This is a genomic window from Pseudobutyrivibrio sp. (assembly GCF_017471675.1).
In the GTDB taxonomy this organism is placed as follows: domain Bacteria; phylum Bacillota; class Clostridia; order Lachnospirales; family Lachnospiraceae; genus Pseudobutyrivibrio.
The window spans coordinates 1-57,671 of the sequence record NZ_JAFUSK010000005.1 but is presented as its reverse complement, the minus strand read 5'-3'; the positions used below and the strand labels follow the sequence as shown (position 1 = coordinate 57,671).

Below are 57,671 nucleotides of genomic sequence, written 5' to 3'. Positions count from 1 at the left end.
GGCTGTCACAGGGCTTGCAAGATATATCTTAACCTTACTTGTTCCCATTCTTCCTAAGAAGTTTCTATTGTTAGTAGCAACAACCACTTCATCATCTGAAAGGATTCCACCACCTCTACCACAGCAAAGTCCGCATCCAGGTGTTGTGATTATACATCCAGCATCTGACAAAATTTCAATAGTACCATCATGTAGTGCCTCTCTGTATATCTTACGGCTGGCAGGTGTAACAATCATCTTTACAAATTCTACCACATGCTTTCCCTTAAGTATGGCTGCAGCAGCTCTTAAATCCTCTAATCTTCCATTAGTGCAAGAGCCCAAGAACACCTGATTAACCTTTGTACCGGCAAGCTCTGATACTGGCTTAATATTATCAACAAGTGATGGGCAGGCACAAACTGGTACAAAATCCTCTGCTCTATATCTAAGAATTCTAGAATACTTCGCGTCATCATCTGCCCTAAGGGCCTTAATTTTATCATCATAAGGAATCTTACAATAATCACAAGTCTTCTCATCTGGTACAAAAATACCGCATTTAGCACCAGCCTCAACAGCCATATTAGACATAGTCATTCTACTTGCAACACTCAAAGCATCCACTGTACTACCTGTAAATTCCAGTGACTGATATGTTGCTCCGGATGCTGTCAAATCACCAATAATCCTAAGAATAATATCCTTAGATGTAACATTACCTGGCAAAGTTCCATCAATTTCAATCTTTATTGACTCTGGTACCTTTATCCAAAGCTCACCTGTTCCAAGAATTCCAGCCATTTCTGTATAACCAATGCCTGTGGAAAAGGCTCCCACACAGCCATAAGTAACAGTGTGGCTATCTGTACCAAATGCAATATCACCTGGCTTAACATAGCCTGCCTCAGTCATAAGCTGATGACAAATACCATCTGTTCTGTGAACATTCTTGATACCATATTTTTCAGCAAACTCATCACCTACTCTAAAATGTCTGCTATCGTCTACCTGCGTAGCTGGAAGAAAATGATCATAGATAAGCACAACACTATCAGGATTTGCTACCTTACTGAATCCCATTTCTTCAAACTTTTGTACTGCAAATGGCACCATAATATCATCGATCATGCACCAATCTACAGAAACGGTAACGATGTCGCCTGGCTTTACATCATGTCCTACTTTATTTCCAATTATCTTTTCTACTAATGTATGTCCCATACTATCTCCAATTATTCCAAACCATTCTTCTTTCTCATTGCCTTTACAAGTCCGCCTGCTTCAAGTATCTCCAGCAGATTATCAGGCAGTGAGGCTATAGTATATGATTTTCCATTTACCTTTATTTCCTTACCTGTTTCTACCTCTGCAATATCTCCTTCATTGACCTCATCATACAAATCAGGCTGCTCAATAAGAAGAAGTCCGTTATTAATGGCATTTCTAAAAAATATTCTTGCATAGCTTTTAGCCACTATACATGATATTCCAAGAGCCTTTACCACCTCAGGGGCCTGCTCTCTTGATGAACCGCAGCCAAAATTGTTGCCTGCAACTATCATGTCTCCTGGCTGAATCTGGCCTGCCAGCTCTGGACGCAGTGGACTGAATGCATAAGGCTTCATTTCTTCCACAGTCTCGTAGGCCAAATATTCTGTAGGCAGAATAATATCTGTATCTATATCATCTCCGAGTTTCCAAATCTTTGCTTTAAACAATTCAATCTCCTTATCCGCATCCAAATATACTTTTTCAAAGCTCCCGGAAGCCATCTCCCATCTCAGAACCTTTGACTAATGTCAAAGAACCTGAGCGGGGCCCTCTTCCTCGCGCCTGCATAGTTTTTCTATGGATGCTCTAACAATAAACCTTAAATCTTATCTGCACTTATGATATATCCACGTACGGCGGATGCGGTGACGGTGGCGGCGCTGGCAAGGTAGACGAAGGAATCCTTGTGGCCGGCACGTCCTTTGAAGTTGCGAGTGCCGGTGGAAATAAGAGTCTCCCCTTCTCCGATGACGCCTTGGCAGGCTCCCCAGCATACAGAACAGTTAGGGTTCATTACCATAGCTCCTGCTTCCATAAATATATCAAGCAAGCCTTCCTTAAGAGCCTGCTTATATACGGCTCTACTTGCAGGAACAACTAAGAATCTAACCTTGTCAGCCACATGCTTGCCCTTAATGATAGCAGCCCCTACTCGCAAATCCTCTATACGTCCATTGTTGCAGCTGCCAAGAAAAGCTTCATCTATCTTAGTACCCTCGCATTCACTTACAGGTACTACGCTATCCACAAAATGAGGCTTAGCAACAATTGGTTCAATCTCTGCCATATCAATATCAATAACCTGTGAAAACACAGCATCATCATCTGATTTGAAGATAGCCTTTGGTTGTCTACCGTGCTCCTTCAGATAATCAAGTGCTACATCATCCACTTCCATAAGGGCGGTCTTGGCTCCGGCCTCTACACACAGGTTACAGATAGATATTCTGTCAGCCATAGAAAGATGTGCCATGCCATCCCCTACAAATTCCATAGCCTTGTAGTTAGCACCATTTGCAGAGATGCGTCCAATAATAGTAAGAATCAAATCCCTGGCATATACACCTTCTCTTAGCTTTCCATGCAGATTAATCCTGATAGTCTCTGGCACAAGCAACCATGATGTGCCTGTTACCATTGCATAAAGATAATCAGTACAGCCTACACCTGTTCCAAAGGCACCAAGTGCACCGTAAGCGCATGTGTGTGAATCAGCTCCAAATATCAGCTCGCCCGGTCGCACATGATTTTCCATCATAACCTGATGGCACACGCCCTCACCTTCATAAAATGTAATGCCATGTTCCTTAGCAAAATCTCTCATTTTTTTATGACTTGCCGCAGTCTTTGGACTATCTGATGGGATATTGTGATCAATTATCCACACAAGCTTATCCACATCTGCAATATGAGGATGCTTTAAATTATTATACATATCTATTGTCAAATGAGTTGTTCCGTCATTTGACATTAATCTATCTAAGGTAACTGTTTCAATATCTCCAGCTTTACAGCTTTTTACACCTGCCGCTGCTGCGATAATCTTTTCAGCCATTGTCATTCCCATAATTATATCTCCTTTTTAGTCCGCATAGTTACGTAAACAAACATTATATTTCAACGGTCAACTAACATGTTTCCCTTTTGAAATATAATTTTTGTTTACTACTATGCTCTTCTAATACTGAACTCCGCATAGTTACGCAAACAAGCATTATATTTCCCCGTTCAACTAATGTTTCACTAAGGAAATATAATAGCTTGTTTACTACTATGCTCATCTAATAATTTACTACGCTTCTTACATTAACAATAATTAATTCTCTTCCAGTCACTAGATGTTCCTTTCAGAGAATAAATCATAGGTTTTTGTTTTTCATCAGAAAAACAAGAACCGGACATAGACCAATATTTTCTATAAGAAAATATTGCTTGGCGAAGCCAAGTTCTTGTGGGCTTTTTCCTTAAGTAGCCCACAAGAAGTCATTGTTAATTAGAAGCTCTTCTAAGTATTCTTACTTGTTCAACGATGCGATTAGACCGCCCTGATCCAGGATTTCCTGCATTTTAGCAGGGAGCTTGGTGCAGGAATAGTTCTTTCCCCCTGTGGTGATAATTCCATTTTCAAGGTCCAGCTCCATATCATCGCCCTCATTAACAGCATCATATAATTCTTTGCTAACGATTACAGGCATACCAATGTTAATAGAATTTCTATAAAAAATTCTGGCAAAGGATTTGGCAATAACAGCTTTAACCCCAAGAGCCTTTAGCACGCTAGGAGCCTGTTCCCTTGAAGAACCGCATCCAAAATTCTCATCAGCCACAACAAAATCCCCAGGGGCTACACTTCCTGCAAACTCACTGTTTAGGGATTCAAATGTATGCATTTTCATTTCATCTATAGTTGGAAATAGTAGATACTGTGATGCGATAATCTGATCTGTATCTACATCTTTATTGAATTTAAATACTTTACCCATAACAAGACTCCTTAATATATTTTCCCTATATTCTACCTTAATTCTTTAGCAATTTAAAGGGGTAAATCATCTGTTTTCCATTTAGGACTTTAAATAATATTAATATTGCATTATCATATTAAATACAATTTTAATTATTTTAGGAGATATATCATGAATTTAGTTTTAGTTGGAAGAATTTTTTCAATATTAGCATGTATCCTTATGGTAATTATAGGATATCTCAAGCATAAGAAAACAATACTTTGGGCACAGAACCTTCAGTTTGTTTTATTTTCCATTTCATACGCCTGCTTAGGTGGAATGGCTGCTGTTGTAGGCAATATGGTAAGCTTACTTCGAAACCTTATCTGTTTAAAATGGAATCTTACATTGCCACTTCAGATTTTCTTTATTGCTTTCCAAGGCGTATTTACATTCATCACCACTGATAACAGATGGATTGATTGGCTTCCATTCGTAGCCGCAACATGTATTACACTGTCACTTCGTTCTAAGAAGGATATCATTATTAAGCTTGGCTGTATCGGTAGTATCCTTTGCTTTGGCACTTATGATTTCTTCCTTAAGAACTGGATTGTTTTTGCATTTGATTGCTTCTCAATGGTTACTAGTCTTATTGGTGTTTACCGAATCACATTTGATAAAAAAGAAGCAGAAGAGACCTTTTAAAGGCTCTTCTGCTTTTTTTAGAATCTAAGCATTAACTCGCGCTCTATTTCTTCACCATTTCTGTAATATATTCTTGGCACTCTCTTGCTAACAGCACATGTAAGCTCATAAGGTATAGTTCCTGCGCTTGCCGCTAAATCATCTACCGAATTGTTCTCACCAAAGATTTCTACTTCACTTCCTACATCAACAGTCGGCATATCTGTAATATCTATCATACACATATCCATACAAATCTTACCGCGAAGCTTAGCAGGACCTTCCTTTGTAATAAGTGAACAATTGTTAGAAAGACTTCTAAGGAAACCGTCAGCATATCCATAAGGAAGCACTCCCACTCTGGTGGTTTTATCTGTTACGTAAGTTCTGCCATAGCTAATGGCAGTGCCTTCTGGATAAATCTTAATAGTACTAACAGTAGTTTTAAGAGTCATGGCAGGACGAAGATTCATCTCACGGGCGAATTCACCGTAGCCATATAATAGTAAGCCTGGGCGCACCATATCAAGATAGGTCTCTGGAAAACGCGCTGTAGCACCAGTATTAGCACAATGTCTAATTTTAAATTTATGGCCTAATCTTTCCTCAACAGATTTAATTACGCTTGTAAATAATTCAAACTGATGCTTAGTATACTCATCATTGTTCTCACCAAATTCATCGGCTACAGCAAAGTGAGTGAAGATTCCCTCAGCATCAAGTCCAGGCAAACCACATGCTTCTGCAATGCCATTAACTCCAGTATCAAAATATGTATTGTCGCATAGATAGCCAAGTCTAGACATACCTGTATCTACCTTAATGTGAACCTTAAGTATTCCACCACACTTAACAGCCTCTGCACTGTATTCATCTGCCTTAGCCTTACAGGTAATAGCCTGAGTAATATTATATTCAATAAGACGACCAACCTGCTCTTTTGGCGTATGTCCAAGGATAAGAATAGGCATTGTGATTCCATTTGAGCGAAGCTCTAATGCCTCATCAGCACTGCTGACGGCCAGATAGTCAGCACCTAATTCCTGTAATAGACGACCTACCTGAATGCTACCATGTCCATAGGCATCAGCCTTAACTACGCCAAGAAACTTAACATCGCTTCCGATTTTTTGTCTGATTACTTTATAATTGTGGGCTATTGCATCAAGATTAATCTCAGCCCATGTTCGTCTAAGTGTTGATTCCATTTTAGTATTGCTCCTAGTATTTATTTAAACAATACTATTATATCCTTTTATGAAAAAAACTAAAGTACCTTTGATAAGAAGTCTTTTAATCTTTGACTCTGAGGATTCTCAAAAATATCCGATGGAGTACCTTGTTCCTTTATTCCCTGCTCATCAAAGAATAAAACTCTATCTGCCACTTCTCTTGCAAATCCCATCTCATGAGTTACAACCACCATTGTCATTCCATCATCAGCAAGCTCCTTCATTAAAGAAAGAACCTCCTTTACCATCTCTGGATCAAGTGCACTGGTTGGTTCATCAAATAAAATCACCTCTGGATTCATTGCAAGAGTACGAGCAATTGCAATACGCTGCTTCTGTCCACCTGATAGGCTATCAGGGTATGAATCAGCCTTATCAGCAAGCCCCACTCTGGTTAATATCTCCATGGCCTTCACATCAGCCTCAGCCTGTGTCATTAAACCAAGCTTTACTGGTGCAAGTGTAAGATTCTTTTTGATTGTAAGATGTGGGAATAAATTAAAATGCTGAAATACCATTCCAACTCTTCTTCGAACATCATCAATATCCACACCCTTTTTTGTAATATCTTCCCCATCTAGATAGATTGTTCCTGCTGTCAATTCTTCCAGCTGATTAAGGGTTCTAATAAAGGTAGATTTGCCGCAACCACTAGGTCCAATGATAGCAATAACCTCTCCTTTTTCAATCTGCATATTTACATTCTTCAAAATCACATTTTCACCAAATGATTTTGAAAGATTTTCAACTTTTATTAATACCTCTGCCATATTTACTCCTCTACTGCTCATTCTTTCTAAGCTTCATTTCTAATTTGGAAACACCAAAATTCAGTAATTGCACTATGCCAAGATAAATAAATGCAACTGCAATCAGTGGCATAAATGCCTCATAGGTGATGCTTCTGATAATATCGCCACCACGTGTCAAATCCATAAGTCCAATATATCCACAGATTGAAGTCTCTTTAATAAGAGAAATAAACTCATTAGCAAGTGAAGGTAATACTGTCTTAATAGCCTGTGGCAAAATAATAATTGTCATTGTCTGTTTGTAGTTAAGTCCAAGGCTTCGACCTGCCTCCATCTGACCAGCATCTACCGACATAATTCCACCACGCATAATTTCTGCAACATAAGCACCTGAATTTATGGCAAATGCGATAATTGCAACTAAAAGCTTTGGAACATTAACAGCCTTAAATACTACATAGTAGATGATTAAGAGCTGAATCATAATAGGTGTACCACGGATGATTGTAAGATAAAGCTTGCAGATTGCATTTAAAAGCTTGAAGCCGCCAGTCTTGTCGTAAGTAACACGTACGATTGCAACTAAAAAGCCGATAATCATACCAGCAAGTACGGCGCAAAATGCGATGATAAGTGTATTTAACAAGCCTTTTAAAAGGAATGTGTATCTGCTATCATCCACAAAGTTTCTCTTAAGATTTGCAACAAAGCCAAGGCTATCTCCTGAAAGAGAATCATCTTTTACAATGATTGCCTGCTTGGTAGTTACATAAGAATCCGAGAAATTAATAGACTTAAGTCTTTCCTCTGTCATTGTCATACCAGCAATACCAACATCAGCCTTATGAGAAGAAACCGCATTAATAATACTATCAAACTCAATATCCTCAATCTCTACCTTGCGGCCAAGCTTGTCACCGATTGCTGTGATAAGTTCCATATCGATACCAACGATTTCACCATTTTCGTAATACTCGTATGGTGGGAAGGCAGCATTTGTTGCAACAACAAGAGTACCATTATCGTAGGTAGTGCCTTCTGGTGTTACATAAGGGCAAGTCCCCTTTGTATCATCACCAATATAATTAGCAGTAATTTGCTCTACTATTCCCTCTTCCTTAAGCTCTGACAAAGCGGCGTTCACTTCGTCTAAAAGCTCATTGTTATCCTTTGCAATACAGATAGCATATTCTTCCTCTGTAAATGGCTCATCCAAAATAGTAAGAGTAGGCTCATTTGCCGTACTTGCAATGGCAGGCTGCTCGTCTACAATTACACAATCAACCTTGCCCTGCTTAAGAGCCTGAATAGCATCTGCAATTTTGTTATATCTATCAACAGTTGTACCTGCCTCATCACCTTCATAATCTGATGCATACAAATCTCCAACTGTACCAAGCTGTACACCGATTTTGGCGCCTTCCAAATCATCAGCAGATTTAATTTGTTTTGTTTCAGTTGCTTTGTTTCCGCAGCCTACAAGCATTACAGCGGACACAAGAACAAGCAATGATAATAATTTCTTTTTCATGTATATTTATCCTCTATCAATGTATTTTTATACATTATATCACAATTTAATTATAAAAAAAGTATCTAATTAAACACATAATCAGATACCTTCTTTATAATTATTTGTTAGATTTTGCCAAACGCCTTATCCGTCTGACTCTTGTAGATTTCTTAGGCCCACGCTTTCTAGGATTATGCGCCTTTCTGTATTCAGCAATCTCAGCAAGTAATTTTTCATAATCTCTTTCAAATAATAATTCACTTACCTGGGCATTCAAATCATCTACATCAATTCTTGTTTCAGGAATTACTAGCTCACGGCCATCTAATTTGGCTGTTCTTTTTATTCTTGTGATTTCAGCCTTAGTAAGAGGAAGCTTAGTCCACTCCATTATAGTTTTTCTAATAAATACTTTGCTTTTGCCAGGGTACTTTGGCATTTTGTATCGCTCTTGCAAAAGCGCAAGCTCAGGCCGCCACAAAAGCTCCAACTTTCTATTAAGCTTCATTTTCTTGTTAAGTGTAGGCCTTCTCAAGAAATAAAAATCAGCCTTTTCTTCCACCTCATCCACTGTAATGATTCCCCAGTGCTCTGGGATATGGTCGCCTACATGATTAGCGTGAGAGGTGCCAACCACCACTATATTATAATCAAAATATTTATCGTAGTCCTTTATCTGACTTTCCAATCGTACATAAGTATCTGCATCAGATTTTATTTCAATCCCAACAAGGGTCCCAGTGATTACCATAATCACATCAGCTCTCGAGCTTCCCATCATCTTCTCTTCTATGATTCTGGTTTTGCCATATTCACATTCTAAAAAATCAAACAGAGGCTCCCTTATATCTTTATCCTTTAACATAGCTGCTCCAATAGATTTATTTCATGGAATCTATCTTAGCAAGTATCGCTTCATAAGATTCACCGCCATTTTCCAATCCAGGTGTAACACTATTAGTATCAATGTATTTTAAAAGCTTTTCATCATATTCATCCTGACTAGAAAGCTCTTCTCCATTTATCTCCCAATAAGAAATAATAGGATTGCCATTTTCATCAAAGCTATCCTCTGCCCAAATATCCATAGGTCTGCTGGTTCCATAGGCTATTTGAACCCAAAATCCATCTTTAATAGCCACTACATAATCATTTAATACAGAATCAGCAACAATATTCTCATGTGCAATCACATTGTTTGTACCCTTTATGTACTGAATATCCTGCAACTGGCTTGAAAATAAATTAACTGTAGAGCCTGTAAATGTAGCAATTGCAACCTGGTCATCGTATGTTTTATAAACAAGCTCGGGAATTTCATCCCCATCAACATAAATTAAAGCATAGCTATGTTCATATCCATCGTTGTTGCAATCTTCAATCAAAGCCTTGTAGCCTTCCTGCCAGCTTTCGAACTCTGTGACCTCAGCATCCCCCTGTTTCTTGTAAGACGCACCAATTCTATCACCTATCTCAAACGCTTCGTTATATTCATCTGAGTGACTTGCATTTTCAACAACCTCTATTGTAGCATCATCATTATTTTCTACTGCTTCATCATCCTGTACATTTTCTGTAGTATCTACCTTCTCATCAAGTATCTTAGGACCATTATCTTTTGCCTGCTCCAAGCCACAAGCTGTAAACAGTGCTGTAGCTCCTATTAAAATCATAGATAAAACCTTCTTTTTCATATTCCCTCCTGATTACTTTAATATACAAGCTACATTATAACTGATTTCAAAAAAAATCGCAGTCTAAATTAATAGACTGCGATTTAAAATCAAGAACTTAAAATATTCATTTACAAAATACTTTTACTTTACGTTGAATGCATCCTTACCTGGATAGCATGCTGCGCCACCAAGCTGCTCTTCAATACGAAGAAGCTGGTTGTATTTAGCAACACGCTCTGTTCTTGAAGGTGCACCTGTCTTAATCTGGCAAGTGTTAAGTGCTACAGCAAGATCTGCGATTGTTGTATCCTCTGTCTCACCACTTCTGTGTGAAGAAATAGCTGTGTAACCAGCCTTGTGAGCCATCTTGATAGCCTCAAGTGTCTCAGATACAGAACCAATCTGGTTAAGCTTAATAAGGATTGAGTTACCACAACCATTAGCAATACCCTTTGAAAGACGCTCTGTGTTTGTAACGAAAAGGTCATCACCTACAAGCTGAACCTTATCACCAATCTTAGCTGTCATCTTCTGCCAGCCTTCCCAATCCTCTTCATCAAGACCATCCTCAATAGAGATGATTGGATACTTCTCTACAAGAGCTGCCCAGTGATCAATAAGCTCATCTGTTGTAAAGTCCTTACCAGACTTTGGCTGATGATAGAAGCCCTTGCCCTTTTCAGACTTCCACTCGCTAGATGCAGCATCCATAGCAATCATGAAATCCTTACCTGGCTCAAAGCCTGCTGCCTTAATAGTCTTAAGGATTGTCTCAATAGCATCCTCATCGTTCTTAAGAGAATTAGGAGCAAAACCACCCTCATCACCAACTGCTGTTACATCTCCCATATCCTTAAGAATTGCCTTAAGAGCATGAAAAACCTCAGCACACCAGCGTAAGCACTCGCTAAATGAAGGAGCACCAACAGGCATAATCATAAACTCCTGTGTATCTACAGCACTATCTGCATGAGCACCACCATTTAAGATGTTCATCATTGGAACTGGAAGCTTAGTGCCCTGTACACCACCAAGGAATCTATAAAGAGGAATCTCAAGCGATGTAGCAGCTGCTCTACAGCAAGCGATTGATGTAGCAAGGATTGCATTTGCACCAAAGTTAGACTTATCCTTTGTGCCATCAGCCTTAATCATAGCTGCATCAATTGCATAGATGTCAGATGCATTCATACCACAGATAACCTCTGCAATAGGTCCGTTGATGTTATCAACAGCCTTCTTAACACCCTTACCTAAATATCTATTTTTATCTCCATCGCGAAGCTCTAATGCTTCGAATTCACCTGTTGATGCACCAGATGGAGCCATACCTCTTCCAACAGTACCATCAACAAGAGTAACCTCACATTCTACAGTAGGATTTCCTCTTGAATCAAGAATCTCTCTACCTACAACCTTTTCAATCTCTAAGTAATCCATAAATTACTTCCTCCTTCTTAAATTCGGGAACTCCCAATTGGTAGCAACAATATAAGGGAGTTCCACAATGATTTACACATAGGTTAGCATTTCCTAACCATAAGTAGATTAACAGAACTATGTAAAATCGTCAAGAATTTTAAATAGGGAATTAGAAAAATTTTATATAAAAAAGAGGGCCGTTATATTTGGCCCTCTAATAGATATACATTATTTATCTTTTAAGATTAAACTTTTCAACTAATCCCTTAAGTGAATTAGCATGCTCGTTCATCTCGTAGCTTAATGCAAGTGACTCCTCTGATGTAGCTGCATTGTTCTGTCCAACAGAAGAAATCTCACCGATGTCATTTGACATTTCCTTAACTGATTCAGCCTGTGTATTAGATGCCTCAGCAATAGATTTAACCTTGCCAGCAATTCCCTGAACCTGGTCAACCATGTCATTAAGCTTTGTGGCTGTATCATTTGCTATAGAAATACCAATTTCTACGTTTCTTAGGGAAGCGTTAATAAGCTCTGCTGTATCCTGAGCTGCCTCCACTGTCTGTCCTGCCAGCTTTGAAACCTCTCCTGCAACAACTGCGAAGCCCTTTCCTGCCTCACCAGCTCTTGCCGCCTCAATAGAAGCATTCAGTGACAACAGGTTAGTTTCATCTGCGATTTCATTGATTGTATCAATAATCTTTGAAATCTCCTGAGAAGATGATGAAATGGCATCCATAGCATTTACAACATCCTGCATCCTCTTATTGCCTTCTACAATATTTTCTGCAACCACCTCAACCTCTTTTGAAATAGTTGTGGCATCTGTAGAGCTGTTAGAAATCTGATCTGTAATTCTATTTACTGTAACTGACAAATCGTCAACGATATTTGCCTGAGATGTAACTGTATCTGCAAGGTTTTGTCCTGCGCCAGCAATCTGGTTAGCACCATTTGATACCATATCAGATACTTCCATAATCTCCGTCATAGAATCAGATATCTGCTGTGAAAATGATTCGATTGCATTCTGGATATCTCTAAAATCACCATTAAAATCTCTATCAAAGGCAATATCGAAATTGCCCTGTGCCATGGTAGACATCTTGTTTCCAATCTCATCGATGTAATAAATCAGCGATTCAACTGCTGTTCTAAGCTGATTTGCAACTCTTCCAATTTCGTTATCAGCATCATAATCAATATCTACATGAACATTGCCCTTAGCGATCTCTTCTGTAGCCTTTGCAAGAACATCCAAATCCTCTTCTATTTCTTGAATGAGGGCTTTGCTCTTTTTCTTATTAATTGTTGTGATTACAATAAGTCCTACTATTAAAACAACAACTGCAGCGCCTATAATAACAAGAATTATTCTATATTTACCAGCTGCAGCTTTTTCTGCAAGTGTACCAGTTTCATCCAAAGAATCTGCTAAGGTCTCTGATACATCATTAAGTGTAGAATTATAATATTCTAAAGCGCTCTCAGAATCTCCATTTTCTACTAAAGCCAACATCTCAAAGGAAGCATCCTCAAAGGCTTTCCAATTAGTTGTAAGCTGAGCACCTAACGTATCGTTGTTAAGGTTCTTGGAAATAGTAGAAAAATATCCCTCAATCTTAGGGAATCTTTCCTCCAAATCCTCCTTCTGCGCAGCTGTAACCTCAGAATCATTAGATGCAACAGCAAGAAGCAAACGCTTATTAATTGTCTGCACATCCTTTCTGATTTCCATCTGGTAGGTTTCGGTTACAAATTGCACATTGTAAAAGCTATAAATATTAACAAAAATCACGGCCAGGAATATTGCCATTATCAAAGTTATTCCTTGAAACAGCTTGATAGTAAATGACGAAAAACCATTTAGTGCCTGTGCTATTGTCCCCTTCTTCTTATTCATACCTTTTCCTCCAATACATTATGTATATTAATACACATAAACCCTAATACAGTAATTATAAAAGAAAAGGCTTATCTATAGGCTTTTTTCACATTTTTTTTATAATTTTTCTTTTACAGAGGATGCGCTTACTGAGAATGTGAAATAAGTATTTTGATATGGTTCATTAGCAAGAGTAAAATGCCACCACTCTTCTGCCAATGGATTAAACCCATGACGAAGCATAACATCTCTTAAAAGCATGCGGTTTGCATACTGTTCTTTAGTGATGCCAGTGTAGTCAGGATGGCTAAGCTCTCCGAAGTAATCGAAGGTACCGCCCATATCAACGTCCTTTCCTGTTCGCATATCAAACAAAGTAAGGTCTACTGTACTTCCACGGCTATGACCAGAATGCTCAGCAATATATCCCTGTGGAAATAATACATTCTTCTGAAGCTCTGGATAGAAATACTGCTTCATTCTTGTATCCTTAGAATCCTGTGCCCAGTTTACAAAATTAGTAACTGCCATCTGAGGTCTATAGGCATCATAAATCTTCAATCTATAGCCCTTTGCTACAAGTTCATCACTGGCTGCCTTTAAAGCTGTAGCAGCTTCTTTTGTAAGTAGCGCCACTGGCTCCTCATACCCCTCTACTCTATCCCCTATAAAATTATATGTTGAATAATAGCGAATTTCTAAAATTGCATCAGGTACAGCATCACTTAACAATACGAAATCTGATGCATCTGCAGAATAAACAATAGATTCTTCAGCATTTGATTCCATAGGAAATGAGAATAAAATAATGATTGCACTAAGAGATAATGCAGATAATGTTCTAAACACTTTTAAGCCTTTTTGATACATGTTTTTCTCCTCCATTGCTAATAGCTTTCGCTTAACTCCTCTTAACATGTATCAAGATAACATTTGGATTGTCACAATAGTATCACAATGACAGATGTTGCCATTGGTTCTGTCTGGTTTCTGTCACAAGCTTCCCCACAAACCCACATTTTCCGTTACATCAGTGACAGGATTTCACCGATTCTGGCTTGTTTCTGTCACAAACTTTCTCACAAACCCACATTTTTCGTTACACCTGTGACAGGATTTCACTGATTCCAGCTGATTTCTGTCACAAACTTTCTCACAAACCCACATTTTTCGTTACACCTGTGACAGGATTTCATTGATTCTGGCTTGTTTCTGTCACAAACTTTCTCACAAATCCACATTTTTCGTTACCCTTGTGACAGAATTTCATTGAATCCGGCTAATCTCTGTCACAAACTTTCTCACAAACCCACATTTTCCGTTACCCTTGTGACAGAATTTCATTGATTCTAAAATAATCTTTTTTTAATATGGAATCCCCTGCTCTCGCAATGTTATATATTTAACGCATGTATCATTTACAATATCAATATATAACTTTTACTTGACTATTATTCATTACTATGATATTTTTTAATTCGCTCGGCGTGTCGTTTTTTATTTCATACAAAAAAATTAAATGAATTACAATTTAAAAAATCTATATCAAGAATTAGATAAAATCGAAAAGGAGATTTTATCTCTCCCCAAAGGTAATCTATTAGTATATCCAAATGGAAAATGGCATAGATGGTTTTATTTAAATAACACCACTAGACAATATATTTCCAAAAAAGATTATTCTTTTGCAGCAAAGCTTGCTAGGAAAAAATATCTTGAACTTAAGAAAGCATTAATCCTTGCCCAGATTGATGTTATCAACAATGATTCCACTAAAACTTTTGAAGCTGCACGTTGTGAACTTCAAGAATTATTGCAAGACAAAGGATATGACTATCTGTTAAAACCCTACTTTAACAAGATTCCCACTGATGATTTAATTAATTGGCAATCATCATATAATTCCAATCCGAAGAGCCCTGAGCAATTGACCTTTCAATGTCCTTCAGGTAATTTAGTGCGCTCAAAATCAGAAGTTTTTATTGATATGGCACTATCAAGCAATGCTATTCCTTACAGATATGAATGCGAACTCATTTTGAATGGAATCAAGTTCTACCCTGATTTCACATTAAAGCATCCTGTCACAGGCGAAATTATTTATTGGGAACATTTAGGAATGATGGACAATAATGATTATGCCAAAAAAGCATTTTCAAAACTTCAGACGTACCAGGCCAACCACATTATCCCTGGTGAGAACCTTATACTTACCTTCGAATCAAGAAATAATCCTTTCTCATTTTCTGATGCCGAGCTTGCTCTTAGCATGATAGGAATCAAAAATAGCTAGCCGTTATAAAAGGTGTTGTTTTTTTTGTAAAGGGTGTTATTATAACGCTGTAATTAATGAACCTTTTTTTCGGAGGAATGAAATATCATGAAAAATAGTTTTGTAAAAATGATGACACTTGTAGGTATGGTTGGTATGATGTCTTCTACTGGACTTGTAGCACACGCTGCAGAGGCACCAGCTACTGCTCAGACACAGACAGTTAAGCAGAATCTTAATGCTACAGTTATCGCAAAGGTATTTGATGCCAAGTATTACGCTGAGGCTTATCCAGATGTAGTTGCAGTGGTAGGATCAGATCCAGCTGCATTACTTAATCATTATGTAACAAGCGGCATTTATGAGGGCAGGGATGCTTCAGCTACATTTAATATGTCAGTATACGCTCTTGCAAATCCAGATCTTATCACAGCTTTCGGTTCAAACTACCAGGCATTCATTAATCATTATGTAACAAGTGGTATTAAGGAAAACAGAATTGCTTCAGCAGATGCACTTTTAAAGCAGGGTCCTAAGGCAATTGCAACACTCGCACAGCAGAATGATCAGATTAAGAGCACATCCAATGTTGCTGGTAATACATTCGCTTATACAGCTCCATCAGTAACACCTGAAGTCACAGGTCTAGTAGCCGAAGCTCAGCAGGCTTATCAGAGAGCTCTTGATTTCATTAATGGTGGACATGATGTTTCAGAACTTGGTCTTGATAAGGCAGGTTGGACAAATGAGAGCTATTTAAAGCACTATGAAGCAGCTACAAGAAATGTTTATTACAATCCAGTAACAGGTACATCACAGGCTTACGGCACAACAGTTATTGACTACAGCCGTCCACTTAATGGCGATGGTGCTAAGTATGGTTATGAGGGCACATTTGTTTCAAGTTCAGGTTTTGGTAGCACAGTATATTGTGCCAACGATGCTCAGACCGCAGCGGCTGAAGAATACGCAAAAAACGACACTTCTTGGTCAGATCAAATGCAAGCTGAAGGTTGGACAATTGTTGATACTATAGTAGAATAATTCTTATTTCAATAAAAGCACCCTTATTTCAAATTTTGAAGTTAGGGTGCTTTTAAAAGATTTAATATTTTAACAAATATCAATTGTGTTTTTTAGACTATTTCGATATGAATTTAATTTTATAGATAGATTATCATTTTTGAATATAAAGTCTTCTAAATAATCTTTTGTTATCTCAAATTGAATATTTCCATCTTTAATCTTGGTTTTGGTTCCCAAAATTTGTTCTCCTGTTTTAGAAGTAATTCTAAATCCATGTATAATACGATTTCTCATATTTACGATTGCTTTAAAATCGTTCGCAATATCCTCATTAATAGATTGCTTAATAATATCATATAAATATCCAGACTCTTTATCAGTTAATTCGTACCAATCGTATTCACAAGTTTCATTATATAAGATATTTTCAATAACAAAGCTATTATTGGATGAAAATGCAGACATAGCGATGCCTAGTAATTTTAAATATTCTTCATCAGGTAAAGAGATATGAACTACTTTATTCATATTGCACACCTACCTTTCGGATGTAATAACTATAATCATATTATCTTCGTCAATCACTTTCTTGTATTTTGGACTGGTATAATCGATACTTAAAGGATTTACTTCATTTCCATCTAAATATACTTTATATTTGCCTGTTTTGACTTTCTTCTGAATATCTTAGGTTTGTTTAATTGATGGATCTGTTAATAAAAAAAATAGAAAAATTATAAAAATGACAATAATACATAGAATTAATTTTATATACTCATTCATTATAAAGATTACCTCTTTCTATAAAGAATAAGACCATAATATTAAAACTAATACTATGGTCTTAAAAATCATTTTAGTATACAAATGTCATACTATCTAAGCTGATATGTGAAGAAATACCGCCAAGCTTTTCAAAATAATTTGAAGCCCATCTTTCTGATGTTGCTTTACCATAGAAATCTACGGTAGAACCTAATAAATCAGCATCAGATCTAGCATAAATTGTAACTGCACATGTGTTGCCAGATATAGTTCCTGCCATGTTTGTGCCACCGTATCCAATTCTTTGACCTCTTCGGTTATAGATACTAATACTTAGACTATCAAGCTTATTATTTGCTGAAAAACCAAATATTACTTTGTTAACACCGCTTGGGATATATCCTGCAACAATGGTATTTTTTATTTCACTAGCTGCCGTTACTGCATGCATACCATGTGAGTGAAGTGTACCATTTGCATCTACATATCTACCCCAACCTTGTGGCCACCACTCTGTATCACTATAGTCGTCATCATAAGCATGAGCACTAGGATTTCCTAGAATATTATCAGTGATTTTTATTGGTGCTGCTACATAAGGTTCTGAACTACCGCCAGTTTGAACTACCTTTGTGTATGTATCATTGTGTTTTCCTGTCACTCTATACGTAATTATACTTCCATCTATTTTTTTCTTTACGTCTTTTGATTCAGCTACGTATGAGTCCTTATGGTTCAACTTATTCTTAGCACATTCATATTTAATCTTAACACCAGTAACTTCATTGTTGCTATTCAATGTCCACTCAGGTATTCCCTGCCACTGATGCTCTGTGATATCACAGTCATCAATTACTTTTTCATATGTAATTGAACTAATTCCACATGAAGCATATCCACGGCCTGAACCATTATATGACCAACATGAAGCAGCTGTGCTAATTGATATCCAGCCATTCTTTAATTGGTCTGCTGTACAATTTGATAAATCAAATTTATAAAATTTACGATTACCAGTTGCTAGTGTGCTCATATGCTCGATTCCTGATGAATAATTTACGCTACCATAAGGTACTGACCTAACAGAATCATCGTACATGTTTGCTAGATTTGACTTTTGAGTCCGTCTGTCCTCTGTCACAGCTCTGTCTGCAAAGCCTATATTTCCGTTTACCTTGTGACAGAATCCTGGCTCAAATCATCATTTTCTGTCACAAGTATCCCCACAAACCCGCATTTTCCATTACCCTTGTGACAGAATTTCACTGAAATCCGGCTAATCTCTGTCACAAACTTTCTCACAAACCCACATTTTCCGTTACCCTTGTGACAGAATCCTGACTCTACCACCATTTTCTGTCACAGCATCTCCTGCAAACCCACATTTTCCGTTGCTCTTGTGACAGAATCCTGACTCTACCACCATTTTCTGTCACAGCATCTCCTGCAAACCCACATTTTCCGTTGCTCTTGTGACAGGATTCCGGCCCAGATCTGCCATTTCTGTCACAACACCTCCCACAAATCCACATTTTCCGTTGCTCTTGTGACAGGACCGCCAATGAGTGGGCAAGATTCTCGCCTGCCGGCTCGGTCGGCTCGCAACCATGTGGTCCACTGGACCACGCTCGCCCCTCGACATCGCGGGAGCCCCGCGGTTTGATTGAGTTGAATCCACATCGAGCTGAATAAAAATAAAAGCTAGACCATTTGGTCTAGCTTTTATTTTTAGTAGCGAGAGGGGGATTCGAACCCTCGACACCGCGGGTATGAACCGCGTGCTCTAGCCAACTGAGCTATCTCGCCATAATGACAATTATTTGATTTAAAATGGGACCTACAGGGCTCGAACCTGTGACCCTCTGCTTGTAAGGCAGATGCTCTCCCAGCTGAGCTAAGATCCCAGAGCTTTTCGCGATTTGTGTACCGCTTCAAGCGACTTGTATAATATAGCATTGGATTTAAATAATGTCAACACAAAAACAAATATTCGCAATACTTTTATTTTGAGCATTAATTTGCTGAAATTTTCTATTCCATCTTAGCCCCAGTCCCTATACGATCAGACATTTTATAGCTATAAAAGTTTTATAATTATTTCACATATAGATGATATTATTACCCATATAGTGATTCTTGTGAGGATAAAAATATGACAGATAACAACAAACAATTAATTGATGATTCTGGAATGCACTCAAACACTCAAGAGATAGCTTCGAAGAGATTTGTATTGATATGTCGTTTCTTTTGTATTGTATTAGCAATTCTAGGGATAGCCGCATTGTACAACGGATTTATGTAGAGGGTAAATTATGTACGATTTCAAGCGAAGAATATACGAAGTATTAGAGGTTTCAAAATTTGGTGATAAGTCCAGCCGTGCCTACGATCAATTAATGACGGTAGCAATTATTGTAGGTTTAATTCCTATGATGTTAAAAAAGGAAACCACCTATACCTACTGGATTGAAATTCTAACCAGCTTCATTTTTCTGACAGACTACATCGCCAGAGTTTACACTGCCGACTATAAAATGGGCTATAAAAGCTATAGAGCTTACATAGCCTATCTTTTCACGCCACTGGCAATATTTGATTTTCTATCTATTTTACCTGTTATCTATCTGTTTACACCTGTCTCTTCAATGATTGGTCTACTTCGCCTTTTTAGAATATTCCGCGCCCTAAAGCTGATTAGATATTCGAAAACAATGATAATAATAGCCAATGTTATTCGCAAGGTTAAGTCTCAGCTTATGGCTGTTCTCATTCTGATTATTGTATATATATTTGTTTCTGCCATGCTGATATTCCAGCTAGAGCCTAACCTATTTAATTATTTTTTCGATGCTCTCTACTGGGCAACCATTTCTATCACAACAATCGGTTATGGCGATATATCACCTGTAACTCCTATTGGACGCCTTATTACCATGTGTTCAGCACTTGTAGGTGTTGCTGTGATTGCCCTGCCATCAGGTATTATTACAGCTGCTTATATGACAGAGATTACAAAAACAAAATCTAAGTATGAGTTGTAATCATACTTAGATTTGCCTGTAATAAAATATGAAATTGTTACATCAATCCAGCCAATACAAATACTAATGGCGAGTTCCAATAAATAGTAATTTCATTTAATGAATAGCAATCCACATGATCTATATAGCATTTCATTGGTGCTGTATCCTTTGGAAGTTCCTGTGCTCTTTCATCCTGTAAGCCTGTGTTTGGACCACCCGAAACAAGGCCTGGCCATGCATCTAATTTAGCTGCAAAGGTTGGGCGAAGGTGAGGATTTTTAAATGCCTTTTCACCATTTCCTGTAACATAGCTTACATCCATGGAATTGCAGCCAAGCAGATAATTAAGTCCTGCTGTTAACGTATTTACGAATTCAGCCTTAGGCTCCAGCTTGTTTGCTACAGTAAGTACCATCAGATACTTAAGTAGTTCCATGTTGCTGCCCCAAATGAAGTTCTCCTTTTTCATGCAAAGGCCAAAGCCATTTTCTGATGAATTCTTTACTAATCTATTAGCTTCCCCAATTAGTGCTTGCTTTACAAATTCATAAATCTCACTTCTGTCATTCTTTAAGATTAATGAAAGTGCGCCAAGTCCGGCAACATCTGCCCAGCCAAAGCAAGTAAATATATTTCCTGTGTATTCCTTAAATGCATCCTGCTTATCATATGCTTCAATAAACGGCTTCTGCTTTAGGGCATCCTGGTAATACTTCTTTTCTCCTGTCGCTTCAAATAAAGCTGCAGCAGCCCAGAATCTATTAGAATTATCTTCGTTTTCAGGATACTCTCCTGTATTTGAGCCTTCGGCATTTTTAAATAATACCGCATCATTATTAGCCTCAAGCCATTTATAAGCCTTCAAAGACCTTTCAAGAAGCAATTTAGCATATTCCTTATCATAAGCTCCATATACGGTATTAGCCAGTGCAAATACTGCGGCAATATCTGCAGTTGCAAGAGATGATACATTAAACAAAAACAATTCCTCTTTGTCATCCTCAGGCATGACAAATGGCGCATGGCTAAATGTAGTGACCTTGTGCCATACACTGCCATCCTCCCTTTGCATTTTCATAAGAAAATCCAATTCCACTTTTACTTCGGCAAGTATATCAGGCAAATCAGACTTTGGAATGTCAAATTCCACCTCAAGAAGCTTTGGAAAGAATCTTACAGCATATAATAAATGTGCCACCGCTACAGCTCCTGCAGTAGAATATCTGCCAAAGTCACCAGCATCATGCCAACCGCCGCATACATCTACAGGAGGCACATCCTCACCGTATACTGTTGCCTTTGAAACATGGCAAGGCTCATGGTAGTACTTTCCAGCGTACTTTTTATCCATTCCATGTCCACAGCGAAGATAATAAAAGCATTTGCAAACATCCTTCATAAGCTTATCATATGCATTATCTCCTACCAAAAATGATGCACTAGAAACATCATTTGCAACAATCTTATATGTGCCTTGATTTGTAACCTGACTAAAATCTGCTACATAAGTGTCCTCACCAGAGATTTCATCTGTGCCAAAGTGACTTACAGCGCCTTTAAGCGCAGTGTTTCCATTTCCATCAATTACCTGAAATTCTTCGGCTTTAAAATTAAGCACAGCCTTCTTCTTTGAGTTAGGCATAAACCCAACCTGATTAACAAAAATATTGTTCATTTTTATTCCCCCAATAATATATTTTACGCCTTAATTGCCCAGCGCATCTTTGTGGATTTACTTCTAGGGTTTATTCTGCATTCTTCAGCAGATGGTCTTATAACATCAGTTGATACTTCAGAATATACCCCAAGCTTTGCCAATTCCTTAAATGATTTTTTTACTAATCTATCCTCTCCTGAATGGAATGTAAGTATTGCTACTCTGCCACCTGGATTTAAGATACCAGGAAGCTTTTCCAAGAATGAATAAAGTACCTCGAATTCACTATTAACGTCTATACGAAGTGCCTGGAAAACTCTGGCACAGGATTTCTTAATAGCCTGTTCCTTCTCATCCTTTGGCACCTTCCAAAGAGCCTCTGATATAGCCTCTCTAAGAGCAGTAGTTGTATCCATAGGATTGCCCTTAGACATAAGAGTAAACACCTTGTGAGCGATTTCTTCAGCGTAAGGTTCATCAGAATTTTCAATCATCATTCCTACAAACTCTTCCTCTGTAATATTGTGAAGACGCTCAGCTGCACTGTCACCATGGTTTGGGTCTAAACGCAAATCCAGCGGGCCGTCAATCTTATAGGAAAATCCACGCTCAGGATTATCTATCTGCATAGAAGATACACCAAGGTCGGCTAAGACAAAATCAAATTTTCCTGCCTCCTCAGCCACTTTATCAATATTAGCAAAATTTATAAGTCTAAACTTAAAATTGTCTTCGCCAAACCCAAAGCCTCTAAGCCTTTCAACAGTTTTAGCCGATTCGATTGGGTCCACATCAAGGCCATATATAAGGCCCTGTCCATTAAGCTGCTCCAACATTTTTCTAGTATGTCCACCGTAGCCAAGTGTGCAGTCTAAGCCCTGCTGTCCTGGCTTAATCTGTAAGAAATCCAGTATTTCCTGTACCATAATAGAAATATGCATACCTGCAGGTGTAGATCCCTTGGCAATAACATGTTCTATAGTATCTGCATACTTTTCAGGATTGTGTTCCTTGTATTTTTCCTCGAATTTCTTGGGATATTTTCCAGAGTAATGAACCCTTCTTTTGTGCTTCTTTTCTTCCATATTCACCTACCCAAAAGTCTTCATAAGATTAGCAACAAGCTTTACGCAATCTGCCGCATCCGCTGAATATCCATCAGCATTTATTTCATCCTTAAATGATTCATTAATGCAAGCTCCGCCAATTATAATCTGAGCTCTACAGCCCTTTTCCTTGGCAAGCTTAACCACATCATCCATACGCATCATTGTAGTAGTCATTAGTGCAGACAAGCCGATGATATCAGCATCCACTTCAACTGCCTTATCTATAATCTCTGCAGCTGGTACATCCTTGCCTAAATCAATAACATTATAGCCATAGTTTTTAAGCATCAATGCCACCAGATTCTTTCCTATATCATGAATATCACCTTCAACTGTGGCAATAACAATGGTCCCCTTTGATTCACTATCCTCTGATGCAAGCAGTGGTTCAATGTGCTTCATACCAATTTCCATGGCATTAGCACCAGCTATAAGCTGAGGTAAGAAATACTTCTTTTTATCGTACAAATCTCCTACAACATTGATACCCTTAATAAGATGCTCCTCTATAATCACCTGAGGGTCCACACCGCTATCAAGCAAGCTTTGAATCTCAGTAACAATCTGTTCCTTCTTTCCCTTTACCACACACTCTGCCACCGGGCTTAATTCTACAGAAGAATCCCCGCCTGATTCCTTAGTGCCAGACTTATTTGTAGCAGTGCCCACAGCCTGCTCCACTACAGGAAGCGATGCATATTTTTCCAAAGCACCTGACTTATTCATAAGTGTATCTGCCGCTGCAGCACAATACATAAGCATCTGCTGACTAGGATTTGCAATAGCCATGGTCAGCCCCTTGCTAACTGCGATAGTAAGATATGTGGTATTTACAAAAGGACGATTTGGCATACCAAATGATATGTTAGATAGGCCACATACAGTAGGAAGTCCCAGTTCATTCTTACAGTATTCTATTGTCTCAAAGCACTGTAAGCCTGCTGTACCTTCTGCCCCAACGGTCTGCACCAGCACATCAACAATGGCATCCTCCTTACGAAGTCCTATACTCTCAGCCGCAGCTAATACAGTATTAATGTGCTGCTTCTTTTCATTAATATCCTTAGGCAAGCCTGCACCTGAAAGTGGAAGTGTTATAAACATAGCACCGTATTTCTTGGCAAGCTTAAGCATATCCTGCATCTTAGGCTCTTCTGCTGAGATAGAATTAATAAGTGCTCTACCAGGATAAATACGAAGAGCAGCCTCCATAACATCCACATGACTGGTATCAAGACAAAGAGGCAAATCCACTGCAGATGTTACCTCGTAGATACTATCAAGCATCATCTGCTTTTCATCTATGCCGTTCATGCCCATATTTACATCTAAGATATTAGCGCCCTTTTCTTCCTGCTCCCTGGCAAAATCTACTACCATAGAAAGTGAACCATTACGCAGAGTCTCTTGGAACTTCTTCTTTCCAGTAGGATTGATTCTCTCGCCGATAACCATAAATGGTCCATCTAAATCAATCCAGGTATTCTTTCTTTCAGAAGTTACTACCCTAAGTGGTTCATTCTTAAAGATATGTTGTGGCATATCCTTAAGCCTTGAAACAAGCTCCTTAATATGCTCTGGAGTTGAGCCACAGCATCCCCCAAAAAGTGAAGCTCCTGCCTCATATAGCTTAACACAGGCATCTGTAAATTCCTTAGGTCCCATTTTGTATACAGTTTTGCCATCCTCAAGCTCTGGCAATCCTGCATTAGGCTTTACAATAATAGGGATATTAGCAACTGCTGACATTTCCTTAACAAGAGGAAGCATAGCCTCTGGGCCTGTACTACAGTTCATTCCTACACAATCTACTCCCATAGATTCAAGCACAATCATGGCTGTATCAGGAGCTGTTCCATATAATGTCTTTCCATCAGGGTTAAATGTAAGGGACACAATAATAGGTAAATCACAGCTTTCTTTAATAGCAAGAACAGCGGCGCGGCACTCCTGAAGGCTCATCATAGTCTCTACTACAAACAAATCCACCCCTTCTTCAAGGATTGCAGCCACCTGCTCCTTGTAGCAATCTACAAGGTCTTCAAACATCAAATCCCCAAGCGGAAACAGCTGCTTACCAGTCATAGATATATCAGCAGCAACTAGTCCATTATCACCTGCTACACTTCTGGTAAGGCGAACTAACTGCCTGTTCATAGCCACCAGATTATCCTCCAAGCCATATTCTGCAAGCTTTATTCTAGAGGCAGTAAATGTAGGTGCAAGAACAATATCGCTTCCAGCAGCATAATAGGCTGACTGTAATTCTTTAATAGCATCAGGATTATCTATAATCCATTTTTCAGGACACACGCCAGCAGGCATTCCCTTCTTTTGAAGCTCTGTACCTGTTGCACCATCAATAAAAACGATTCGTTTCTCAATTAACTGTCTAAATTCTGTTCTAGTCATTTATTCTCCTTTTATGCAAGTTAAATCACTTGCTCATCCAAATGCCATCAAATTACAAGTTTCCAGTTACTCCCTTACTATGGTACCTCCGCCAAGTACTACATCCCCATCATAAAATACCGCTGCCTGACCTGGTGTAATTGCACGCTGCCCCTCATCAAATACAATACGTGCACTTGTTTCATCAAGCCTTATTACATGGCATGGCTGATCTGCCATTCTATAGCGAACCTTTGCGCTACAATCAAATTCTTTTCTATCATCATCTGGATTAATCCAGTTAATGTTCTTAACAAGTACCTCTTTAGAAAACAAATCTTCATTCTTACCAAGAACTACCTTATTGTTCTTAACATCAAGATTTACTACATAAAGAGGATAAGCTGCTGAAATCCCAAGCCCCTTTCTTTGTCCTATGGTATATCCCACGATACCCTTGTGCTGTCCTAGCACATTGCCATCCATATCAACAAAATCACCTGGTTCATATTCCTTGCCAGAAAATCTCTTTAAGGCAGATACATAATCCCCATCAGGAACAAAGCATATATCCTGACTATCAGGCTTATTGGCATTGATAAAATCGTGGCTTTCTGCAATACGCCTTACTTCGTCCTTAGAAAGCTCGCCCAAAGGAAACTCTGTATGGGCAAGCTCCTCCTGTGTCATATTATATAAAACATAGCTTTGATCCTTATTGCCATCTAATCCCTTTAACAGCTGATATTTATTATCGTATTTACGAATTCTAACATAATGTCCAGTGACGATTTTCTCGCAGCCAAGTATCTGGGCTCTGCGATAAAGCTCGTTAAACTTCATGTGCTTATTACATTCAATACATGGATTTGGTGTCATGCCATGTTCGTAGCAATCTATAAAATTATCAATAACTGTCTCTCTAAATTTCTCCTGAAAGTTAAAGGTATGATGTGGCATATCAAGACGCCTTGCAACAGATTTGGCATCCTCAACATCATCCAAGGAACAGCAGGTGTGGGAATTGCACATTCCTATGTCCTCATTGGCATAAAGCTTCATTGTACAGCCTATGCATTCATATCCCTTTTCCTTCATTAATAAAGCGGCTACACTACTATCTACACCGCCACTCATTGCTATTAGTGCTTTCATCTATCCTCCAAAATTACTCATCTTTGATATTTCCAGCCTTAACATTGGCATCTATTATGGAATCAACTACCTTAAATAGCTCCTTAGAACCAAGGGCTGTTTTATCCTGTCTGCCATGTACCTGTGTAGCAGATACCCCATGCTCTCTCCAGTCGCTGCCTCCATTACTGTTGTTAAGCATAAGAGGCTGTAGATTATCCATGGAATGGGCAAACTTTGACTCAGCAGTTTCATAGGCTTCAAATTCTTCAAAAAGTGCCATAAGCTCACTTGCCTGATCATTAGGTAACATTCCAAACAAATGCTCCTTAGCCTGTTTTTCCCTGAGAGCCTGTGTTTTCTTGCCCTCTTCATCATAAGCATAGGTATCACCTGCTTCTATTTCCACAATATCGTGAATAAGGCACATAAGCATTACCTTTCCTATATCAACAGGCTCATTAGAATACTCCCTAAGAAGATATGCCATAATTGCCATATGCCAGGCGTGTTCAGCATCATTTTCGTTTCTACCGTGATTTGACAAATGGGTTTGTCTAAATATATTTTTTTCCTTGTCGATTTCCAAAGCAAAGTTTAACTGCTTTTTCAGCCTTTCAGTCATCACATTCTCCTTTAGGTATTATCACCCATTAAAAATATAGGTTTATTATACTTATGCTCATACCAAAAATAAACAAGGAAATTAAATAAATTAGTTTTGCTGCACATTTCTTTTTAGATGTTTTTTCACAAAGAAGGCACAATTTTTTCTTACAATATATTAAGTAATTTTATGTTTAGTGAGGACAATATGAATAAAGATTTATACACATTGTTAAAACAAACTGTAAACTGCTATCCTTTACCAGGTACCATCTTTTCCGTGGAGAAAAATCCTGATGGTAGTTGTGGCGATATTTTGTTCTATGCCATAAATGATACATTTAAGCATAGCTTCTATGATTTATTTATGAAAACCCAAAATCGTAATGATATTTCATTTGAGAATTTAGATGGACTGGTTGAAGGGCAATCTTATACTCTTCAGATTCCTAAGGAACCAAAATTTGAGGAGATATGCTTTCAGGCCGCTTGGCACAAAATTCCAATTCATACCTATGTAGATACCTCAAAAATGTATGGATACTGGACTGAAGATTTTTTGCTACCTATAGAATGTGAGCATGAGCCTAACATAGCTTACTGTCTGTTCATGTACAGACTTAACAGGGAAATGGATACTGGTAACTTTAGCTCTGTTTCCCCTGATGTTTCAAGCTTCGTTATCAAAGCCTGCCTTGAACTTAGAAATGAAAACGAATTCCATTCAAGCATGGATATTGTTATAAATGATTTGAGAGAATACACTAATTCTATTAATGCCTGTATTCTTACAATCGATTCAGAGCAAAGGTCTATTGAGGTAATAAGCGAATCTGTTAAGGATAACAAGCACTCAATAAAGGAATACTTTAATACATTCCCTTACGAAATAATTGCAAGCTGGGAATCCCTGGTGGCTGAAACCAATAATATCATCATTAAAGATGAGCATGACATGGACTACTACGAAACCTTAGCCCCTGAATGGGTAAAGACCATGAAAGATGAGAATGTAACTAATCTGTGCCTTTCTCCATTCATTCATCATGGAGTTATAATCGGATATCTTTATATCACCGATTTTGATGGTGAAAACATGGAACGCATAAAGGAGATTGTAGAACTACTATCCTTCTTCCTTACAGCAGAGGTTGCAAACCATACATTTATGGAAAAGCTGGAATACCTTAGCAATGTAGATATGCTTACTGGTGTATTTAATCGAAACAGCATGAATGTTAACGTAGATGAGCTGGCGTTAAAGCTTAAGCTGGAGCCAAAGCCATTTTCCGTTGCATTCTTTGATTTAAATGGACTAAAAAGCATTAACGATAATGGCGGACACAATTCCGGAGATGATTTGCTAAAAGATGCAGCAAAAGTTCTTACGGAAATTTTTCCTGATGACAAAATCTATAGAGCTGGCGGTGATGAATTTGTAGTTATCTCATTGGATGATACTGAAGACGAATTCTTGGATAAGCTTTCTACTGTAAGAAAGAAAGCCTGTGACCCAGACTGGCTCAACTTTGCTATCGGGCATTTTCATGATGATACATCTGGAGATTTAAGGCTTGCCATGCGCTATGCTGATGAAAACATGTATGAGGATAAAAATGCATTCTACGAGGCGCACCCGGAAAAACGTAGATAATGCATTAGCATAAGGCTTACTAAAAGGTGGTATATATATGCATAAAAACCGAATCACAAATGAAAACTTTTATGATGAATATTGTTTCTTTGATGATTATCTAGCAGATTATCTAAATGTAGATGAAAATGGAGTAACAGAATATATAAAACGAATGAAAGAGGCAATCTACGAGGTAAAGGATGTTCTTCCAGAGTGGATGCCTTCAATTGCGCGCTTAGAAAAAATCAAGGCTCGTTTTGAGTCTTTAGATAATGCCCAGGTAAGCTTTGATGATTTTCAAGGTAAGGATGAAGATGTTGTTTGGATGCGTATTTTAATGGAAAAAATCGAAGCCGGTGCTGACCCATTAGCAAAATATAGCAAGCTCAAATTCACTTTTAAGAAAAGGAAAAAGAGCTTGCTACAACGTTTCTTTAGCTTATTTAATTAGATTTTAAATGAATCCTTTATATTTCTTAGTTCATCAGAATTCTCTTCTGTTTCACTGACAACCTTTACAACTCCATCTGATAAGTTGGCCACGTCTGTGGCTTTTTCTGCCACGGTTGTAACAGCCTCAGCTGCCTCACCTACTGTTCTTGAAATCTGTTCTACCGATTCAGAAATAGCTGTGGTTGATTCCTGCAAATCTGTAATCTTTTCAGAAATCTGTGACATTGCATCAGAGAAGTTTTCTGCATCAAGCTTATAATTATCTGCCATTGCAAGGAAGCTATCGTAGTCCTTAGCAACATCTGTTTCTATATAGTTTAAGGTTCTTGTTAAGCATTCATTCATAAGATTAACTGCGTTTTGAACCTCTGCAACAATGCCCATAATATCCGCAACTGTCTCACTAGATTGGGTTGCAAGTCCACCAATTTCTGTAGCAACTACCGCAAAGCCTCTACCGGCCTCTCCTGCTCTGGCTGCCTCAATAGAAGCATTGAGTGCAAGAAGATTTGTCTGACTTGCAATATCCTGAATTGTTGTAGCAAGAGTGTTAACCTTCTCAACAGCCTTTGATTTTTCAAGTGCCTCCTGTCCTTCTGCGTTAATCTCTTCGTACATTCTTTCAGTCTTTTCTTTAGCTGCAATCGTTTCTTTATAAACATCATTGGCTTTCTTTTTAGTCTCTACAGCGCTATCAGCTCCAGCCTTAGCCTCCTCAGCTATACTATCAGCATTTTCCTTAATATGTACTGTTCTTTCACTGATTACATCAGTAGTTGCACTTGTTTCTTGCATACTAGCTGCAAGCTCCTGAGATGTTGCAGAGTTATCTGCATTTGCAGAATCGATTTCCTGGGTTATATCCTTAAGCCTAAGGGCATGGCTTTCAAGATCAACAGAAGTGCTGGCGATTCGCTCAACAATATCACGTAAGCTTTTCTCCATGGAATCTACTGCACGAGCCATCATGCCAGTCTCATCTCTTTTATGCTCAATCTTCTCAAGCTCGTCATTTGCTGTAAAATCAAGCTTACCAACATTTACAATAACATTTGTAATAATCTTAATTGGATTTGTGATGCCCTTTCCTGCAATAACACCAATTGCCAAAATTGCAGCTCCTACTATACAAGAAAAGATAATGCCAAGATTTCTGATTTGGTTAATCTCAGCCATAATATCCTTTTCATCAGCAACACATACTGAAACCCATCCCTGGGATTCAATAACCTGATAAGCTGCATATTTCTTTACACCATTTTCGTCTACATAATGAAAAATTTCTGCTGATGTATAGCTGCCAGAAGGAATCTGTTTTAAAAGAGCATTTACCTTATCATTCGTAGCCTGCGTTCCCACTTTATCCGGCTTTTTATGATATAGGAAAATACCATCACCGTCTGTTACATAGATATAGCTTGATGATATTCCATTTAAACCTCTTCCTTCAAAAATCGGCTTTAACACTTCATAATCTACATTTTCTGCTCCTCTAGCTAAGATTTCCTGCTCAACTATCTCGGAGCACAGGGTAGCCAAATCCTGCATATTGTTTTCATTTACCTTTTGAATAGTAGCCTTCGCTTTAGGAATGATAAAAACAATGTTTAGTACAAAAAATGCAATTACACTGATTACAACAAGTGCCAGGATTTTTACGTAAATTGAATGTAGATTAATTGATTTACTTTTTGGTTCTTCCATCTTCAGTTCCTCCGATATTAAAGATTTTGTAATCCGCTGCTAAAAGACTCTCGCTTTTCTTGTCTCAAAGAAATTTGCGATTTGTTCTAACAGTTTTTTCTTACCTGTATTTTTAAGTATGTAGCCTTCTGGCTTTAAGGCTAATACCTTTGTAACACTTTCCTTATCATCCTTACCTGTAAGAAATATCACAGGGATTGTTGATGTTGCCGATTCACTTCTTATCATCTCTAGCACCTGAGGACCTGTGGTAATAGGCATCTCATAGTCTAAAAGAATTAAATCAGGAGTGTTTTTGGCTATATATGTAATAGCCTGCATGCCAGAGCTTACTATTGTTACCCTATAGCTATCACTTAACCAATCCTTAACCATCTTAAGAAATGTGGCATCATCGTCCACCAGCAGGATGCTTTTCTTTTTTCCCAGCATTTCAGTATTCTGCGCCACCTCCTGCATAACAGAAAGCATAGTTTTTATATCAAGAGGTCTTGAAAAATAATTTGTAATCAATCCTTCTGGAACTGATTTTTTTAATTCATCCAATTCCATCTTGTCCCCGATTACATTAATAATCTTTTCTTTTTCAATGCAGATATCCTTAAGATAAACCATATCCTCAGACCTGGTTTCCACATAATCTCCAAGGTATATCAAGAATATTTCCGCTTCATCCTCATGTTCTTTCAATTCCTTAATTAAAGGAGCGCATTTTATTACATCGAAGCCACCTTCATTCAGATTTTTTACAATGGCATCCACCATAAAAGTAGAGCCTTCGCTGATAAGAAGTATTTTTGTTCCCATAGATTATCCTTCCATTAGCCTGTTAATCTCATCCCAATTCGCATTTACGATAGCTTGTTTCAGTGCCTCATATTTATCCCTTTCTGATTCAGGAATTGTGTATTCCGATAGAGTATTCATTATTCCAGAAACTGTATCATAGTCAAAAAGCTGTGCCATCTCTTTTATAGCCAGGTAAGCCTCATTTAACTTATCCATGGTGATTTCTGGCTTACCAGCTTTATTTTCACCATCCCTATCAACATTTCTAAGATTAAATCTAAGACTATACGCAAGAGCGCTGTAATAGCTTACAAATTCATCTGTGTAGCTTTCTATTATGCTCCAGTCACCTGCATTTCCTGCCTTTTCCAAGTATTCTGCAAGGTCGCCTAATTCCTTAGCTCCTATAATTCTAGAAGAGCTTTTTAGGGCATGAATCTTTGTGGTGTAATCACCTATACGTTTTTCATTAAATGAATCCAGTAAATATTTTCTATTTTCGATAAAAGAATCCATATATGCCCTTAAAGCATTTAGATATGATTCTGCATCGCCACAATTCTTAATACCCAAGTCAACATGTACGAATTGCAGCTCCCATATCCAATCAGGAAGCTTCTTTTCCACTTCTTTAATTTTCTGTATAGACCTTACCTTAGATACAGGAAGCAGTGTAGACATCATGGATTCCAACTGTTCAGAATTAATAGGCTTAGACAAATAATTATCAAAACCTGCATTTAGATAATATTCTCTAGAGCCTGATACCGCATTTGCGGTAAGAGCTATAACAGGTGTATTTATATTAATTCCAGTTGTATCCGCCTTAAGCCTTTGTAAGCATTCGATACCATCCATTTCAGGCATTCTGTGATCCAGATAGATAATGTCATACTTGTTTTTAGACATAAGCTTTAATCCTTCTTGCCCTGAAAGCGCTGTATCAATCTGAATCTGGGTCTGCTTCAAAAGATTCCTTATAACAGTAAGATTCATTTCAGTATCATCCACAACAAGGATCCTTGCCTCTGGAGCTATAAAGGATTCATGATATTCTTTTCTCCTATTTAAGGCTCGCTTTATAGCAGTATTGAAATCTCCTAATGGCGTAAAATCTACAATCCTTTGCACAATATTGAATGAGAACTTAGAACCAACCCCATACTCACTTTCCACCGTAAGCTTACTTCCCATAAGCTCAAGAAGATTTTGTGTAATAGACATTCCAAGACCGGTTCCCTCTATAGTTCTGTTTCTTTCTTCATCCACTCGCTCAAAGGAATTATACAGTCTTGCCATATCCTCTTCTTTTATGCCGATTCCTGTATCCTCTATAGAAACCTTAAGTATTATATTTTTATTGCTACAGCATTTAATATCTCCATTCAAGCTACAGCAAATATAATCATCAAATTCTTCTGCATTGTTCTTGGTGTAATACTCATAACCAACCGCAAGAACAATTCCACCTTTTTCAGTATACTTAACAGCGTTTGTAAGTATGTTTGTAATTACCTGCTTTATTCTGATTTCATCACCATATAAAAGATGTGGTATGGTAGGGTCTACATTTACTCTAAGCTTAAGACCCTTGTCCTCAGCACGCTTTTGTATCATGGTAATCAAATCATTAAGAACTGATGCCAGTTCATACTCCACTGGAATGATTTCCATTTTGCCAGCATTGATTTTTGAAAAATCAAGAATATCATTTACTAAGCCAAGTAAACTATGGCTGGCACTATCAATATTATTTGCATACTCTATAATTGTCTCATCCTTGCATTCCCTAAGAATCATCTCGTTCATTCCAAGAATTGCATTGATAGGTGTCCTTATTTCATGGGACATATTTGAAAGGAAGGCCGACTTTGCCTCATTTGCCGCCTCCGCCTCATCATAGGCCTTTTCCAACTCATTTGTAGATGTATCTATAAAAGTCAGAAGTCGCTCTTCTAAAGGCTTTATCTTTTTCTTATCTTCTTTTGTATTAACAACAAGCGTACCTTTACATTCCCTTGGTTCACCTTCTCTTAAAGCAAGAGCAACCAGAGCACTGTTTAATATTCCACCACAATCATAGCCTTTAAGGATTTCATATCCTCCGAAGCCATACATTGTATCTGGATGGTAATCTAAGAAATACTCTATTTCCTTGTATTCTTCTTCCTTAAGGAAATGAAATCTATTGTAACAAATGGTCATAATAACAGCCTCTGGCTGAAACTGTGCTATCTCATCAGCTGCAATTTTGGATGCTCTAAAAACCTCTGTAGGATTAGCGTAAGAAAGACGAAGTATCTCATCCCTTCTAATATCACCAGAAAAATAAAGCTTTCCTTCTTCACCACTGTACAGAGGTACCCTAGCAATATCCACACTATTTCTAGTTATAACAAAGGGAAATTCACATACGTTATCTAAGAAATACTCATCAGTATCCACATCCAGATATTTTTTATAAACGCTGGTTGCAGAAATTCCACCAATCTCTGTAAGGCAGGCATTTCCCATCTCGTCCGATTCCACACGACCTGTAACTGGATGTCCTACTCCAAGTGGCTTCCAACCAAGGGCATACCTAGCCTGTTCCTGTAGCTTTTCACCTGAAATAGTAATAAGCACACAACCACTACTAACTAAATCATTACCAACAGAAAAGCTCTGGGCACCATGCTCTACACCTATTCCTTGAAAGAGATTTTCAAGATGCCCTGGACCTACAACACTATTTCTTCCTGGTGTAATATCATCTGGACTATAGAAATTTCCCTCACCTGCAGGATAATCCCTTGCAGCCGCAAGTCCACCAAAAAAAACGATATTATTATATTTTAAGGTCAATGCCTCCAATACTTTTGTGAAATCTCTATCTACACCAACAGGATATGTAAGCACTACTTTCAAATCACTGGTAGCTTCTATCACTTTTGAAAAATCATTTATAATTCCATCCTCGTCATAATCCTTACAAGGATAATCATATACATTTACATCACTTGATTCGAAAAACAAAAAAGAAACATTAACTCCAATTCTGTTCCAATCTCTCTGGCTGGAAATTACAGATATTCCAGCAATTTTCGCCCGAGGCATTTTTATCTTTATAGCATCATAGTACTTTTGTCCTTCAGCCTTACTTAAACCATTTGCATACATCAAAACTAAAACTGACTTTGCCTTCTTATATTCCTTAAGCATAGTCATTTCACCTAAAACCTTATACATATCCCCTGTGTTTTCGGCAAAATAAGTTTTTTGAAGCATAGGCTTACCTCTAAATCAAAATACTCCAAAATACTACTTTTATATTATATAAAACACCATCACATATATTGTGACGTTTTTCTTAAAAATATATGAAGATATAGTTACTATTGCAGACGAAAAAGGCACCGCCTCCAATTAAGAAGCGATGCCTTTTATATGCATTGACTATTTAATTATAATACTTCCATCTACTGTACCGTAGTCTTTATCTGTAATCTTGCCACCAAGCTTTGTCTGAACATAGTCCATAACAGCTTCATCCATTACGATACCTGTGTCGAAGTTTTCAGATGCATTACCAAATACAAAATATGTATCACCACCAGCTGCACAGAAGTTGTTAGTAACAACAGCGTACTTATCTGTAAGTGAAAATGGCTTACCATTTACACTGTCGATAGTAACACGATTGATTGCTGCTGGCTTGTAATATGTAGATTCTGGATAAGCATCTCCCTTAGCAAATGGCTTAGTAGTATCTACAGTGAACTTAATACCAGATACCTGTGGGAAGCCACCAATAGCACCAGGTGTAGAGAATGTACTAGCTTCAAGTGCCTCTAACAAATCTGCACCACTTATGTATACTACAGATATTGTATTACCAAATGGAAGCACCGTATTAAGGTCCTTCTTTGTAACACCACCAGCTTTAATAGAAGCACGGATGCCACCACCATTTGTTACAGCTATTACATGGTCTTCCTTAACCTTAAGACCACCTTCCTTAAGTACAGACCACTTAAGTGCATCAGTAATTAAATCACCAAGGTTTGTCTCTTCTGTTCTAACGCCTGGATCCTTCTTACCATTTAATTCAATATCAGACTGAGCGAATACTACATCATATTCTGCATCTACTCTGTCTGTGATATTCTTAGCAATAGCCTCTACTACAGGAGCCTTTACAACGCCATCATCAACCTTGATAAGGTAGTTTGATTCAATCTTCTTAGTAGCATTATCAATTACTACCATACCGATGTTTTCAAACTTTGTACCTGTAGACTGAATAGGCTCACCATTTAAGCCTGCTGTCATTACTGTGTGTGAATGACCATCAAGAATAATATCAATGCCTGTTGTATGTGCATACATATCAACAGATCTATGTCCATCAGCAGCTGATTCTTCATCAACTCCAAGATGTGAAAGGCATACAATTACATCACAACCATCTGCCTTAAGCTTGTTAACCTGCTGCTGCGCACATGTATAAAGCTCTGACTTAGAAAGGAACTTAATTCCCTTAATAAGAGCGGGATTAACCTTTGTCTGAGTCTCTGGTGTTTCCATACCAAAGAAACCTATCTTAACACCTGAGGCTGATGTGTACTCATAAGTAGGATCCAAAATAGGATTTCCATCCTTATCAAGTACATCTGCACAGATTGTCTTAAACCAAGCCCTTGAAAGATTCTTCTTAAGCTGCTCATAGCCATAATCAAGCTCATGATTACCAAGTGTAACCACATCATAGCCTGAATAATTCATCATAGAAATAGCATCTCCACCCTTTGTAGTACTTACATAAGGTGAGCCCTGAGAAAAATCACCAGCGTCAGCCAAAATAACCTCTGCACCTCTTGCCTTAAATTCGTACTTAAGTGCTGCTGCCTGAGCATACCCATCTAGTGCACCATGCACATCATTTGTGTGGAGAATAATAGTCTTTCCACTCAAATCATTTGGCACATTGGCAATCGACTTAACATCAGCTTTGTACTCAGCTGCATAAGCATAATTTGGAGTAAAGCCAATCGACAGTACCATAGCCACCGCCATCAAAAGAGTCAACACTCTCTTGAAAACATTTTTGCGTTCCATAAATCATTCCTCCTTCTAGTTATTTAAACTAGATTTATTATATATTTTTTCAATTGTGATGAAAATGTGAACACAAAATAAAAAATGACGAATTTATGGCGCAAAACTTGGTTATTTTTCCTTATAAATATTAGTAATAAGTGTAGCAAACAAAATATAGCTAAAATCTCTATAATCAAGCTTTCTTCCAACGAATAATATATGCAACACCTAAAGCTAAAACAGCAATTGCAACACCTATTATAATAACAACAATATGATTACTAGATTTGTAAGCGTAGTTACAGCTTACGTTAATATCCACATCCCAAAATGTATCAATAAACACTGTTGGAATTTTTAGCTGCATCATTTTCTTAGCAAATGCCTTTGTACAAACACCGATAAATACAATTCCCGCAACATAGCTAGAGGATAGATTTTCCGGAATTCTAAGATTTTTGTCATCTTCCTCCTCTAAAAAGCACAAGGTCATATTGTAATTAAGACTCTTAAGGCGCTTATCCAGTGCCACAATAAATGTATTCCAGTAGCTGTCCACCAGAGCATTTCCTATGCACACTAGAGCAATATTCTTCTTGTATATGCCGCCCTTTTCATCTAATACAATAAGCTTGTTGTAACCCATTTCGATGGCAGTATCCCTGATTTTCTTTCTAAGCTCCTCAGACACACCAACCTCGTTATTAAGCGCCTTAGATACAGTATTTCTAGAAACTCCTAAGGCATCCGCTATTCTACTTTGAGTTACTGCTTTCTTTGCCATAATGCTATCCTTTCACCCTCTATACCATCCTATCTCCTTTTCGTTGATTTTCAGATGTCTTAAGGGAATTATACAAACCATATTCTACTTTAACAACAAATGAAAAGACCTTTTGAACAGTTTTTGTCACTTTTTACTTTACATTTGCACGGTTACATTTGCATTATAACACAGATTCTTAAATATTAGTTCAATTTGTAAATTCTGTCGCAACAGCACTCCATAAATTCTTCGTCGTGAGTAACTACAATAATCACTTTATCCTTCTGCGCTAACATATTTAGAAAGTCGGCACATAGATGCATATTTTTGTAATCAAGTCCACTGGTGGGTTCGTCAAATAATAGAATATCCTTATCCATCATTAAGCTAACAGCAATTGCCAGTCTTTGTTTTTGTCCACCAGATAAGGTGTTAGGATGTCTTTCTTTGTATTCCAAAAGCCCCATTTCATCTAATATTTTTTCGACCCAAATACTACTGCTCTTTTCTGTTCCCAATATGCATTCGTTTATAACAGAATCAGCAAATAGCTGATAATTAACATCCTGCATTACCATAAAAGCTTTCTTTTGAAGATCTTTTCTCTTCATTCTAAGCCCATCTATATATATGTCGCCTGCAGTAGCAGAAAGAAGCCCACAAATACTTCTAAGCAAAGTGCTCTTTCCTGCACCATTATTGCCTATAATGCAATAGATTTGTCCAGGCATAAAATCCATATTTATACTTTCAAATACTCTTCTTTTCTTATATTCAACAGAAAGATTTCTAATGCATAATCCCTTTTCTAAAATATCAACTATTTGATAGCTTTCAGTTTCATTAAGACTAATGTATGCATTAGACCTAAGATTCATTGCGTTTAGAGTAGCTCTACTCATAGACCTGAATTCGTCACCTGAAATCTCTCTTTCTATTACACCATCTTTTAGATATAGCACTCTATCCACAAGATTTGCTAAATAGAAAAGACGATGTTCTGCAATAATAACTGTAGTCCCATTATTTTTTATTTTTTCAAGGCATTCTTTAAGCCCCTCTATTCCCACTGTATCCAGGTTCGCAGATGGCTCATCCAATAGAAATATCTCAGGATTAGAAGCATACGCACTTGCAAAAGCTATCTTTTGCTTTTCTCCCCCAGACAATTTAAAGATATCCCTATTTCTTAATTCTTGAATGTTTAGCTCCTCTGTTACCTTATCCAAGGTTGCATTTATTTCTTCACTGGATTTCCCAGCATTTTCAAGCCCAAATGCGATTTCACTATCAGTATCTACATTAAAAAACTGAGTCCTGGGATTTTGAAACACACTACCTACAACATTAGATAACTCATAGCTTTTGTAATCGGACACTTTCTTACCATCAATCAGCACATCACCTGTAAGCTTACCTCCATAAAAACCTGGAATAAGTCCATTAATGATTCTTGTAATAGTGGTTTTGCCGCAGCCAGATTCGCCTACCAGAAGAACAAACTCTCCATTCTTGATGCAAAAGCTGATATCTTTAAGTGTTCCTTCTGCTGTATCAGGATAGGAAAAGCCTACATTTTTAAACTCTACATTCATACATATCCTCCAGTGCTTAGCCCCATACCAACTATTAAAGCAACCGCAAAAATCAAAAAAACTATTATATCAATTAATCTTATTCTAATATCCAACCTACTTGTTCTAATTCTTGGATTTTCAATACCTCTTGTAACGGCAGAAGCTGCAAGGTCATCAGCTGCATTAGATGCTGTTACAAGAATAGGCAGATACAAAGCGTCTACGACAACTCCTGGATTCTTAAGAAAATAACCAGGGGACAGGCTGATTCCTCTTAATGTCATAGCATCTTTGATGTGACCCCAGTCTTCTTTCACTGTGGGAAAATATCTAAACATTATGGCCAGTGGAATAACCACACTTCTTGGAACCCGCCACTTAGACATAGCTGCCATAAACTCCCCTATTTGGGTGGTGGAGATGAATAAAGCTGCAATCATACAGCAAGGATAGCACTTGAAAACTAATCCAAGCCAAACTAATAGACTTGTATGTAATACACCTCCTATGTTTGGAAGTATGAAGCTTGCAAACAGCCAAAGAGCCGCAAAAATTATTGCGGCCCTAGCTGTCTTTAATGCTCTTTTAAGCATAATCCCAAGTATTGTTGTAAGGATAATCCAAACTAAGGTATAAATACCGTTTGGAATAGAGGCACTAAAGATTGCAGTCAATATTAATAACAAAACCTTGGTTCTTGGATCAAGGGTAATCATGCTGCTATACCAGCCTTTACGAACTGCTTACGCATAAGGCGAAGTCCCAATAATCCACTTAAAGTAGCTACAACTATTGTTCCCACTATCATTATTGCAATAGTAGAGCCAGTTGCTACTTCACTCATTTTATCAATGTACTCCTGCTCTGTTCCCTTCTTCAGCATAAACGATACCCATGATTCCTTATTAAGTATAAACACAAAATAAGTTCCCATTGGTCCAATACAGTAAACGATATACGCTATAAGATTTAATACATTACTTTTAAATTTGCCTATTCCTGCAATTAATCCAGCCAGGGTTGCAGAAATCAAAAAGCCAAAGTTAAGTCCCCAATGCATTCCTGTAACAGTGCCAAGAATACACAACACAGCTCCAACAATTATTAGTGCTCCCTGCTTTGGCACCTTCGCAATAAATAACATGAATATCGGCCCTGCTAAAACAGCAGCCCCTATTGGAAAATAAAATGTCAGCGTAGGAACCGCAGAAAAAGGTCCTCCTGTAAGCATCATTGCCAAAAGCAATAATACTGAAAATATACCAATCGTAATTAAATCTTTAGCTGTAAAACCATTCTTTTCATTATTCATTTTTTCTGTCCTTTCTTCCTTAAGTTAGTTTACTCTAACCTTTTATCATTCTTTACTATCCGTTACAAGCTAAGCAATGGGAAAGTGTCCGTTTTTAATAATTTTAAGTCCTATTGGAACTATTATTTAAGTTTTGAAGATGCTTGCCACATTGCAGCATATGCCCCATTCTTAGCTAAAAGCTCATCATGAGTGCCACTTTCAGCGATTCCCCCATCCTTAACTACCAATATCTGATCCGCTAACTGAATTATTGGAAGTGTATGAGCTATCATTACCACAGTTCTCTTTGTTTTTAAAAGATTAAGTACAGCCTTTTTAACCAATAGCTCGTTTTCAATATCTAACGAAGAAGTTGCTTCATCCAAAAGCACAATTGGACTATTTCTAAGAATTGCTCTCGCCACTGAAATCCTCTGTCTTTCTCCCCCAGAGAGCTTATTTCCATTCTCGCCAATCAAAGTATTAAGCCCATTTTCAAGGCCATAAACAAAATCACAGTTTGCCTGCTTTAAAGCGTTTTCGATTTCCTCATCACTGGCTTTTGGCGCTGCAAAACGTAGATTGTTTTTTACAGTGTCATTAAATAAAAACACATCCTGATCCACCATGCTTATATTTGAAAGTACCATTTCTGTGGAAGAACTGCCTATACCTTCTCCACCTATATATATCCTTCCTGAAGCAGGCTCATAATATTTGGAAATGAGATTAAATATTGTAGATTTTCCAGATCCCGATTCTCCCACAATGGCAGTAATCTTGTTTTCTGGGATTTCAAAGCTAATATTCTTTAAAACAGCCTGATCCTTTTCGTATGCAAAGCTAACATTTTCAAATGTAATATTGAAATGCTTAGGATTAATTACTTCTTTGGCTTTTACTTCCTCATTTTCCATGAGTATTCCTGCAATCTTTCCTTTTGATATGAGAAGATTTCTATATGCTACCAGGCTTACGTATAGGGCCGCTTCCACCTTGCAAGAATATAATGAGAGCATATTAATTGTTATCATCTCTGGAATGGACAAATCCCCTGTCACCACTCCATTTACTGATATAAAAATTATAGCGGCCGCTGCCACATAGGCTAAAAACATATATACGAAGCCTATAGGAACTACTGCTCCTTCATACTGATAGCTTATATTTGAATAGTGCTTCATGGAGCTTCTTAATGACTTATTTTTTTCTCCTGCCAACCCATAGGACCTTAGGGTTTGGCTTCCAGTCAAATATTCTGTTATCGCACTTACATTTTCTTCTCTGGCAAGATTTTTTGCCTTTCCGTATTTTTTCACCTGTCTAATAGACAATTGTATAGTTGGAATCAATAGTAATAAACTTACAAGCATTATTAAACCAACAGCTATATTCATAAAAGCTGAGTACAACGAAACTGCTACAAGAAGAACCACATACTTAGTTATGTCTGCAAGCTTATGGGTAAGAATCTGCTCGTAATCTGCCACTTCGCTTGTGGAGGCGTTAATATAGTATCCTATTCTTTGTTTAGTAAAAGCACCAAGCGGTATACGTCTTAGTTTATCCCCCAAAGTAACTCGCAAATTCTTGCTGACTAAAGCTCCGCCAATCTGACTTTTAGTGTAAGAAACAGTATAAAGAATAAGTCGTAACACAAAAATAATTCCAAGCATCAATGTAGTTCTTTTGATGTCCTCAAAAGTAATGCTTTTGCCAAAAATTAATTCCAGCACCTGAAATAAAATAAAAAAGTTGCTTCCTGCAAGAAGACCTTCTAGTACAGTTCCAAAAATTGCAAGCTTTAAGCCTTTTCCAATTGAAAATGCCTTGTTATTCATTGATTTTGTCCCCCTTTATGCTATATTTAATGCTTCTTGCCGCGGTATAATCCAACCAACTTTTTCTAAAGTATTTGCTAATATCCAACAGTTCCTTATGCGGGGCAACGTGGTATATTGATTTATTTTCCACAACCGCAATCCTATCGCAGGCTTCAGTAATTCCTAATCTGTGGGCAACGATTATGACTGTCTTACCCTCACATAAATTATCTATGGCCTTATCTATTTCCACCTGATTTTCAGGGTCGGCAGCACTAGTGGCTTCGTCCAAAATTAAAATAGGTGAATTCTTAAGAATTGCTCTTGCAATACAAATCCTCTGCTTTTGTCCACCAGAAAATCTTCCACCAAAATTTCCTACTTTAGTGTTATAGCCTTCTGGTAGTGTCATAATAAAATCATCTATTTGAGCTGCCCTTGCAGCCTTTCTTACTTCTTCAAGAGTAGTTTTCTGACCCATTGCAATATTTTCGTATATTGAACCTTTAGTCAGAAAAGCATTTTGGAAAATTACAGATATATTATTTAAAAGCTCCTCGTACTTAATATCTCTTACATCCACACCACCGATTCTAATAACCCCTGATGTTACATCATAAAACCTGGCAATAAGCTGAATCAACGTAGACTTTCCCTCTCCAGAAGCTCCCACAACTGCCAGCTTTTCGCCCTCTCTGATATGAAGATTAACATCCTTAAGAACCATGGTTTTACCATCGTAAGAAAAGCTCACATTATCAAGAGAAATATCATGTGCTTTAGGAAAATCAACTCCACCTTCAAATATAGGCACATCAAGTATTTCCTTAACTCTGTTTACACCATTAAGTGCAAATGAAAGATTATTCGATAGCTCCTGCAATGGTCTAATATCCATAAGATACTGAGTTCCTATAAAAGCAAAAAGCAAGAGCACTCCAGCAGTAATATGTCCATTAACAAACAGCCATCCTCCAGCTGGAACAAGGAACAAAATGCCACATTCCAAAAGCACAACATAGACTGCATAAAATGGTCCTGTAGCCCCTGCAATGGCTTTCCACATTGAAAACTGCCCCTCTATTGCATCAGAATATTTCCTAAATGAACTAACACTCATGTTGTATGCTTTTATAAGACGCATCCCTGAAACATATTCCCATACAGTTGCTGACAACTGACCTGCAGACAAATTGATATCATCCATAAATTTAAAAAATCTTGCAAACATACCAATCATAACAAGCACCACAAAAACCAAAGGTAAAATACTTAAAAGTGCCAGCTTGTTATTAATTGTGAATAGCCAAATAAATATCACCATTGGACCAGATAAATACAGCACTAGCTCAGGTAGATTATGAGCTAAGAAAAGCTCAAGCTTTTCAATATCCTCATTCATAACGCATTTTATCTCGCCAATGCTTCTTTCATTCAAAGCACCCATTGGCATTTTTGCCATGTGCTCTGTCACCATGCAGCGAACATCATAGAGTGTGTTATAGGCCCCCTTATGAGAACAAAGTGACGCCGCTCCATTACATATGACCCTTATCAATGTAAAAAGAATTAGTGCCTCTGTAAGTTTAAGCCCGTAAGCTGCGCTTAAGCTTCCTGCCACAGCACAGTCAATCATCCTATAAAAAATATAATATGGAACAATTCCGCATAGGCTGGCTAAAAGTGCTAAAAAGACGGATAAGTAGATATAATATTTATTTTTTCCTGCCCACTTCATCAGTAAGCTTAAGCCCTGCTTTTCTTTTTTATTACTCATGAAACTATTATCCTCCTGTACTTAATTCAATTACGCATTGTAATTAAGAAGGCTCGATGATACAATAACATTCGGTTAGTTTAGTCTAATTTAAATAACATTGTGTCTGATTGGAACAAAATGAAATGAATAAGAAAAAAGACGATTACAAAGAATTATTTCAAAAAACAAATTTTATACCCTGCGCTTCACCAGAAGGCTTTCCTCCTGGGGGCGATTGCTATACTTTTGCACCAAACCTTGGTGAAGGCTATTATTGGTATTACGAAATTCCAGGAAAATACAATATTAAAATACATGACTTCTCTTTTTATGAGGATCAGGTCTTAGATTTTGAATTACCAGAATGCTTAAGCGTGACCTGGTATGAATCTATTAGTGGTGAAGAATTAAATCCATATCGCAGTATGAGTTGCAATGTTATCAAGAGCTTTCTTGGTGGCTATGAGCCATATCGAGCCCTGATTCATCGCAACATTCCAATACGCTCCATTGGTATTGAATATCGACCTGATTTTTTTCATGAAGTTCTAAAAAGTAGCTTTGGAGATATTTATGAAGACCCAAAGTCGGCCTTTAGAAGCATAGATGAAACTGCAGATTTTCCTGAGATGAAAAAGCTTCTATGGGAGATATTAAAATATAAGGGAACAAGCCAAAGCGCTGCCCTTTATTATGACGGCAAGGTTAGAGAAGCCCTTGCCCTAGTATTTGAACGACACAGAAAACTGAATGAAAAAGAAAAAGCATCTCTACCATCAAAAGATGAAGAGATGCTTAAAAGCCTTGGGCTATATATTAACGACCATTATGCAGACCGTATTTCAATTGAATCGCTATCTAAGATTGCATGCATGGGCACCACTAAGCTGAAATCAACCTTCAAGCTTTACTACGGAATGACTGTAGCCGAATATATCCAAAAGGTTAGGATTGACCACGCGGAGCATCTTCTTGCCTTTACAGATTTACCAGTTTCCGAAGTGGCTAAGGCTGTAGGATACATTTCCCCAGGTCATTTTGCCGAGCTTTTCAGAAGTGCCAAGGGCTTACTCCCCCTCGCTTACCGCAAGGCTTTCCGCAGAAAGTTTTAACTCACTTTCCTTGCAACCAAATGCATGCGCATTTTTCTGGCACGCTTTAGCTTTTCCACCCTGAGACCTGAATTATCACAAAAGCTTCTAATTTCATCAAGTGATCTGGCTGCCACATCACCATGACCAATCAGATTTGCAAGTGGCATTTCTGTATGATTCATAATCCAAAGAATAACCTTTGGCGCTGTATAATCCTGAAGAATTAGCCTTCCGCCTGGACGTAATACTTTGTGTACACTATCAAAAAACTTCTGGGGATTAGGGTAATGATGAAAGCTGTTAGAGCAAATCACAACATCAAAAGTGTTTTCTTCAAAAGGCAAATTCTCGCAGTCACCAACAATCCAGTCTACCCCTTTTAGGTTCTTAGACTTTCCCACTTCAATCATTCTAGGCGTAATATCCAATCCTGTATAATGCTTTGTAGAATCCTTTTCATAAAGAAGTGATATCATTGGACCTGTACCACATCCACAATCCAAAAGTTCATTATAATCTTCCTTCTCAAGCTCTGATGAAATATAAGGATAATCCTCCTTACATATTTCATAGATCCCTGAATGGTTTGATTCATATACATCTGCTGCTTTTGTAAATTCTTTTATAGTCAGTTCCTTATACTCATTAGCTGTTCTCATAAGCCCCCCTAGATTCAAAATTCACTAGAAATTACATACATTATGTATGTACCAGATGCGGCGCTGCCGCTTGGTCTTGCTATCATGTTGTAATCCCCATGGCGTTTGCCCAATCAAAGAGCTTGCCGGCTATCTTACAGTGGTGGACAACCTCATCATCCGTCATACCATGTAAAATAGGTTCTGAATAAAGCTGCCACATGGCAGATACCATCACATGAAGCTCCAGCCTGGTGATAGATTTGTCAGCTAATCCCCTGTCCTGTAAAACTTTGAGATAAGCATAATCTATATCAGACATTCTCTCCAGCCACTGGTCATGAAATTGACTATATCTGGTGCCCTCAGAGCATTTAAGGAGTATTTCCAAACCGTCCTTCATCTCCAACAGACGTGTATACCAAATCCTTGTAATCTCCTCAGTGTTAGTCCACGCTCCTATCAACTCATCATCTGATAAGCTGTTTGGATCTATTTTCTGTGATTCGTTTAGGATGTTATTCATGCTGTCTACAGTATCCTTTACAACAGCCTCGAACAACTCCTCTTTACCCTTGTATCTTTTATATACAGCCCCAGTAGTTACACCAGCATCCTTACATATATCAGATAGCTGAGCTTCTAAGAAGCCATGTTCTCTAAAGTGCTTCCTGGCACTCTTAAGTAGTCTTGGATCAATGCTTGTATCTCTATTTGCCATTGTTAACCGATTTTCCTTTTACACCATCCTGAATCAGAATTTTTAATCTGAACAAAATTTTTGTAAAGACCGTCATGCTCCATCAGCTGTTCATGACTTCCTTTTTCAATGATTTTACCATCATTAACAACCAGAATGCAATCAGCATCCTTTATTGTCTTTAATCGGTGCGCAATAATTATAAGTGTCTTTCCCTTGCACAATTCGCTAATAGCTTGCTGAATAGCTGCTTCATTATCTGCATCGATGCTGGCTGTTGCCTCATCAAGTATAACTATAGGCGAATCTTTTAGAATACATCTAGCTATAGATATACGCTGCTTCTCTCCACCAGAAAGAGACGCTCCTCCTTCACCTACCATAGTTTCAAATCCATCTGGAAGGGACATAATAAAATCATAGCAACGAGCCTTTTTTGCTGCTTCTATAATCTCATCCTTAGTAGCCTCTGGGCGACCCATGGCAATATTGTTGTAGATGGTATCCCTAAACAGGTATACGTTCTGAAATACCATACTAATCTGTTCCAAAAGTGATGATAATGCTACATTCTTAATGGAAGTTCCATTGATAAGAATTTCTCCCGAATCTATATCCCAAAATCTTGCCATTAGATTAGCAAGGGTGGTCTTACCACTTCCCGAAGGACCAACTAATGCTATTGTCTGCCCTTCCATAACTTTAAAGGACACATTAGAAATCGTTTCCTTAGAATCATAAGAAAATCTTACATTCCGAAATTCCACAGTAGGAACCTTTAAGCTTTGCTTAGATACCTTTTTATTACTATCATCAGACAGCTCAAGCTCATTCATAACAGAGTCTATTCTGTCTAGACATTTATCCATGATAGTAAGCTTCTCAGAGTCCATATATACCACTCTAAGCGGAATGAAAATATCTAAGACAAATAACATCGTTCCTAAAAAGTATGTAAGGCTTAGATTACCATTTAAAAAGAGCAACACAGCTGTAAATGCAATTGCTGCAGAAAGAATTTCAAATGCAATATTCACAGCTATTCCCCATGGCACCTGAATATTTTCAAAACGTAAGCTTTCTTCACAGGATTTATCAAAGTTCTTTTTCATCTCTGTTGACTTGTCCCCGAGGAGATTATAAGTCTTTGTAATTCCAATTCCCTCTACATAATCAAGTACCGCATTAGTAAGTTTTTCACTTTGCTCTTGACGATCTAAAGACAAGGAAATGCCACTTTTGAATTTTCCCTCACCAATAAGAATCATAGTAATAGTTCCAACTAGTGCAACCACTCCAATAACTGGATTAAACACAAGCATAAATATTACAAATATAATAGCTGAGAAAAAATCGCTGATGGTGTCAGCCAATGTCATCATAGAATTTTCCTCGATAAATACCATATCTGTAGATAAAACAGAACTAATCTTGCCAATATTTCCACTGGTGAAATATCCCATAGGAAGTCTCCTTAGATGCTCACCCAATTTGATACGCAAATCAGCCATAAGCATAAATCCTGCTCCTGATTGAAGCCTGTCTGCAATATTAATGCAAACCGCCTGGAGCAACACACATGATAAAAGAACTATTCCATATTTAATAAAGTCCTTTTCAACAAGACTGTTGCTCATAAAACCATTTACCATAAATACTGCAAGCACTAAAGCTGCATTTTGAAGAAGTGATTTAAAAAAAGAAAAAATGAATGCAAATTCAATACGTGCCTTATATTTACCTGAGACATTAAGTATTCTCTTTATTGAATTAATCATGCCAATATCTCCTCCTTTTTCGCTTGGTCATCATCCCTGCTAGTAACAGACCAGTTCTTTGTTCCCTCTGAAAGTTCCCATAAGTTCTTATATTTATCGCAGCTAAGTAAAAGCTCCTCATGCTTTCCAGCAGCAACAATTTGTCCCTCATTCATAACCACGATTTTATCTGCATTTTTAATAGAATAAAGTCTATGCGCAATTACTATTACAGTCTTTTCACTGATAAGCTCTGCAATGGCCTGATTCATTTTTTCCTCATTCTCAGGATCCATAAAAGCAGTAGCTTCATCCAAAACTATAATCGGAGCATTCTTAAGAATGGCACGAGCCAGGGCTATTCGCTGTCTTTCGCCACCTGAAAGCATCTTTCCAGAATCTCCAGCCATGGAATCTATGCCATGCTCCAGCCTGTCTAAGAAATCTTTACACTGAGCCTTGTTAGCCGCCTCGATAACCTCAGCCCTTGTGGCTTCAGGTCTGCCAAGTCTTATATTCTCTAAAATGCTCATGTTAAAAAGAAACTGCTCCTGAGATACGAATGATATCTCATTGTTTAGACTTTCAAGTGTCATATCTGTAATATCTTGACCACCTATTTTTACCACTCCAGTGGTCACATCATAAAAGTGAACTAATAATTTAGCCAAGGTAGATTTGCCACTTCCCGATTCACCTACAAGTGCAGTAACAGAATTAGCTTCAATATCTAAATTTACATTATTGATTACAGTATTTTCTCCATCGTATGCAAAAGACACATTTTCAAACTGAATACTTCTGTCCTTTCCTTTAAATTCAGAAGTTCCTTCCTTGAGAGGCGCGGCAGACAGAATATTTTCCAAGGTTTCTATTTTATAATTGAGCTGAGGTAATACACTCATAAAGGACATAGCCTTCATAATAGTAGGTCCTATAGAAAATGCCATGCAAAGTATTAATAGGAAGTTTGAAAGCGTTGATAATTCCGTATATACGAAGTAGCCACCTACTGGCAAGGTAAATAGGGCTACACATGGCAAAAAGCTTCCGTAAAGAGCCATCCATGGCCAGCACATCTTATACCAGGCAAGGGTAAAATCTCTATAACTCATAACATCAGTAGAAAATCTCTTGTAGCTTTCACCATCTCTACCAAATATTTTTACTACTTCCATACCATTGATGTATTCCACAATCGTTGCATTCATTTTCTGGGCAGATGAGTAGAAATCCCCCATTTTGCTGGTGCCTGCCATGTACATTGCCATCATAGAGATAATGCCAAGCGGCAAAGCCGCCAGACAAAGTAACGCCAACTTCCAGTCGATGAAAAACATAGCAATTATGACTATTGTTGGCACACATACATTTGAAAATCCCTCAGGTAGAGCGTGTGCTAGAAGCAACTCCATATTGTCTATATCATCAATAAATACCTTTTTTAAAGAACCCACTCCCAGTTCCTGTATTATTCCAAGTGGTAACTTCTCTAGCTTGCCCTGGAGAGATATTCTAAGGTTCTTAAGGGTGTGATATGCACTAAAATGTGACTGAACCAATCCATATATATAAAGCATCATATAGATAAGACCACATACTAAAAATACTCCCAGCCAAATTAGGTAGTATTTCACAGTTCTTTCGCCTGATATTGCTCCATCAATCATTTTGTAAATGGATAAGAACTGTACTACGTTAAAGAGTAGTCCAACAATTAGAAATATCATTGCTTTAAATGTGTATTTCTTGTACTCTCCTGTGTACTTCAAAATCTTTTTAAGCATTTTATCCTCCTTATCAACGCACCATTGATAATCCAATTATCAATTGATCTAAATTTTAGTGCCATAAAATGGCACTAATTTTAATATGCAGTATATGACATTATATTTAGCCATATCGCAAATCCTATTAACATATAATCAAACACGCCCATACGAACTTCCACCAGACTTGTTCGTTTAGTATTAGCTCCTAAGCCCCTACAGAGTGAAGCTGCAGAAAGCTCATCAGCAATTAGAACTGTATCAGATAACAATGGAACGATTGAACACTCGTAAACAAAAGCAGGCCTGGTTATAATATTTTTAAAAGTTAAGGCAAAGCCTCTAAATTTCATTGCGTTTTGGATATTGTCCCATTCTTCCCCTATAGTGGGAAAAAACCTAAACATTACTGAAAACGGAATTGTTATTTCCTCAGGCACATGCATCTTGTCAAAAGCTGCTAAAAATTCCGATACTCTGGTGGTCTTAATTATAATCGCAAAAGCCATCATAACAGGAAGAAACATCCTAAACACTCTTATTCCCATCAGCAAAATCATAAGAGCTTCCGGTAGACAAAACATCATAACTAACAAATCTATACCAATCATCACCCCATATAATATAAGCATCTTAATGGCAAATATGAATTGTTTACCATTAATTAAAAGGGCAAAAGTAAAGAAAAACAGCAAGCCTTGAAATAAAGTCCTAGATTCCCTAAGTGCTGCAATTGAACACAGGATAAAAATAATCATCTTGGTCCTAGGATCTATTTTTATGAAGCCCTCTCCCTGAAATGAAAAATCATTAAACATTATGCTATACCAGCCTTCTTAAAGTGCTTTGCATTCATACCCATTCCAATGCGTCCACCTATGAACCCTCCAATTAGCGCGATAGCAATCTGAACAAATAGAACCCAAATAGGTGTTACAGCATCAATCTTGTCAGCGTATTCCTGTCCATAGTACTGGGCACATGTATTAAGGAAGCCTTCTCTTGCAAAGAACAATGAGAGGAATGGTCCTTCTGTAGCGCATGCGAATATGATGTAGCTAATTCTAATTCCACTTGTACTATAGTTAGTTTTGGTCAGAATAATCTGTGCAATCACTCCAAGCACTACCACATACAACAGCACAACTATAGATGATGCAGACATTACAAAGCCGGCAAGTACTGAAAGGATAAGCACGGCTCCCATTTTAGGCACCTTGGAAATATACAGAGTATATACTGGGCCTAGCACTATTCCTGCTATAAGTGGCAATATCAAATACACTGGAATAAACATTCCCGTTAGCGATGCCATAATGCAGATAAGTGCCACATAAAGCACGGCAAATACACCTGCCATAATTAAATCTTTAGTTTGTAACTTTTTTTCTTTCATAGTATTCCTCCACTTTATTTATTGATGCAACTTTGTCTCTAGTAAAATCATCTGACCTAGTGCATCTAGTTACCCTGTAAAAAAAATCATATAACTTGTGTTTAGTCACATCTGTCAACTCATAGCAATCAACCACTTTACCTTTTTCAAGGCAGATGACATTATCCACAGTTGATAAAATCAACTCTATGTCATGGGTTATAACAAGTATGGTCTTCCCCATGTCAGCAAGAAGTTTCATAACATTTCCTACTTCCACCATGTGCTTGTAATCCAATCCACTTGTAGGTTCATCTAATATGATTAATTGCTTGTCAGCAGCTATTGCGCTGGCTATAGCTACCCGCTGCTTTTGACCTCCTGAAAGAGAAATTGGATGTCTATCCTTAATACCATCTAAATCCATCAGCCTAAGAATATCCACAGCTTCCTTCTCATGGATGGACTCGTCAAAAGCTTTTCCATACTTTTCTCTAAGAGAAAGCATTACTTCTCCGAGAACACTATCAGCAAAAAGTTCAGTATTCACATCTTGCATTACTAAAAAGCTATCCTTAATTCTATCTGCCTTACTGACCCTTGTTTTCCCCTTGAGGATTTTGTCCTTTGATTTTTTATTAAGCCCACATAGACATTTGGCAAATGTAGTTTTGCCTGCTCCATTAAATCCCACTAAAGCAGTAATTTTGCCAGCTTCTAAGCTAATATCTTCAATATCAATAGCTTCAGCAAATTTGCCATAGCTGAATTTCATCTTGCTAATATGATAGCCAGCTTCGCTTTTCCTAAAAATCTGCCTTCTATTAATGCTTCCACCAAAAGCTTCTTCAATGGAAAAACTTCTAAGTCCCATTTTTTGCATTTCATCAATGGTAAGATGGTTCATCATACTTTTATCTATGATTTTATTGATGACTCCGTCCTTCATTACAAGCACTAAATCTGCCACATCCTTTAGATAGTACAAACGGTGTTCTGCAATTACTAAAGTCTTTCCCTGGGCCTTCCACTTCTCGATAACTCCCTTCAAGTCATCTATACCCTGCAAATCCAGATTAGAAGAAGGCTCATCCATAACAATCACCTTTGAATCAGCTACCGCAATAGAGCAACATGCGATCTTTTGCTTCTGCCCTCCAGACAACTCGAATATACTTCTATCTAACAAATCCTCTATCTTGAAATCAGTTACAACTTCTTCCAATTTTTCTTTAATTAGCTGTATATCCATTCCTTGGTTCTCACAGGCAAATGTGATTTCACTAGTTGTATCCACATTAAAAAACTGTGTCCTGGGATTCTGAAAAATACTACCTACAACCTTTGCAGTATCATATAATTCCTGCATATTAGGATGCATGCCACAGACTTCTATTTCCCCTTCTAATATTCCCTGATAGTATTTGGGCGACAGACCATTAATAAGCCTACCAACTGTAGTCTTACCACAACCTGATTCTCCTGTTATTACAATCACCTGTCCTGTTTTAATATCCAAATTAAAATCAGATAGCACTTGATTGTTCAATGTAGATTCCTGATTATAACTAAAACTGACTTTGTTAAACGTAATCATAGTTAGAAACTCCTAACCTTCGAACAAAAAATAAATGATAATCTGATTATTCAATTATCGATAATCGGATTATCATTCTTACGATTTGAAATATTACTACAAAATTTTTTTGTTGTCAATATATTTAATACGCTATGAAAACATAGACTCGTCTTCCTATTTCGGATATAGCTATAAACTGCGGTTTCAGTAATCAAGGCCGCTTTGCAAAAATCTTTAAGGAAGAATACGGGGGCTTCCCTCTAGAATACAGAAGAAAGTCCTCGTAATCTTTTATGCCATCATCATGCTTCTCCTGTTATCTCTTTAGCAAGTTCCAGAATTTCAAAGGCATATTTTTCCTTACCATTTTTAAGAAGTTTTTTGTACAGAGGATAGTTGATGATACAGATTGCAGCACCTACTATTCCAAGAAGTACTCCAACGACCATTAAACCCACTCCTGTTCCAAAGACGCCAAGTCCAAAGCACATTCCTGCGCCAAAAATCAAAGTTCCAATAATTCCCAGTGTCATGGCTGTTATAAATGCCGGAAGCTTTGCTCTCTCATCAAGTTTTTTTAGCTGTCTGACCTTGTTTGTTTCCTTTGGCATGTAATCCTTTGCTACGCTTTCTGCATAAACCTTATCTAAATCGTTCATCTCTTTTTATCTCCTTTTCATTTTATAGTTACGCTATTTTTCCTGTTTCTTTGAGCCATCTGATTTCGTCACGTATGGTCTCTCTATATGACCTTGTGGTATAGCCTAAGTCCTTATTTGCCTTACTTGAATCAAATCTGTTGTTCCTTGCAAGGTTGTATACAGAAAATGTTGTCATAAGAGGCTTTTCCCCTGTTTTTTTTGCTTTATTCTCAAGGATCTTTGCAATGAAGTTTGCCGCTGATATTGGCAAAAAGAACTTTATCTGCCTACATCCACTCTCCTCCGAAACAAGCTTAGTGAAGTCCTTAAAACTAACAGGCTCATTTCCAAGGATATAACACTCTCCGTTTTTGCCCTTATCAGCTGCTCCAATAAGTCCGTCAGCTAGATCCCTTACATCACAAAGGTTAAAGCTTCCATCGATTCCAGCAGGCATCTCACCGTTAATGATGTCAACTAAAGTCTTTGTAGTCTCGCCCATTGCAAAATCCTCAGGTCCAAGGATTCCTGATGGATGAACTACACAGGCATTAAGACCTTCCTTAGCCGCCTTAAGTACAACATTTGTTGCAATAGCCTTTGACAATGAGTAGCAGCCTTTAATTCTCTCAGGGTCAAGCGGAATGGAGCCTTCACACTCTCTTATGGTTCCTTTTTCTTCTTCAGGTATAGCTCCTGTAGATGAGCAGTATACAAGCTTCGATACCTTGTGCACCTTGCACATTTCTATGATGTTTTCTGTTCCTCCAACATTTACATCCATAACTTTCTGACTGTAATCAGGGTTGACTGTTACGATGCTTGCGATATGAAGGACAATTACTTCCGCATCATCCGGAGTCTCGAAAAATCTTTCTAGGTCAGCTTTATTGCAGAGATCACCGTATGCTATTTCAACTTCCTTGGGAAGATATTTTGCTGACTTATCGCCATCAAGTACAAATGCCCTTACTTTCTCATTTCTTTCTACTAGTTTTCGGCAGACTGTGCTTCCAAGAAATCCTGCTGCCCCTGTTACCAGATAAATCCTATTTGTATCACTCATTTTTCTTTTCCTCTCTTGTTTACATTTTTTGCTCTCTGTTTTGAGCTTGAAGTCATTATAGGAAAATGAGTGCACAAAAAGAACAACACTTTTTACAGAATATGTCGATTCTAAGGGTATAGGTCCCGACACGTCTTGCAAAAAGTGTTGATTCGTGAATGCTATATATAGTTTTACTGCATCATGGCTTTATAACACACCGCTGTATAACGCTTATAATTTCATCTTTTGACTCAATGCACCCACCTCTTACCCATTCTGTGATAACACCAATAATACCTTTTAGATAAAAAACCATTATAAAATGCTGCTCACTTTGTGGAACTCCAAATCTTGTAAGAATTGGAGCAAATATAGTCTTAAACCATGTTTCATAGGTCTTATCAGCGCCCATCATCTCATTCTTTTCATACATCAGGTAAAAAAGCTTTCGATTTTCTTCCACAAAATCTAAGTATGGCACCAGATATCTAGGTGTTATAAGGAATAGTTCATCCTCATTTTTATCATCTATATTAATTTCTCCAGAGCCCTCAGCACCAAAGCGCCCAAAGAAATCCTTATATACAGCCTCAACCGTTTCCTGCAAAAGATCATTTACATTATCATAGTGAAGATAGAATGTAGATCTGTTTACTCCTGCTGTTTCACATAACTCCTTGACAGAAATATATTCAAAATCTTTACTATCAAGAAGAGTCATCAACGCTGTATGCATTTTTTCTGCGGATTTAAAATACTTGCTTTCATTCTTATTCATAGCATAACTTCCTCCATTATGGCTTCAACATCTGCTCCATATATATCAAGCCCTGTAGCCTTGATTAGCTCCACATTTTTGATACCATAATAGTTTTCAGCAAGCGCCTTGTTCTTGATTCATGGCGTGTACACGCATTTACGAATAAATCCATACCCCACCTCCACATATCTATATTAATAACATTATACCCCACTTGTTAGCATTTGCTAAAGGAATAATAAAAAATAGGGCTTTTATCTGTCAATTTTAAAAAGCTTTGCTGTTACATTTGATATCAGCACAGACAATACTACTCCGATGGCTATAACTATAATAAGGCTCCATGCAGGGCTTGCTGCCATAAGTCCATCAGCGTACCCTGCAGGCATTTCTTCTATAGCACATTCATAGGTATAGTCTCTGTTAAACCAGATTTGTCCGTAATAACCAAAACTTGAAAATGTCATAATCACAGTACCGATCTCATCTCCTGTCCAGTTATACTTGAAAACTGCACGTACTGCCTCAGCAAGGACTGTTATGATAATGATTGGTATTACATGCCATGCCACTGCATCCCCAATCAGCAAAAGCAACAGAACCATTGCAAGCCCAAGGCACGCTGCTACTCCTGGAGCTTTTACCTTTCTGAATGCGTATATGATGATTCCAGAGAGCAATATTCCTGCCGTAATCTGATAACACACAAACAGTACCGGCGTAATCGCTCCAGTAACACACACAATCGCTGTTCCTACTGCATAAAGAACTGCATAAAGCAGTATATTTAATGCACTCTTTTTGTTCCATTCTTTCATGATGAGGTTCCTCCCTTTAAGTTAATTATTTTTGTTAGTATTAACTAACCCATAAAACAAAGAAAGTCCCGGTTTCCCGGGATCTTTCATAGTTTCCTAATAGATTTATAATTATTTTATTCCATATATATCCTTCCAGCCTGGATAAAGCAGCTCGCTAACAAATTTCATATGCGATAACGCTTCATCTCTTTTCATGTCATGCCTTACTATCTCAAACACAAGATGTGTATATGCTGTCGCAAGCATATGCCACTGCATATCGGTTATCTCCTTGACCTTATTACCGGAAGCTTTTAGTATCTCATAATACCTTTTATCTTCCTTCTCCTCATGTCTGATTAAGGTTTCTTCAAAATCTTCATATATCGAGCCATCCGAACAGCAGAGCAAAAGCTTTAAACCATCATAGTGTTCAAAAATAAACTCAACCCAGAAAACAGCCCAATCATCATCGAAAGGATTATAAGAAGCATCTGCTTCCATCTGTGCTTCGCCACTTCGAACCATCTCATGAAAAGCATCCAGTGTATCCTTAACCAGATAGTAAAACATATCTTCTTTACTTTTGAAGTGCTTATAAAGGCCCGCTGTCGTAATTCCGACTTTTGCAGAAATACGATTAAGAGATGCCTTCTCATAACCATAAGTAAGAAACTCTTCTTTCATGAACTGTATGATTTTCGCATTTGTGACAGTCTTATCTTTTGGCAATGCATGCTCCTTAGTTTATCTTAGTTAATGCTATTAACTTTTAATAGTTAACCATATTAACTTATGTTTGTCAATACCGCTATCATAATTATGCTTCTCTTACAAGATCATACATAAAGCTCTTTTCTCCTAAAGTTCTTGTATTCACATGCTTCATTCCGATATGTTCATACTTGTCTTTTTTCAGCTTTGCATCTGTAGAAACAATGACCGAAAGTTTTCCTTGCTTTGCCACTTCAAAAGCAATTTCAACAAGGGGACGCATAACCCCTTTGCCTTGATACTCCTTTTTAACCGCAAGAAGTTCTATCTGAACGAACTGTCTCTTGCTGTCGCGATAAGTCTTTTCAAGGCTTGCTCCGCCCGCCTGGAATTTCTTGATAATATCGCTAAAGTTCTTAAACCCAAGCGCCCTTGCCATTCTCCACATCATCTTTATCATTGCAATGCCAGGATATGGATGTGTAGTATCCGTAAGAATGATAAGCCCCTCTTTTTTATCTGAAGTTGCATATATGCCGTTATATTCATTCGCTGTTTTAATCATTGCCACCAGATAGTTTATAAGGCTCGTTCTATCAGGATATCCCGGATAATATGGAACCATACCAATCTCCTCATTCCCATAATCATAATAAGCAAAAACCTCTGCAAACTCTCTCATTTCCGCTTCTGTTAATTTCACCTTGTTAAGCATAATAACCTCCTTGAAATACTTGATGCTTCCAAGTATAATCGCAAGTAAATGACTTTCAATATTTT

Annotated in this window: 51 protein-coding genes and 2 tRNA genes (1 of these 53 running past the window's edge); 8 read left to right on the top strand and 45 right to left on the bottom strand. The window is 37.7% G+C overall.

Annotated elements, in window-relative coordinates; all coding sequences use genetic code 11:
- The 4 genes from IJ535_RS00960 to IJ535_RS00945 form a co-directional block, all read right to left on the bottom strand.
- On the bottom strand, positions 1–1,203 hold the 5' portion of the coding sequence (locus IJ535_RS00960; RefSeq protein WP_294297528.1) for a 3-isopropylmalate dehydratase large subunit. Its footprint begins 39 nt before the window's first position; only the first 1,203 of its 1,242 coding nucleotides appear in the window; the start codon lies at positions 1,201–1,203; the stop codon falls past the left edge of the window.
- 11 nt (positions 1,204–1,214) lie between these two features.
- Positions 1,215–1,706, bottom strand: a complete 492-nt coding sequence (locus IJ535_RS00955; protein ID WP_294297659.1) for a LeuD/DmdB family oxidoreductase small subunit — start codon at positions 1,704–1,706, stop codon at positions 1,215–1,217.
- 146 nt (positions 1,707–1,852) lie between these two features.
- On the bottom strand, positions 1,853–3,100 hold the full coding sequence (locus IJ535_RS00950) for a 3-isopropylmalate dehydratase large subunit (RefSeq protein ID WP_294297527.1): 1,248 nt from the start codon (positions 3,098–3,100) through the stop codon (positions 1,853–1,855).
- Between the two features lie 448 nt (positions 3,101–3,548).
- A complete protein-coding gene (locus tag IJ535_RS00945; protein ID WP_294297524.1) occupies positions 3,549–4,016 on the bottom strand; it encodes a LeuD/DmdB family oxidoreductase small subunit in 468 nt (155 codons plus the stop codon).
- A gap of 153 nt (positions 4,017–4,169) precedes the next feature.
- Between IJ535_RS00945 and IJ535_RS00940 the strand changes: the two genes are divergently transcribed.
- Complete coding sequence (locus tag IJ535_RS00940; RefSeq protein WP_294290859.1) at positions 4,170–4,688, top strand: YgjV family protein; 519 nt, start codon at positions 4,170–4,172, stop codon at positions 4,686–4,688.
- 17 nt (positions 4,689–4,705) lie between these two features.
- On the opposite strand, the gene alr is transcribed toward IJ535_RS00940, so the two are convergent.
- The 8 genes from alr to IJ535_RS00900 form a co-directional block, all read right to left on the bottom strand.
- Complete coding sequence (alr, locus tag IJ535_RS00935) at positions 4,706–5,875, bottom strand: alanine racemase (protein ID WP_294297520.1); 1,170 nt, start codon at positions 5,873–5,875, stop codon at positions 4,706–4,708.
- Between the two features lie 59 nt (positions 5,876–5,934).
- Positions 5,935–6,669 (bottom strand): amino acid ABC transporter ATP-binding protein, encoded by a 735-nt coding sequence (locus tag IJ535_RS00930; protein WP_294297518.1) that lies wholly within the window; start codon positions 6,667–6,669, stop codon positions 5,935–5,937.
- Positions 6,670–6,679: 10 nt separating this feature from the next.
- A complete protein-coding gene (locus tag IJ535_RS00925; RefSeq protein ID WP_294297515.1) occupies positions 6,680–8,182 on the bottom strand; it encodes an ABC transporter substrate-binding protein/permease in 1,503 nt (500 codons plus the stop codon).
- A gap of 100 nt (positions 8,183–8,282) precedes the next feature.
- On the bottom strand, positions 8,283–9,029 hold the full coding sequence (locus IJ535_RS00920; RefSeq protein WP_294297511.1) for a sce7726 family protein: 747 nt from the start codon (positions 9,027–9,029) through the stop codon (positions 8,283–8,285).
- 16 nt (positions 9,030–9,045) lie between these two features.
- Positions 9,046–9,858: a hypothetical protein gene (locus tag IJ535_RS00915; protein WP_294297509.1), complete on the bottom strand. Its 813-nt coding sequence runs from the start codon at positions 9,856–9,858 to the stop codon at positions 9,046–9,048.
- Between the two features lie 123 nt (positions 9,859–9,981).
- Complete coding sequence (eno, locus tag IJ535_RS00910) at positions 9,982–11,280, bottom strand: phosphopyruvate hydratase (RefSeq protein ID WP_294297506.1); 1,299 nt, start codon at positions 11,278–11,280, stop codon at positions 9,982–9,984.
- Positions 11,281–11,494: 214 nt separating this feature from the next.
- Positions 11,495–13,168, bottom strand: coding sequence for a methyl-accepting chemotaxis protein (locus IJ535_RS00905; protein ID WP_294297502.1), 1,674 nt, complete (start codon positions 13,166–13,168; stop codon positions 11,495–11,497).
- A 99-nt stretch (positions 13,169–13,267) separates the two neighbouring features.
- Positions 13,268–14,020, bottom strand: a complete 753-nt coding sequence (locus tag IJ535_RS00900; protein WP_294297498.1) for a M15 family metallopeptidase — start codon at positions 14,018–14,020, stop codon at positions 13,268–13,270.
- A gap of 649 nt (positions 14,021–14,669) precedes the next feature.
- Between IJ535_RS00900 and IJ535_RS00895 the strand changes: the two genes are divergently transcribed.
- Complete coding sequence (locus IJ535_RS00895) at positions 14,670–15,443, top strand: hypothetical protein (RefSeq protein WP_294297495.1); 774 nt, start codon at positions 14,670–14,672, stop codon at positions 15,441–15,443.
- A gap of 87 nt (positions 15,444–15,530) precedes the next feature.
- Positions 15,531–16,466, top strand: coding sequence for a hypothetical protein (locus IJ535_RS00890; protein ID WP_294297492.1), 936 nt, complete (start codon positions 15,531–15,533; stop codon positions 16,464–16,466).
- Between the two features lie 69 nt (positions 16,467–16,535).
- On the opposite strand, the gene IJ535_RS00885 is transcribed toward IJ535_RS00890, so the two are convergent.
- From IJ535_RS00885 to IJ535_RS00865, 5 genes are all read right to left on the bottom strand, one after another.
- Positions 16,536–16,976, bottom strand: coding sequence for a selenium binding protein (locus tag IJ535_RS00885; protein WP_294297489.1), 441 nt, complete (start codon positions 16,974–16,976; stop codon positions 16,536–16,538).
- Positions 16,977–17,304: 328 nt separating this feature from the next.
- Entirely contained in the window at positions 17,305–18,312 is a 1,008-nt protein-coding gene (locus IJ535_RS00880) for a hypothetical protein (protein WP_294297487.1), read from the bottom strand.
- Positions 18,313–18,383: 71 nt separating this feature from the next.
- Positions 18,384–18,566: a hypothetical protein gene (locus tag IJ535_RS00875; protein WP_294297484.1), complete on the bottom strand. Its 183-nt coding sequence runs from the start codon at positions 18,564–18,566 to the stop codon at positions 18,384–18,386.
- Positions 18,567–18,945: 379 nt separating this feature from the next.
- Positions 18,946–19,019 (bottom strand) — tRNA-Met (locus tag IJ535_RS00870).
- A 25-nt stretch (positions 19,020–19,044) separates the two neighbouring features.
- Positions 19,045–19,117: transfer RNA gene (locus IJ535_RS00865), tRNA-Val, on the bottom strand.
- Positions 19,118–19,528: 411 nt separating this feature from the next.
- On the opposite strand from IJ535_RS00865, the gene IJ535_RS00860 reads away from it, so the two are divergent.
- A complete protein-coding gene (locus IJ535_RS00860) occupies positions 19,529–20,257 on the top strand; it encodes an ion transporter (protein ID WP_294297481.1) in 729 nt (242 codons plus the stop codon).
- 37 nt (positions 20,258–20,294) lie between these two features.
- On the opposite strand, the gene IJ535_RS00855 is transcribed toward IJ535_RS00860, so the two are convergent.
- The 5 genes from IJ535_RS00855 to IJ535_RS00835 form a co-directional block, all read right to left on the bottom strand.
- Positions 20,295–21,914 carry a glycoside hydrolase family 9 protein gene (locus IJ535_RS00855; protein WP_294297479.1) on the bottom strand — a complete coding sequence of 540 codons (1,620 nt, stop codon included), beginning with the start codon at positions 21,912–21,914 and terminating at the stop codon, positions 20,295–20,297.
- Positions 21,915–21,937: 23 nt separating this feature from the next.
- Positions 21,938–22,981 (bottom strand): 16S rRNA (cytosine(1402)-N(4))-methyltransferase RsmH, encoded by a 1,044-nt coding sequence (rsmH, locus tag IJ535_RS00850; protein ID WP_294297477.1) that lies wholly within the window; start codon positions 22,979–22,981, stop codon positions 21,938–21,940.
- 6 nt (positions 22,982–22,987) lie between these two features.
- Positions 22,988–25,417: a homocysteine S-methyltransferase family protein gene (locus tag IJ535_RS00845; RefSeq protein WP_294297473.1), complete on the bottom strand. Its 2,430-nt coding sequence runs from the start codon at positions 25,415–25,417 to the stop codon at positions 22,988–22,990.
- Between the two features lie 66 nt (positions 25,418–25,483).
- Positions 25,484–26,551, bottom strand: a complete 1,068-nt coding sequence (gene mnmA, locus IJ535_RS00840; protein ID WP_294297471.1) for a tRNA 2-thiouridine(34) synthase MnmA — start codon at positions 26,549–26,551, stop codon at positions 25,484–25,486.
- Positions 26,552–26,564: 13 nt separating this feature from the next.
- Positions 26,565–27,155, bottom strand: a complete 591-nt coding sequence (locus IJ535_RS00835) for an HD domain-containing protein (RefSeq protein WP_294297468.1) — start codon at positions 27,153–27,155, stop codon at positions 26,565–26,567.
- Positions 27,156–27,344: 189 nt separating this feature from the next.
- On the opposite strand from IJ535_RS00835, the gene IJ535_RS00830 reads away from it, so the two are divergent.
- Both IJ535_RS00830 and IJ535_RS00825 read left to right on the top strand, forming a co-directional pair.
- Positions 27,345–28,790, top strand: a complete 1,446-nt coding sequence (locus tag IJ535_RS00830) for a GGDEF domain-containing protein (protein WP_294297464.1) — start codon at positions 27,345–27,347, stop codon at positions 28,788–28,790.
- Between the two features lie 37 nt (positions 28,791–28,827).
- Complete coding sequence (locus tag IJ535_RS00825; protein WP_294297462.1) at positions 28,828–29,223, top strand: DUF6548 family protein; 396 nt, start codon at positions 28,828–28,830, stop codon at positions 29,221–29,223.
- On the opposite strand, the gene IJ535_RS00820 is transcribed toward IJ535_RS00825, so the two are convergent.
- From IJ535_RS00820 to IJ535_RS00775, 10 genes are all read right to left on the bottom strand, one after another.
- Positions 29,220–30,929 (bottom strand): methyl-accepting chemotaxis protein, encoded by a 1,710-nt coding sequence (locus IJ535_RS00820; protein WP_294297458.1) that lies wholly within the window; start codon positions 30,927–30,929, stop codon positions 29,220–29,222. The two genes, IJ535_RS00825 and IJ535_RS00820, sit on opposite strands and share 4 nt — an antisense overlap.
- A 39-nt stretch (positions 30,930–30,968) precedes the next feature.
- Positions 30,969–31,736: a response regulator gene (locus IJ535_RS00815; protein ID WP_294297456.1), complete on the bottom strand. Its 768-nt coding sequence runs from the start codon at positions 31,734–31,736 to the stop codon at positions 30,969–30,971.
- Between the two features lie 3 nt (positions 31,737–31,739).
- The gene (locus IJ535_RS00810; protein ID WP_294297453.1) at positions 31,740–34,985 is read right to left on the bottom strand and encodes a response regulator; all 3,246 of its coding nucleotides are present in this window, start codon (positions 34,983–34,985) and stop codon (positions 31,740–31,742) included.
- Between the two features lie 168 nt (positions 34,986–35,153).
- Entirely contained in the window at positions 35,154–36,815 is a 1,662-nt protein-coding gene (locus IJ535_RS00805; RefSeq protein ID WP_294297449.1) for a bifunctional metallophosphatase/5'-nucleotidase, read from the bottom strand.
- A 175-nt stretch (positions 36,816–36,990) separates the two neighbouring features.
- A complete protein-coding gene (locus IJ535_RS00800) occupies positions 36,991–37,581 on the bottom strand; it encodes a LacI family DNA-binding transcriptional regulator (RefSeq protein ID WP_294297446.1) in 591 nt (196 codons plus the stop codon).
- Positions 37,582–37,766: 185 nt separating this feature from the next.
- Positions 37,767–39,158: an ABC transporter ATP-binding protein gene (locus IJ535_RS00795; protein WP_294297443.1), complete on the bottom strand. Its 1,392-nt coding sequence runs from the start codon at positions 39,156–39,158 to the stop codon at positions 37,767–37,769.
- Positions 39,155–39,856: an energy-coupling factor transporter transmembrane component T gene (locus tag IJ535_RS00790; protein ID WP_294297440.1), complete on the bottom strand. Its 702-nt coding sequence runs from the start codon at positions 39,854–39,856 to the stop codon at positions 39,155–39,157. The genes IJ535_RS00795 and IJ535_RS00790 overlap by 4 nt, the downstream gene beginning before the upstream one ends.
- Positions 39,853–40,452, bottom strand: a complete 600-nt coding sequence (locus IJ535_RS00785) for an MptD family putative ECF transporter S component (protein WP_294297437.1) — start codon at positions 40,450–40,452, stop codon at positions 39,853–39,855. The genes IJ535_RS00790 and IJ535_RS00785 overlap by 4 nt, the downstream gene beginning before the upstream one ends.
- 122 nt (positions 40,453–40,574) lie before the next feature.
- On the bottom strand, positions 40,575–42,275 hold the full coding sequence (locus IJ535_RS00780) for an ABC transporter ATP-binding protein (protein WP_294297434.1): 1,701 nt from the start codon (positions 42,273–42,275) through the stop codon (positions 40,575–40,577).
- Positions 42,268–44,034, bottom strand: a complete 1,767-nt coding sequence (locus tag IJ535_RS00775; protein WP_294297431.1) for an ABC transporter ATP-binding protein — start codon at positions 44,032–44,034, stop codon at positions 42,268–42,270. The genes IJ535_RS00780 and IJ535_RS00775 overlap by 8 nt, the downstream gene beginning before the upstream one ends.
- 125 nt (positions 44,035–44,159) lie before the next feature.
- On the opposite strand from IJ535_RS00775, the gene IJ535_RS00770 reads away from it, so the two are divergent.
- A complete protein-coding gene (locus IJ535_RS00770; protein ID WP_294297428.1) occupies positions 44,160–45,128 on the top strand; it encodes a helix-turn-helix domain-containing protein in 969 nt (322 codons plus the stop codon).
- Here the strand turns inward: IJ535_RS00770 and IJ535_RS00765 are convergent.
- The 7 genes from IJ535_RS00765 to IJ535_RS00735 form a co-directional block, all read right to left on the bottom strand.
- A complete protein-coding gene (locus tag IJ535_RS00765; RefSeq protein WP_294297425.1) occupies positions 45,125–45,769 on the bottom strand; it encodes a class I SAM-dependent methyltransferase in 645 nt (214 codons plus the stop codon). The genes IJ535_RS00770 and IJ535_RS00765 overlap by 4 nt on opposite strands.
- An 82-nt stretch (positions 45,770–45,851) precedes the next feature.
- Entirely contained in the window at positions 45,852–46,469 is a 618-nt protein-coding gene (locus IJ535_RS00760) for a TetR/AcrR family transcriptional regulator (RefSeq protein WP_294297422.1), read from the bottom strand.
- Between the two features lie 2 nt (positions 46,470–46,471).
- Positions 46,472–48,226, bottom strand: coding sequence for an ABC transporter ATP-binding protein (locus IJ535_RS00755; RefSeq protein ID WP_294297418.1), 1,755 nt, complete (start codon positions 48,224–48,226; stop codon positions 46,472–46,474).
- Positions 48,223–49,992 (bottom strand): ABC transporter ATP-binding protein, encoded by a 1,770-nt coding sequence (locus tag IJ535_RS00750; protein WP_294297414.1) that lies wholly within the window; start codon positions 49,990–49,992, stop codon positions 48,223–48,225. The genes IJ535_RS00755 and IJ535_RS00750 overlap by 4 nt, the downstream gene beginning before the upstream one ends.
- Positions 49,993–50,072: 80 nt before the next feature.
- On the bottom strand, positions 50,073–50,792 hold the full coding sequence (locus IJ535_RS00745; protein WP_294297411.1) for an energy-coupling factor transporter transmembrane component T: 720 nt from the start codon (positions 50,790–50,792) through the stop codon (positions 50,073–50,075).
- Complete coding sequence (locus tag IJ535_RS00740) at positions 50,792–51,370, bottom strand: MptD family putative ECF transporter S component (RefSeq protein ID WP_294297409.1); 579 nt, start codon at positions 51,368–51,370, stop codon at positions 50,792–50,794. The genes IJ535_RS00745 and IJ535_RS00740 overlap by 1 nt, the downstream gene beginning before the upstream one ends.
- The gene (locus IJ535_RS00735) at positions 51,345–52,946 is read right to left on the bottom strand and encodes an ABC transporter ATP-binding protein (protein ID WP_294297404.1); all 1,602 of its coding nucleotides are present in this window, start codon (positions 52,944–52,946) and stop codon (positions 51,345–51,347) included. Before IJ535_RS00735 ends, IJ535_RS00740 begins: the two co-directional genes overlap by 26 nt.
- 158 nt (positions 52,947–53,104) lie before the next feature.
- Here IJ535_RS00735 and IJ535_RS14210 point away from each other — a divergent pair, with 158 nt between their 5' ends.
- On the top strand, positions 53,105–53,215 hold the full coding sequence (locus tag IJ535_RS14210) for an AraC family transcriptional regulator (protein WP_442961353.1): 111 nt from the start codon (positions 53,105–53,107) through the stop codon (positions 53,213–53,215).
- 15 nt (positions 53,216–53,230) lie between these two features.
- Here IJ535_RS14210 and IJ535_RS00730 read toward each other — a convergent pair whose 3' ends face one another.
- The 6 genes from IJ535_RS00730 to IJ535_RS00705 all read right to left on the bottom strand — a co-directional run.
- Positions 53,231–53,587 carry a dihydropteridine reductase gene (locus tag IJ535_RS00730; RefSeq protein WP_294297402.1) on the bottom strand — a complete coding sequence of 119 codons (357 nt, stop codon included), beginning with the start codon at positions 53,585–53,587 and terminating at the stop codon, positions 53,231–53,233.
- A 28-nt stretch (positions 53,588–53,615) separates the two neighbouring features.
- Positions 53,616–54,635, bottom strand: coding sequence for an NAD-dependent epimerase/dehydratase family protein (locus IJ535_RS00725; protein ID WP_294297399.1), 1,020 nt, complete (start codon positions 54,633–54,635; stop codon positions 53,616–53,618).
- Between the two features lie 181 nt (positions 54,636–54,816).
- Entirely contained in the window at positions 54,817–55,395 is a 579-nt protein-coding gene (locus IJ535_RS00720; RefSeq protein WP_294297394.1) for a TetR/AcrR family transcriptional regulator, read from the bottom strand.
- A 236-nt stretch (positions 55,396–55,631) separates the two neighbouring features.
- Positions 55,632–56,195: an MptD family putative ECF transporter S component gene (locus IJ535_RS00715; RefSeq protein ID WP_294297391.1), complete on the bottom strand. Its 564-nt coding sequence runs from the start codon at positions 56,193–56,195 to the stop codon at positions 55,632–55,634.
- Between the two features lie 111 nt (positions 56,196–56,306).
- Positions 56,307–56,909 (bottom strand): TetR/AcrR family transcriptional regulator, encoded by a 603-nt coding sequence (locus IJ535_RS00710; protein WP_294297388.1) that lies wholly within the window; start codon positions 56,907–56,909, stop codon positions 56,307–56,309.
- A gap of 88 nt (positions 56,910–56,997) precedes the next feature.
- On the bottom strand, positions 56,998–57,671 hold a 674-nt coding region (locus tag IJ535_RS00705; protein ID WP_294297385.1), incomplete at its 5' end, for a GNAT family N-acetyltransferase.

Excerpts from the sequence above, each read along its gene's own strand:
- IJ535_RS00950 (WP_294297527.1), bottom strand. The coding sequence starts at position 3,100 with ATGGGAATGACAATGGCTGAAAAGATTATCGCAGCAGCGGCAGGTGTA.
- IJ535_RS00945 (WP_294297524.1), bottom strand. The coding sequence starts at position 4,016 with ATGGGTAAAGTATTTAAATTCAATAAAGATGTAGATACAGATCAGATT.
- IJ535_RS00940 (WP_294290859.1), top strand. The coding sequence starts at position 4,170 with ATGAATTTAGTTTTAGTTGGAAGAATTTTTTCAATATTAGCATGTATC.
- alr (WP_294297520.1), bottom strand. The coding sequence starts at position 5,875 with ATGGAATCAACACTTAGACGAACATGGGCTGAGATTAATCTTGATGCA.
- IJ535_RS00930 (WP_294297518.1), bottom strand. The coding sequence starts at position 6,669 with ATGGCAGAGGTATTAATAAAAGTTGAAAATCTTTCAAAATCATTTGGT.
- IJ535_RS00925 (WP_294297515.1), bottom strand. The coding sequence starts at position 8,182 with ATGAAAAAGAAATTATTATCATTGCTTGTTCTTGTGTCCGCTGTAATG.
- IJ535_RS00920 (WP_294297511.1), bottom strand. The coding sequence starts at position 9,029 with ATGTTAAAGGATAAAGATATAAGGGAGCCTCTGTTTGATTTTTTAGAA.
- IJ535_RS00915 (WP_294297509.1), bottom strand. The coding sequence starts at position 9,858 with ATGAAAAAGAAGGTTTTATCTATGATTTTAATAGGAGCTACAGCACTG.
- eno (WP_294297506.1), bottom strand. The coding sequence starts at position 11,280 with ATGGATTACTTAGAGATTGAAAAGGTTGTAGGTAGAGAGATTCTTGAT.
- IJ535_RS00905 (WP_294297502.1), bottom strand. The coding sequence starts at position 13,168 with ATGAATAAGAAGAAGGGGACAATAGCACAGGCACTAAATGGTTTTTCG.
- IJ535_RS00900 (WP_294297498.1), bottom strand. The coding sequence starts at position 14,020 with ATGTATCAAAAAGGCTTAAAAGTGTTTAGAACATTATCTGCATTATCT.
- IJ535_RS00895 (WP_294297495.1), top strand. The coding sequence starts at position 14,670 with ATGAATTACAATTTAAAAAATCTATATCAAGAATTAGATAAAATCGAA.
- IJ535_RS00890 (WP_294297492.1), top strand. The coding sequence starts at position 15,531 with ATGAAAAATAGTTTTGTAAAAATGATGACACTTGTAGGTATGGTTGGT.
- IJ535_RS00885 (WP_294297489.1), bottom strand. The coding sequence starts at position 16,976 with ATGAATAAAGTAGTTCATATCTCTTTACCTGATGAAGAATATTTAAAA.
- IJ535_RS00880 (WP_294297487.1), bottom strand. The coding sequence starts at position 18,312 with ATGTACGATGATTCTGTTAGGTCAGTACCTTATGGTAGCGTAAATTAT.
- IJ535_RS00875 (WP_294297484.1), bottom strand. The coding sequence starts at position 18,566 with ATGGTGGTAGAGTCAGGATTCTGTCACAAGGGTAACGGAAAATGTGGG.
- IJ535_RS00860 (WP_294297481.1), top strand. The coding sequence starts at position 19,529 with ATGTACGATTTCAAGCGAAGAATATACGAAGTATTAGAGGTTTCAAAA.
- IJ535_RS00855 (WP_294297479.1), bottom strand. The coding sequence starts at position 21,914 with ATGAACAATATTTTTGTTAATCAGGTTGGGTTTATGCCTAACTCAAAG.
- rsmH (WP_294297477.1), bottom strand. The coding sequence starts at position 22,981 with ATGGAAGAAAAGAAGCACAAAAGAAGGGTTCATTACTCTGGAAAATAT.
- IJ535_RS00845 (WP_294297473.1), bottom strand. The coding sequence starts at position 25,417 with ATGACTAGAACAGAATTTAGACAGTTAATTGAGAAACGAATCGTTTTT.
- mnmA (WP_294297471.1), bottom strand. The coding sequence starts at position 26,551 with ATGAAAGCACTAATAGCAATGAGTGGCGGTGTAGATAGTAGTGTAGCC.
- IJ535_RS00835 (WP_294297468.1), bottom strand. The coding sequence starts at position 27,155 with ATGACTGAAAGGCTGAAAAAGCAGTTAAACTTTGCTTTGGAAATCGAC.
- IJ535_RS00830 (WP_294297464.1), top strand. The coding sequence starts at position 27,345 with ATGAATAAAGATTTATACACATTGTTAAAACAAACTGTAAACTGCTAT.
- IJ535_RS00825 (WP_294297462.1), top strand. The coding sequence starts at position 28,828 with ATGCATAAAAACCGAATCACAAATGAAAACTTTTATGATGAATATTGT.
- IJ535_RS00820 (WP_294297458.1), bottom strand. The coding sequence starts at position 30,929 with ATGGAAGAACCAAAAAGTAAATCAATTAATCTACATTCAATTTACGTA.
- IJ535_RS00815 (WP_294297456.1), bottom strand. The coding sequence starts at position 31,736 with ATGGGAACAAAAATACTTCTTATCAGCGAAGGCTCTACTTTTATGGTG.
- IJ535_RS00810 (WP_294297453.1), bottom strand. The coding sequence starts at position 34,985 with ATGCTTCAAAAAACTTATTTTGCCGAAAACACAGGGGATATGTATAAG.
- IJ535_RS00805 (WP_294297449.1), bottom strand. The coding sequence starts at position 36,815 with ATGGAACGCAAAAATGTTTTCAAGAGAGTGTTGACTCTTTTGATGGCG.
- IJ535_RS00800 (WP_294297446.1), bottom strand. The coding sequence starts at position 37,581 with ATGGCAAAGAAAGCAGTAACTCAAAGTAGAATAGCGGATGCCTTAGGA.
- IJ535_RS00795 (WP_294297443.1), bottom strand. The coding sequence starts at position 39,158 with ATGAATGTAGAGTTTAAAAATGTAGGCTTTTCCTATCCTGATACAGCA.
- IJ535_RS00790 (WP_294297440.1), bottom strand. The coding sequence starts at position 39,856 with ATGATTACCCTTGATCCAAGAACCAAGGTTTTGTTATTAATATTGACT.
- IJ535_RS00785 (WP_294297437.1), bottom strand. The coding sequence starts at position 40,452 with ATGAATAATGAAAAGAATGGTTTTACAGCTAAAGATTTAATTACGATT.
- IJ535_RS00780 (WP_294297434.1), bottom strand. The coding sequence starts at position 42,275 with ATGAATAACAAGGCATTTTCAATTGGAAAAGGCTTAAAGCTTGCAATT.
- IJ535_RS00775 (WP_294297431.1), bottom strand. The coding sequence starts at position 44,034 with ATGAGTAATAAAAAAGAAAAGCAGGGCTTAAGCTTACTGATGAAGTGG.
- IJ535_RS00770 (WP_294297428.1), top strand. The coding sequence starts at position 44,160 with ATGAATAAGAAAAAAGACGATTACAAAGAATTATTTCAAAAAACAAAT.
- IJ535_RS00765 (WP_294297425.1), bottom strand. The coding sequence starts at position 45,769 with ATGAGAACAGCTAATGAGTATAAGGAACTGACTATAAAAGAATTTACA.
- IJ535_RS00760 (WP_294297422.1), bottom strand. The coding sequence starts at position 46,469 with ATGGCAAATAGAGATACAAGCATTGATCCAAGACTACTTAAGAGTGCC.
- IJ535_RS00755 (WP_294297418.1), bottom strand. The coding sequence starts at position 48,226 with ATGATTAATTCAATAAAGAGAATACTTAATGTCTCAGGTAAATATAAG.
- IJ535_RS00750 (WP_294297414.1), bottom strand. The coding sequence starts at position 49,992 with ATGCTTAAAAAGATTTTGAAGTACACAGGAGAGTACAAGAAATACACA.
- IJ535_RS00745 (WP_294297411.1), bottom strand. The coding sequence starts at position 50,792 with ATGTTTAATGATTTTTCATTTCAGGGAGAGGGCTTCATAAAAATAGAT.
- IJ535_RS00740 (WP_294297409.1), bottom strand. The coding sequence starts at position 51,370 with ATGAAAGAAAAAAAGTTACAAACTAAAGATTTAATTATGGCAGGTGTA.
- IJ535_RS00735 (WP_294297404.1), bottom strand. The coding sequence starts at position 52,946 with ATGATTACGTTTAACAAAGTCAGTTTTAGTTATAATCAGGAATCTACA.
- IJ535_RS00730 (WP_294297402.1), bottom strand. The coding sequence starts at position 53,587 with ATGAACGATTTAGATAAGGTTTATGCAGAAAGCGTAGCAAAGGATTAC.
- IJ535_RS00725 (WP_294297399.1), bottom strand. The coding sequence starts at position 54,635 with ATGAGTGATACAAATAGGATTTATCTGGTAACAGGGGCAGCAGGATTT.
- IJ535_RS00720 (WP_294297394.1), bottom strand. The coding sequence starts at position 55,395 with ATGAATAAGAATGAAAGCAAGTATTTTAAATCCGCAGAAAAAATGCAT.
- IJ535_RS00715 (WP_294297391.1), bottom strand. The coding sequence starts at position 56,195 with ATGAAAGAATGGAACAAAAAGAGTGCATTAAATATACTGCTTTATGCA.